The 57671-nt window shown below is 50.6% G+C and carries 54 protein-coding genes (2 of these 54 cut by a window edge); 2 read left to right on the top strand and 52 right to left on the bottom strand.

Going from position 1 to position 57671, the window contains the following annotated elements; all coding sequences use genetic code 11:
• The 17 genes from atpF to upp all read right to left on the bottom strand — a co-directional run.
• Window positions 1-197 carry the start of a F0F1 ATP synthase subunit B gene (atpF, locus tag FGI41_RS14600; RefSeq protein ID WP_139491086.1) on the bottom strand. The gene continues 307 nt to the left of window position 1, outside the view, so only the first 197 of its 504 coding nucleotides appear in the window; the start codon lies at window positions 195-197; its stop codon lies off the left edge, out of view.
• Between the two features lie 119 nt (window positions 198-316).
• A complete protein-coding gene (gene atpE / locus FGI41_RS14595) occupies window positions 317-538 on the bottom strand; it encodes a F0F1 ATP synthase subunit C (protein WP_029100371.1) in 222 nt (73 codons plus the stop codon).
• A gap of 40 nt (window positions 539-578) precedes the next feature.
• Window positions 579-1379, bottom strand: coding sequence for a F0F1 ATP synthase subunit A (atpB, locus tag FGI41_RS14590; RefSeq protein ID WP_139491085.1), 801 nt, complete (start codon window positions 1377-1379; stop codon window positions 579-581).
• Window positions 1380-1451: 72 nt separating this feature from the next.
• On the bottom strand, window positions 1452-1820 hold the full coding sequence (locus tag FGI41_RS14585) for an ATP synthase subunit I (RefSeq protein ID WP_139491084.1): 369 nt from the start codon (window positions 1818-1820) through the stop codon (window positions 1452-1454).
• 11 nt (window positions 1821-1831) lie between these two features.
• Entirely contained in the window at window positions 1832-2041 is a 210-nt protein-coding gene (locus tag FGI41_RS14580) for an AtpZ/AtpI family protein (RefSeq protein WP_255298472.1), read from the bottom strand.
• 128 nt (window positions 2042-2169) lie between these two features.
• Window positions 2170-3360: an acetyl-CoA C-acetyltransferase gene (locus tag FGI41_RS14575; RefSeq protein WP_139491083.1), complete on the bottom strand. Its 1191-nt coding sequence runs from the start codon at window positions 3358-3360 to the stop codon at window positions 2170-2172.
• A 101-nt stretch (window positions 3361-3461) separates the two neighbouring features.
• A complete protein-coding gene (gene bioC / locus FGI41_RS14570) occupies window positions 3462-4280 on the bottom strand; it encodes a malonyl-ACP O-methyltransferase BioC (protein WP_139491082.1) in 819 nt (272 codons plus the stop codon).
• Window positions 4267-5061, bottom strand: coding sequence for an alpha/beta fold hydrolase (locus FGI41_RS14565; RefSeq protein ID WP_139491081.1), 795 nt, complete (start codon window positions 5059-5061; stop codon window positions 4267-4269). The genes bioC and FGI41_RS14565 overlap by 14 nt, the downstream gene beginning before the upstream one ends.
• Window positions 5058-6251 carry an 8-amino-7-oxononanoate synthase gene (bioF, locus tag FGI41_RS14560; RefSeq protein WP_139491080.1) on the bottom strand — a complete coding sequence of 398 codons (1194 nt, stop codon included), beginning with the start codon at window positions 6249-6251 and terminating at the stop codon, window positions 5058-5060. The genes FGI41_RS14565 and bioF overlap by 4 nt, the downstream gene beginning before the upstream one ends.
• A gap of 17 nt (window positions 6252-6268) precedes the next feature.
• Window positions 6269-7321, bottom strand: a complete 1053-nt coding sequence (gene bioB, locus FGI41_RS14555) for a biotin synthase BioB (RefSeq protein ID WP_139491079.1) — start codon at window positions 7319-7321, stop codon at window positions 6269-6271.
• A 27-nt stretch (window positions 7322-7348) separates the two neighbouring features.
• Window positions 7349-8062: a dethiobiotin synthase gene (gene bioD / locus FGI41_RS14550; RefSeq protein WP_139491078.1), complete on the bottom strand. Its 714-nt coding sequence runs from the start codon at window positions 8060-8062 to the stop codon at window positions 7349-7351.
• Window positions 8059-9456, bottom strand: a complete 1398-nt coding sequence (gene bioA / locus FGI41_RS14545) for an adenosylmethionine--8-amino-7-oxononanoate transaminase (protein ID WP_139491077.1) — start codon at window positions 9454-9456, stop codon at window positions 8059-8061. The genes bioD and bioA overlap by 4 nt, the downstream gene beginning before the upstream one ends.
• Window positions 9457-9821: 365 nt before the next feature.
• Complete coding sequence (locus tag FGI41_RS14540) at window positions 9822-10193, bottom strand: DUF1284 domain-containing protein (protein WP_139491248.1); 372 nt, start codon at window positions 10191-10193, stop codon at window positions 9822-9824.
• A gap of 73 nt (window positions 10194-10266) precedes the next feature.
• Complete coding sequence (locus FGI41_RS14535) at window positions 10267-10947, bottom strand: HAD family hydrolase (protein ID WP_139491076.1); 681 nt, start codon at window positions 10945-10947, stop codon at window positions 10267-10269.
• A gap of 90 nt (window positions 10948-11037) precedes the next feature.
• Window positions 11038-14205 carry a phosphodiester glycosidase family protein gene (locus FGI41_RS14530; protein WP_139491075.1) on the bottom strand — a complete coding sequence of 1056 codons (3168 nt, stop codon included), beginning with the start codon at window positions 14203-14205 and terminating at the stop codon, window positions 11038-11040.
• 194 nt (window positions 14206-14399) lie between these two features.
• Entirely contained in the window at window positions 14400-15557 is a 1158-nt protein-coding gene (gene wecB / locus FGI41_RS14525) for a non-hydrolyzing UDP-N-acetylglucosamine 2-epimerase (RefSeq protein WP_139491074.1), read from the bottom strand.
• An 8-nt stretch (window positions 15558-15565) separates the two neighbouring features.
• Window positions 15566-16195 carry a uracil phosphoribosyltransferase gene (gene upp, locus FGI41_RS14520; RefSeq protein ID WP_139491073.1) on the bottom strand — a complete coding sequence of 210 codons (630 nt, stop codon included), beginning with the start codon at window positions 16193-16195 and terminating at the stop codon, window positions 15566-15568.
• 122 nt (window positions 16196-16317) lie between these two features.
• Between upp and FGI41_RS14515 the strand changes: the two genes are divergently transcribed.
• Window positions 16318-17382 (top strand): ComEA family DNA-binding protein, encoded by a 1065-nt coding sequence (locus FGI41_RS14515; protein ID WP_139491072.1) that lies wholly within the window; start codon window positions 16318-16320, stop codon window positions 17380-17382.
• 97 nt (window positions 17383-17479) lie between these two features.
• Here FGI41_RS14515 and glyA read toward each other — a convergent pair whose 3' ends face one another.
• The 26 genes from glyA to rpoE all read right to left on the bottom strand — a co-directional run bounded on the left by glyA (window position 17480) and on the right by rpoE (window position 41865).
• On the bottom strand, window positions 17480-18733 hold the full coding sequence (gene glyA, locus FGI41_RS14510) for a serine hydroxymethyltransferase (RefSeq protein WP_139491071.1): 1254 nt from the start codon (window positions 18731-18733) through the stop codon (window positions 17480-17482).
• 42 nt (window positions 18734-18775) lie between these two features.
• Window positions 18776-19345, bottom strand: coding sequence for a TIGR01440 family protein (locus FGI41_RS14505; RefSeq protein ID WP_139491070.1), 570 nt, complete (start codon window positions 19343-19345; stop codon window positions 18776-18778).
• Window positions 19336-19782: a ribose 5-phosphate isomerase B gene (rpiB, locus tag FGI41_RS14500; protein WP_139491069.1), complete on the bottom strand. Its 447-nt coding sequence runs from the start codon at window positions 19780-19782 to the stop codon at window positions 19336-19338. Before rpiB ends, FGI41_RS14505 begins: the two co-directional genes overlap by 10 nt.
• A gap of 190 nt (window positions 19783-19972) precedes the next feature.
• Window positions 19973-20425, bottom strand: a complete 453-nt coding sequence (locus FGI41_RS14495) for a low molecular weight protein arginine phosphatase (protein WP_139491068.1) — start codon at window positions 20423-20425, stop codon at window positions 19973-19975.
• An 18-nt stretch (window positions 20426-20443) separates the two neighbouring features.
• Complete coding sequence (locus FGI41_RS14490) at window positions 20444-21007, bottom strand: manganese efflux pump MntP (protein ID WP_139491067.1); 564 nt, start codon at window positions 21005-21007, stop codon at window positions 20444-20446.
• A gap of 68 nt (window positions 21008-21075) precedes the next feature.
• Window positions 21076-22155, bottom strand: a complete 1080-nt coding sequence (locus tag FGI41_RS14485) for an L-threonylcarbamoyladenylate synthase (RefSeq protein WP_139491066.1) — start codon at window positions 22153-22155, stop codon at window positions 21076-21078.
• Between the two features lie 165 nt (window positions 22156-22320).
• Complete coding sequence (gene spoIIR / locus FGI41_RS14480; RefSeq protein ID WP_139491065.1) at window positions 22321-23190, bottom strand: stage II sporulation protein R; 870 nt, start codon at window positions 23188-23190, stop codon at window positions 22321-22323.
• Between the two features lie 111 nt (window positions 23191-23301).
• Window positions 23302-24189: a peptide chain release factor N(5)-glutamine methyltransferase gene (prmC, locus tag FGI41_RS14475; protein ID WP_139491247.1), complete on the bottom strand. Its 888-nt coding sequence runs from the start codon at window positions 24187-24189 to the stop codon at window positions 23302-23304.
• A 4-nt stretch (window positions 24190-24193) separates the two neighbouring features.
• Window positions 24194-25264 carry a peptide chain release factor 1 gene (prfA, locus tag FGI41_RS14470; protein WP_139491064.1) on the bottom strand — a complete coding sequence of 357 codons (1071 nt, stop codon included), beginning with the start codon at window positions 25262-25264 and terminating at the stop codon, window positions 24194-24196.
• Between the two features lie 544 nt (window positions 25265-25808).
• A complete protein-coding gene (locus tag FGI41_RS14465; RefSeq protein WP_176560281.1) occupies window positions 25809-26363 on the bottom strand; it encodes a YhcN/YlaJ family sporulation lipoprotein in 555 nt (184 codons plus the stop codon).
• Window positions 26364-26469: 106 nt separating this feature from the next.
• Window positions 26470-27054 carry a thymidine kinase gene (locus FGI41_RS14460; RefSeq protein WP_139491062.1) on the bottom strand — a complete coding sequence of 195 codons (585 nt, stop codon included), beginning with the start codon at window positions 27052-27054 and terminating at the stop codon, window positions 26470-26472.
• Window positions 27055-27104: 50 nt separating this feature from the next.
• A complete protein-coding gene (locus tag FGI41_RS14455; protein WP_139491061.1) occupies window positions 27105-28607 on the bottom strand; it encodes a cryptochrome/photolyase family protein in 1503 nt (500 codons plus the stop codon).
• Window positions 28608-28672: 65 nt separating this feature from the next.
• Window positions 28673-29638 carry a hypothetical protein gene (locus FGI41_RS14450; protein ID WP_139491060.1) on the bottom strand — a complete coding sequence of 322 codons (966 nt, stop codon included), beginning with the start codon at window positions 29636-29638 and terminating at the stop codon, window positions 28673-28675.
• A gap of 3 nt (window positions 29639-29641) precedes the next feature.
• The gene (locus tag FGI41_RS14445; protein WP_139491059.1) at window positions 29642-30358 is read right to left on the bottom strand and encodes a hypothetical protein; all 717 of its coding nucleotides are present in this window, start codon (window positions 30356-30358) and stop codon (window positions 29642-29644) included.
• Window positions 30358-30903, bottom strand: a complete 546-nt coding sequence (locus FGI41_RS14440; RefSeq protein ID WP_139491058.1) for a hypothetical protein — start codon at window positions 30901-30903, stop codon at window positions 30358-30360. Before FGI41_RS14440 ends, FGI41_RS14445 begins: the two co-directional genes overlap by 1 nt.
• A gap of 156 nt (window positions 30904-31059) precedes the next feature.
• On the bottom strand, window positions 31060-31257 hold the full coding sequence (rpmE, locus tag FGI41_RS14435; RefSeq protein ID WP_139491057.1) for a 50S ribosomal protein L31: 198 nt from the start codon (window positions 31255-31257) through the stop codon (window positions 31060-31062).
• A gap of 103 nt (window positions 31258-31360) precedes the next feature.
• Window positions 31361-32635, bottom strand: coding sequence for a radical SAM family protein (locus FGI41_RS14430; protein ID WP_139491056.1), 1275 nt, complete (start codon window positions 32633-32635; stop codon window positions 31361-31363).
• A 76-nt stretch (window positions 32636-32711) separates the two neighbouring features.
• On the bottom strand, window positions 32712-33614 hold the full coding sequence (locus FGI41_RS14425) for a M23 family metallopeptidase (RefSeq protein ID WP_139491055.1): 903 nt from the start codon (window positions 33612-33614) through the stop codon (window positions 32712-32714).
• A gap of 75 nt (window positions 33615-33689) precedes the next feature.
• Window positions 33690-34967, bottom strand: a complete 1278-nt coding sequence (gene rho / locus FGI41_RS14420; RefSeq protein ID WP_139491054.1) for a transcription termination factor Rho — start codon at window positions 34965-34967, stop codon at window positions 33690-33692.
• Between the two features lie 57 nt (window positions 34968-35024).
• Complete coding sequence (gene glpX, locus FGI41_RS14415; protein WP_139491053.1) at window positions 35025-35984, bottom strand: class II fructose-bisphosphatase; 960 nt, start codon at window positions 35982-35984, stop codon at window positions 35025-35027.
• A gap of 17 nt (window positions 35985-36001) precedes the next feature.
• On the bottom strand, window positions 36002-37282 hold the full coding sequence (gene murA / locus FGI41_RS14410; RefSeq protein ID WP_139491246.1) for a UDP-N-acetylglucosamine 1-carboxyvinyltransferase: 1281 nt from the start codon (window positions 37280-37282) through the stop codon (window positions 36002-36004).
• 77 nt (window positions 37283-37359) lie between these two features.
• Entirely contained in the window at window positions 37360-38004 is a 645-nt protein-coding gene (gene fsa, locus FGI41_RS14405) for a fructose-6-phosphate aldolase (RefSeq protein WP_139491052.1), read from the bottom strand.
• Window positions 38005-38021: 17 nt separating this feature from the next.
• Complete coding sequence (fba, locus tag FGI41_RS14400; RefSeq protein WP_139491051.1) at window positions 38022-38876, bottom strand: class II fructose-1,6-bisphosphate aldolase; 855 nt, start codon at window positions 38874-38876, stop codon at window positions 38022-38024.
• A gap of 80 nt (window positions 38877-38956) precedes the next feature.
• Window positions 38957-39322, bottom strand: a complete 366-nt coding sequence (locus FGI41_RS14395; protein WP_139491050.1) for a response regulator — start codon at window positions 39320-39322, stop codon at window positions 38957-38959.
• 168 nt (window positions 39323-39490) lie between these two features.
• Window positions 39491-41092, bottom strand: a complete 1602-nt coding sequence (gene pyrG, locus FGI41_RS14390) for a CTP synthase (RefSeq protein WP_139491049.1) — start codon at window positions 41090-41092, stop codon at window positions 39491-39493.
• A 227-nt stretch (window positions 41093-41319) separates the two neighbouring features.
• Window positions 41320-41865, bottom strand: a complete 546-nt coding sequence (rpoE, locus tag FGI41_RS14385; RefSeq protein ID WP_139491048.1) for a DNA-directed RNA polymerase subunit delta — start codon at window positions 41863-41865, stop codon at window positions 41320-41322.
• A gap of 282 nt (window positions 41866-42147) precedes the next feature.
• Here rpoE and FGI41_RS14380 point away from each other — a divergent pair, with 282 nt between their 5' ends.
• Complete coding sequence (locus tag FGI41_RS14380) at window positions 42148-44862, top strand: YncE family protein (RefSeq protein ID WP_139491047.1); 2715 nt, start codon at window positions 42148-42150, stop codon at window positions 44860-44862.
• 102 nt (window positions 44863-44964) lie between these two features.
• On the opposite strand, the gene icmF is transcribed toward FGI41_RS14380, so the two are convergent.
• From icmF to FGI41_RS14335, 9 genes are all read right to left on the bottom strand, one after another.
• Window positions 44965-48210: a fused isobutyryl-CoA mutase/GTPase IcmF gene (gene icmF / locus FGI41_RS14375; protein ID WP_139491046.1), complete on the bottom strand. Its 3246-nt coding sequence runs from the start codon at window positions 48208-48210 to the stop codon at window positions 44965-44967.
• Between the two features lie 27 nt (window positions 48211-48237).
• Complete coding sequence (locus FGI41_RS14370; protein WP_139491045.1) at window positions 48238-48873, bottom strand: TetR/AcrR family transcriptional regulator; 636 nt, start codon at window positions 48871-48873, stop codon at window positions 48238-48240.
• Window positions 48874-49014: 141 nt separating this feature from the next.
• Entirely contained in the window at window positions 49015-49956 is a 942-nt protein-coding gene (gene meaB, locus FGI41_RS14365; protein ID WP_139491044.1) for a methylmalonyl Co-A mutase-associated GTPase MeaB, read from the bottom strand.
• Between the two features lie 19 nt (window positions 49957-49975).
• Entirely contained in the window at window positions 49976-51118 is a 1143-nt protein-coding gene (locus tag FGI41_RS14360) for an acyl-CoA dehydrogenase (protein WP_139491043.1), read from the bottom strand.
• Window positions 51119-51160: 42 nt separating this feature from the next.
• A complete protein-coding gene (locus FGI41_RS14355) occupies window positions 51161-52300 on the bottom strand; it encodes an acyl-CoA dehydrogenase (protein WP_139491042.1) in 1140 nt (379 codons plus the stop codon).
• Window positions 52301-52315: 15 nt separating this feature from the next.
• Entirely contained in the window at window positions 52316-53167 is an 852-nt protein-coding gene (locus FGI41_RS14350; RefSeq protein ID WP_139491041.1) for a 3-hydroxybutyryl-CoA dehydrogenase, read from the bottom strand.
• A gap of 88 nt (window positions 53168-53255) precedes the next feature.
• Window positions 53256-54437: an acetyl-CoA C-acetyltransferase gene (locus FGI41_RS14345; RefSeq protein ID WP_139491040.1), complete on the bottom strand. Its 1182-nt coding sequence runs from the start codon at window positions 54435-54437 to the stop codon at window positions 53256-53258.
• A 225-nt stretch (window positions 54438-54662) separates the two neighbouring features.
• Window positions 54663-55547, bottom strand: a complete 885-nt coding sequence (locus FGI41_RS14340; RefSeq protein WP_176560280.1) for an Abi family protein — start codon at window positions 55545-55547, stop codon at window positions 54663-54665.
• A 240-nt stretch (window positions 55548-55787) separates the two neighbouring features.
• On the bottom strand, window positions 55788-57671 hold the 3' portion of the coding sequence (locus tag FGI41_RS14335; protein ID WP_139491038.1) for a heterodisulfide reductase-related iron-sulfur binding cluster. It continues 186 nt past the right edge of the window; 1884 of the gene's 2070 nt are visible here — the last part of the coding sequence; its start codon lies off the right edge, out of view; the stop codon is at window positions 55788-55790.

Below are 57671 nucleotides of genomic sequence, written 5' to 3'. Positions count from 1 at the left end.
GCGAGCAAAGTCTCAGAGTCTTTGCGGCTACGCTCAGCAGAGCTAATTTCTGTTTCGATATGTTGACGACGTTTTTCCATTACAGCAAGCGCTGGACCCAACGCAAACTTCCGCACCAAAACGAGAAGAATGAGGAAGACAAGTGCTTGGAATAACATCGTACCCCATTCAAGTGATACGGCTCCAAAGTCGAGCATGTTTTTCACTCCTTCCTGGCCTACAGGAGAATCTGAACAATATAGTAAAAACCGTTAATTGCGTTCGTAATGTCACAAAGGAAGGCGAAGGACTAACCCCCGCCCAGACCTATTATGAATTAGAGACGACCGAAGAGGATGAAACCGATCGCTACTGCGATGATTGGCACCGCCTCTACGAGACCGAGACCAAGGAACATAAGACCCATGAGGTTACCACGTGCTTCTGGTTGACGAGCTACGCCTTCGATTGTACGGGAAATTACCAGGGAGTTACCGATCGCTGCACCAAGAGCTGCAAGACCAAATACGATACCAATTGCCAATGCCAAACCTTCCATCTTTAAAAGACCTCCTTAGATTGTTAACAGTAGTTTTGAATTAGTGATGATCGTTCACTTTTTGAGAGATATACACCATCGTCAGCGTTGTAAAGATATAAGCTTGTACAGAACCGACGAAGAAGGAATAACCCAGCCATACGACTAACGGCAGTGAACCGACGAAAATCCCTGTGCTTAACAGGAACGAGATCAGAACCTCACCGGCGAAGATGTTACCGAAAAGACGCAATGGAAGCGTCAACGGCTTGATGATAATCTCCTCCAGTAAGTGAATCGGATTCAGGAAGTGCTTGAGGTAGGTACCGAGACCGTGTTTCACAATTTCAAGATATTGCGAGTACAGAAGTACCATAAGCGCGAGTGCAAACGTTACGCTCGGAGTTGCTGTAGGAGATTTCCACCAAACAACCACCGCCCCGTGACCCTCATCATCCGCTAATTCCTTAAGAATTTCCTCTTTCTTGTGCTCGGTGGCTTCCGGAGTACCGGAGAGCGCAAGCGAATCAAGGAATGATTGGCTTACTTGACCATGGTGACTTGTGTTGACGTTAAACAGAAGTCCCAATTGGTTACCGATAAAGATGTAGAGGAGAAGCGTAAAACCTAGAGTGATAAAACGCGAAGCTGTCTTCGTATCCATGAAGTTTTGAGCGATTCCGCTTACGAAATCGACAACCCACTCCAGAAAGTTTTGCCCACCACTAGGCGCGCCCACTGTCAGCTTGCGGGTAAGTCCTACGAGGAGGAGCAACACCACAAGAGAAGTGACGACTGTCATAATCATAGTCGGGATATCAAAAACCAGACCAGACAGTTCAAACCTTGGCGATAAGTGCATTTATTTCACCCCTTTCTTTCGACTAGTTTGGTTAAAAACTGCTAATGGAACAAAACAAAAAGATCAGAAAATCTATTTGAAAAAGCGATAACCAAAAAGTAGGGTGAAGCCTGGAACCAAAAACAAACCAATCAGTGCTCCGGAAAGGATAAACAGGTGCGGAAAGCGCATCGTCAGGTAAACAACAAACCCTGCCAGCACAATTCTCGTCATCATGCCTGTCCCCTTCGGACGTACAGTAGGATCTGTGGCGAACAATCCGATCCGGTATGTCTTTGCGAACAGCACCAGTCCATTGATCACACTGGCCGACATCCCCAGCAACAAGCTCTGTAAAAACAAGCGGTTGTCAGGCAACAGCGCCCAGAGTATCGCGACGAGGGCTATACACAAAAAAACATAGCGAAAAACGGAACGCATCGCTAGAGTAAACGTTTGCATTATACATCTCCCTATAAATAGGCACGAACAATCCGGTAGACGGTGTAGACTCCCAGACCCATGCCGATCAGAAGACCCACAAGCATCAACCACGGGGTAGTCCCTATCCAATTATCTATGTATTGACCAAGCAAAACACCTGATACCACACAGATCGCCATATCTGCACCGATCAGACTTACTAAGCCAATCATCTGCCAGGGGCTTTTAAATTTGGACAATGTGGACTCTCCCTTCTTTTGCTAGGAGAGGGCATTCACTGGCACAGTTGAGGCCCTCATCCATATTAACGAAGTTTAATAACCTTTGTCAACTTGCTCACAATTTAATACACAATGTGTTCACATTTTCACGAAATTTTCTCAATGATGGTAGCAACCCCTTGACCGCCGCCGATGCAGAGGGTAGCCAGACCATAGCGTGCATCCTCACGTTTTTGCAGTTCGTGGACGAGTGTAACAAGCACACGCGCACCGCTTGCACCGATTGGGTGACCGAGGGCGATGGCTCCGCCGTTCACATTTAACTTGTCACGGTTGACGCCGAGGTCTTTGCCTACTGCCAGGGATTGTGCGGCAAATGCTTCGTTGGCTTCGATCAGGTCGATCTGTTCGATAGTTAGACCTGCTTTTTCGAGTGCGCGTTTGGTAGCTGGTACTGGACCGAGACCCATTACGCTTGGGTCCACACCTGCACTTGCATTGGCTACGATGCGGGCGAGTGGCTTGAGACCCAGCTCATCTGCGCGTTCGCGGGACATGATCAAGAGAGCAGCTGCACCGTCATTGATACCGGATGCGTTGCCTGCTGTTACGCTGCCATCTTTTTTGAATGCAGGGCGAAGCTTGCCGAGAGATTCAGCGGTGGTGCCTGCACGTGGGAATTCATCTGTGTCAAATGCGATTGGATCACCTTTGCGCTGTGGAATGAGCACTGGGACGATCTCGTCTTGGAAGCGGCCTTCAGCAATTGCACGGGTAGCTTTCTCTTGGCTCCATGCAGAGAACTCGTCTTGCTCCTCACGGGTAAGGCTGTATGCGTCGCAGAGGTTTTCTGCGGTGATTCCCATGTGGTAGTCGTTGAATGCGCACCAGAGACCGTCACGGATCATGGAATCGATTACTTTTTGGTCACCCATGCGGAAGCCTGTGCGTGCGTTTTCTAACAGGTAAGGGGCTTGGCTCATGTTTTCCATACCGCCTGCGAGCACGATGTCAGAATCGCCGGAGACGATCGCTTGGGTCGCAAGGTGAACCGCTTTGAGACCGGAGCCGCATACCTTATTAATAGTCATGGATGGGATTTCTTGTGCCAGACCAGCTTGAATTGCTGCTTGGCGGGCCGGGTTTTGGCCAAGTCCTGCTTGAAGCACATTACCCATGATGACTTCGCTGACTTGGGATTTGTCCACGCCTGCTTTGGACAGAGCCTGCTCCAGTACAACTGCCCCTAATTTGGTGGCGGAAACCCCTGCGAGAGTACCTTGGAAGTTACCGATAGCTGTGCGTACTGCACTGACGATTACGATCTCTTTATTCATCGTATCCACTCCTTGGAATTTTAATAAGAATGATTGCCTATAAATCATTCCTTTTGAATGAAAAATATTCCTGCTAACGCTTACATTGTACCGAAAACGGATCATCCCGTCACGATAAGAATTGTCTCATACGTAGCAGGAATCCCCTCGATCGTACGAAAACGTGCGTCATAGCAGCGCATCATCTCTTGCAGGATACGTCTCTCCCCCAGACCACGGGCAGGGCTGTCAGTCTGAACATGGTTGGCTCCGACCTGTTTGACCGAGTAGAGGAAGTCTTTGACCGTGCCAAAATATTGGGTCTGCTCCCCGCTCTGGGCGACGAGAATCTGTCTCCCCTCTTCTGCCTGAATCAAGCTCTGCCAATCGGCCAGGGACAAAAATGGTATGCCATGATGATGCTCTGTCTGGCTGAGATTGCGGTGTGCCTGTTGGAAGGCAGTATGGAGCTCATGAAAGGTACGGGGGCCAAAGGTGGTAAAAGCAAGTCTCCCCTCCTGTGTCAGCAGACGTTGCAGATGCCCCATGGTGGTATCAGGGTGTACGAACCATTGGAAGCAGGCGCTGGAGACGATCAGGTCATAGCTGCCCGCTACCTGCTTCTGCACCCATTCCTCGGCGTCTGCACAGATGAAGGTACAACGCCACGCCTCTGACTCGAAGCGGCCGCGTGACTCGGTAATCATCCCCTCGGCAAGGTCAATCGCCGTATAGGCGGCATGCGGAAAGCTCTCCAGCATGAGCTTGGTCAGGTACCCGGTGCCACAGCCGATCTCCAGGATGCGGGCTGGTGCGGGCTGGGTGCTCCTGAGATGATCAACAAGCTGGTGAGCCATCTGCTTTTGTACGGTGGCGTATTGGTCATAGGTATCGGCTTTGTCGCTGAAGCGGCGGCTCACCACTTGCTTATCCCATTTCATAGAGAAACCTCCTGAGATGATCGGAAAATTGGGTAGGGTAATTCAGAAACGGCATGTGGCCGCCGTCTGGACAAATATGCAGAGTTGCCTTAGGAATATTATCCTCCAACTCTTGGGCGGCTGTGGGTGGACAGATCTGGTCTGCTCCGCCGTGTAGGATCAGGGTGGGGCAGGCGATCTGCGGGAGAAGCGGGCGGTTGTCTTGGTGTCTGAGGCAGTCCAGACCTGCGTACAAAGCTTGTAGTGACCATGTGTCTGCTGGAATATGGGGGTTATCGTGTTTAGTAAGAACCGACTGCCGTTTGGATGGAGTGAACATCCTATCACAAAAGTCTGCGATCACCTGTTGGCGGTTGTCTTGAAGCTTGGTCTGCATACGGCGCAGATAGACATCTGACCAGCCGAGGTGGGCTTCGTCGCGTGGTCGGACGAAACAGGACGTGGAGCTGATGAGGATAAGTCCGTTGATTGGATAAACTTTTTCAGCTGCAAGGCGTTGGGCGATGATGCCGCCGAGTGACCAGCCGATGAGGATGAGCGGAATATGACGGGATTCCGGGGCACTCGCATCTTCTGATAAAAAAGTGGAATGCGAAAGATAAGAGTCCGTAAAACACTTTTCAACAGCTGACTCTGCCATCTCGTAGAACTCCTCGACCGTACCAGCCCCGCTGTAATCCAGACGAACATGCTCACACTCAGGCAGACTGCAGATCAGCTCAGAGAACACCTCGCCTGACATCGCCCAGCCCGGTAACCAGATGAGTTTTGCTTTTGTCATGATGTGATCACTCCCAGCTCACGCCCGATCCGGGCAATTTCCCCGATCGCCCAGTCTAATTCTTCTATCGTGTGTGTCGCCATCACGGAAAAACGGATGCGCGCTGTCCCCGCCGGAACCGTAGGCGGACGGATCGCTACGGCTGCGATCCCTGCTTCCCGCAGTTGCCTGCTGAATTCGAGGGCATGCTGATTCTCCCCGACATAGACAGGAATGATCGGGGAATCACCTGTCCCCAGCGTAAAGCCTGCATCTGTCAAAGCATGACGGAAAAAGTCCCCATTACGGCGCAGCTGCTCCCGACGCTCCGGCTCTTCCCGGATGATCCTCAAAGCTTCTCCGATAGTAGCTACCGTAGCAGGCGGAAGACCCGTGGTGTAGATCAGCGGACGCGACTTATTTAATAGGTAACGAATCAATATATGATCAGCGCATATATAGGCACCGTACGTACCAAACGCTTTACTGCAGGTACCCATCAACACATCTACCTGTTCGTGGACACCGAGTGCATGGCAGAGCCCTTCCCCCTGTTCCCCGTAGACGCCGCTGCCATGTGCTTCATCTACCATGAGCAGTGCATCATACTGGTCACGGAGCCGGGTCAGCTCCAAGATCGGTGCATGATCCCCGTCCATCGAAAAGATACTGTCCGTGACAATCAGCTTACGGCGGGCATTCCCGTGCTTTTGGAGCAGATGTTCCAGATGCTCCATGTCATTATGCCGATAGCGGTAGTGATCGGCACGGCTGAGGATAATCCCGTCGACGATGCTGGCATGGTTGAGCTTATCACTGAATACCGCATCACCACGTCCCACCAGTGAAGTGATGGCCGCTACATTCGCCATATAGCCATTGGGAAAAATCAGCGCCGCCTCACGCCCCTTCCATGCAGCCAGCTGCTCCTCGACCTGATGGTACAGGCTGTAGTTGCCGACGACGAGACGGGATGCGGTTGCACCTGTCCCCCACTGCTGTGTTGCTTGCTTGGCAGCCTCGATCAGACGCGGATGCCCGGCAATGCCGAGATAGTTGTTGGATGAGAGATTCAGCAACTTTTCCCCTTGAATCCAGATGGTCTTGCCCGACTGCTCCGAATCGGGCGTAATAAGCGGAAGGGAACGCTCCAAGGAACGTTCCGCAAGTTCTGACATTTCTTTTGTGATCCAATCGTATCGGCTGTTCACGATTGTTCGCGCTCCTTTTATTGCGAGACGCACTCTTCGGTGGAAGATTCGGTAGAACAGCAGGAATCCTCCAACGCGTTCAGCTCGATCTCGAAGCCGAGGTCTTCGATCATTTTGTGGTCGAGGCTCACATCTTGTCCTTCTGTGGTCAGGTAGTCACCGACGAAGACGGAGTTGACTGCATAGAGGGCCATTGGCTGCAGGGTGCGGAGGTTGACTTCGCGGCCGCCTGCTACGCGGATTTCTTTGGATGGGTTGATAAAGCGGAACAGGGCGAGTACTTTGAGCGCGTAGAGCGGTTCAGTACGGCCTTGGTTTTCGAGCGGAGTACCTGGGATTGCATTGAGGAAGTTGACCGGGATGGAGTCCGCGTCGATCTCACGCAGCTGGTACCCCATTTCGATGATTTCCTGTTGGCTTTCACCCATGCCGATGATGACACCGGAGCATGGAGACATGCCCATTGCTTTTGCTTTTTTCACGGTCTCGACACGTTGGTCATAGGTGTGGGTGGTGGTGATGGAATCGTAGTTGGCACGGCTGGTGTTGATGTTGTGGTTGTAGCGGTGTACCCCTGCTTCGGCAAGGCGTTCAGCCTGACCGTCTTTGAGGATGCCGAGGCATGCACAGATTTTGAGCTGCATGGTGTCACGGATTTCTTTTACCGCTTCGACGACTTGGTCAAGTTCTTTGTCGGTTGGGCCTTTACCGGAGGCTACGATGCAGTAGGTTCCGGCTTTGCGGTTCATTGCTTCGCGGGCGCCGGCGAGGAGGGTTTCTTTATCGAGCATGGAGTATTTTTTCACAGGAGCGGTGGAGACGATGGACTGGGAACAGTAGCCACAGTCTTCCGGGCAAAGACCGCTTTTCGCATTGATGATCATGTTGAGCTTTACCTTTTTGCCGTAGTAGTGCTTGCGGACCTTAAAGGCAGCCTGGAGGATCGGCAGTACCTCGTCATTGTCGGCGTTAAGCAGTGCGAGGCCCTCTTCCATGGTGATCAGTTCGCCATTGATCGCTTTGTCAGCGTAAGTCATCCAGTTTGGTGTTGCGACAGTTTGTGTGCTCATTGTGTTCTCTCCTTATATAGATAGAATTTATATACCTTTTAACCAGCGGCTGACGGTATCCACTTGGATATGCTCTCGGATGGCAGTAAGCAGGTCAGCCGGCTGGATAGGTTCAGGAAGATACGGAAAACGTCCCAGGATCTCGACTTGACCGAAACGCGCGATCATTTCGGCATTGGTCAGCAGGCTCTCATCGTGATAGGCGTCTTCGTCCCGGTATCCATTGAGGATCACACCGACGATGGGAATACCCCGTTGCCGTGCATAGGCCAACGACAGGAGCGTGTGGTTGATCGTCCCAAGACCCGGACGGGCGACGATGATCAGCGGCATCTGAAACTGAGCTGCGAGATCGATCACCAGCTCTGTTTCGGTCAGGGGAACAGCGAGACCGCCTGCCCCTTCGACCACTATGTACTCATGACTGTCCATCACAGGACGGCCAGCCTCGATGATGCCCTCCATCGTCAGGGTGACACCTGCTTTGGCGGCGGCAAGCGACGGGGTAAGCGGCTGGGGAAAAGCAAGCGGTGCGATCACCTCCGGGGAATCGGTCACTCCTGAGCAGGTGCTCAGTCTGTATCCGTCGCTCTCCGGATCATTGGAGAGATGGCCCGATTGGACAGGCTTCCAGATGCCGATATCGAGCCCCTCGGCCAGCAAGGCTGCGGCAAGACCTGCTGTGATCACAGTCTTGCCTACCCCTGTGTCTGTTGCCGTGATAAAAAGGCCGCGCTTCATGTGGCATCTGATCCTTGTAAGGTTTTTTCCCCATGAACAGTAGTTACGGCTCCCTCGGTCACTTCGCGGATCGCTTCCCCGATGATGCGGATCATATCGGTCAGCTCCTCCACGGTACTGACCAGCGGCGGGATCAGCACGATGATGTTGCCGAGCGGGCGGGTCAGAAGCCCCTTTTCCCGAGCAACCTGTGTGACCCGGACACCGATGCGGTCATTCCAGTGGTACTCCTCTTTAGTCGCTTGATCTGCGACCAGCTCGATGCCGATCATCAGACCTTTTTGCCGGATATCGCCGACATGCTTGTAGGTGAGCAGCTCTGAGAGCACTGGCTCGATCGCCTCCGCTTTGCGGGCCACCTCTTCGACGAGATTGAGCTTGTCGTACAGCTTCAGATTCTCCAGCGCGACCGCACAGCCAAGCTGATTGCCGCAGTAGGAGTGCCCGTGGAAAAAGGTCTTCTGCTCCTCATACGGGGCCAAAAATGCACCATACACCTCATCGGTCGTCAGTGTCGCGGCAAGCGGCAGGTACCCTGCTGTGATCCCCTTGGCAACCGCCATCAGATCAGGCGTCACCCCTTCATGCTCGCAGGCAAACATCTTGCCAGTACGGCCAAACCCCGTCGCCACTTCATCCACGATCAGGAGCACGTCGTATTTTTTCAACAGATCAGCGACACGGCGCAGGCAACCCTCCGGCATCACGATCATGCCCGCCGCGCCTTGGACGATCGGCTCTACAATCAAACCAACGATCTCTTCTGATTTTTCCTGCAAAAGAGCTTCCAGCTTGGCAAGCATCGCCTCCACTGGGTCTTCCCCGTCTGGATGGCGGTACGGGTATGGATACGGAATCGTATGAGATTGGAACAATAATGCCTTAAAAAGTCGGTGGTAGAGCGGGATCGCCCCTACGCTGACCGCCCCGATGGTATCTCCATGATAGGCATTGTCCATCGTGATAAATGATTTCTTATTCGTAAAGCCGCGGTTGTGCCAGTATTGGTACGCCATCTTGAGGGCGATCTCGACAGCTGTGGCCCCGCAGTCAGAGTAGAAGACCTTGTTGAGACCTTCGGGAGTGATCTCGACCAGCTTTTCGGCCAGTTGGATGGCAGGTACATTCGCCATGCCAAGCAGCGTGGAGTGTGCCACCTTTTGCAATTGGTCCATGATCGCTTGGTTCAATTCAGCAACATTGTGGCCGTGGACGTTGAGCCAGACGGATGAAAAGGCGTCATAGTACTCCTTGCCATTCACATCGATCAGCTTGATACCTTCGCCACGCTCGATGATCAACGGATCGGATTCGAGGTAGTCTTGCATCTGGGTAAAGGGATGCCACAGAAATTGCTTGTTCTTCTGTGCCAACTCGTCATACGTAAGTGTCAATGAACTGATCCTCCTTGCCGATGGGTTTGAGCTAAGTGTAAGTTGTTTAGTAAACCTAATATGTTAACTAGGTTTACTTATTGGGTAAACAAATTGTATCACAACTATTGCTAATAGGTAAACGTTTCCTGTTGCTGTTTTTTTGAGCGTTGTTCGAAGGGGAGAGAGTGAGGATGATCTGTTTTCCAGTCGCCTTTCCCTCTCTTCGTTCGGCCGGTCTTCTTACAAACAGATCATCCTCACTCTCTTGGCTGGGGCCAACTCAGCTACAAAAACAAAAGAAAAAAGACAATAAAAATAACCCGCTATCCGGACGAGTAATAAGTCGGATAGCGGGTTGTCTTGTGCATGTATAGGATTGGGTACTAGAACGAACGTTTTTCTTTTAACAGAGCAATCCCTTCTTTACATACACCCATCGGCAGCCATGAGCAGCCTTCGCAGAGGTGGTCGAGATCGTCTGGGACGACTTTTTGCTGGGTGAGTGCGATCAGATCGGATTTGAGATACTCTCCGCCTGCCTCTAGGCTCAGGTGACGGATGACATTGCCGTCCATCGTCTGTACATGGGCTTCTGAATCGCCATTCGCTTCGCACTTTTCCGGGCCTTTGTTGGGGCAGACCATACAGGTCATATCGAAGCCCTGCACCACTTGGATCGGGAAATCTTGCCCGTCATCACGGATCTTGCTGACGACATCGGTCATCTTGGCGACGAATTCGGGACTGTAGCCCATTCCTTTAAAACCGTGGACACAGAGAAGATGATGACCGCGGAGAATGACTTTTTCTTCCCTATTCGTTACTGGATTACTCAACAGAAGGTCCCCCTTGTTCGGTCAGCTTGGCGATCAGCTCATCGAGTGTCATCTGTGCGAGTGATTCTAGTGACAGATCGTGCGGCGTGAATTCGAGGTGCTTCGTCACTTCACCTGGAATGCTCACACAGTACAGCCCGGCACGCTTGGCTGCCAAGGTGCCTGTCGGTGTATCTTCAAAAGCAATCGCCTCATGCGGCTCCACACCCAACGCCTCGACCGCGCGCAGATACAGATCCGGCTCTGGCTTGACCCGCTCCACCTCGCTGGCAGTGAAGATACAGTCAAAGGTGTCGATCAATCCTGTATGGGTCAGATGCAGGGTCACCCAATCACGCGGGGAACTGGTAGCAACGCCGAGTTTTAACCCCAATTCCTTGGCCCGCTTCAGATAATCGACCACACCCGGCAATGGCTGCTCATGTTCCAACAGCTTAAGAATCCGTTCCCGGTAACGCTTCCGCAATTCATCATAGTCCAGCTCCTGAGCGGTGAGGGTTTGCAGATGCTTCAGCGGATCAAACAATTTGATGCTCACGCCGATGCATCTCTTCCATATATCGTCGGTCAGCTCCTGTCCGTGCTCCCGATAGATCTCGCCCAGCACCAGATGATCTTGGCTCTCGGTATCCATGATCGTTCCGTCAAAATCAAACACCAATGCTTTTATCACGGTTCCATCCCCCATCTTCCCTGATCTGTCTCTATTGTACAAAACCCACCGCATCCGGCAGAAGCCCACGGTGGGTTTTTACAGCATCTATTATTTTTTCGTCCGGTAAAGCGCTACGACGAACACAGCACGGGTCGTTGGCTGATTCGGCAGGAACTTACCGTCAACTGAGTCCATCAGTCCCAAGCCGACGATGTTGTTGATCGAGCCAGCCGCCCAAGACGGCCATTGCGTTTTGTCAGCCAGCTTTTCTTTTGGCTGGGCGGTTTTCTTGAGCACGCGGTCGAGGATCGCAGCCGCTTCCGCACGGGTTACCTTTTGGTCAGGACGGAAGGTTTTGTCCGGGTAGCCTTTGACCAGTCCTTTGGAGATCGCTACTTGGACAGCACCTTGCGCATAGGCTGGAACTGCGTCTTTAAAAGGTAAAGACGGCTTGCTCGGAAGCTCCCAGTTGAACACACGGGCAAGCAACGTTACATACTGTGCACGGGTGAGTGCCACTTCCGGGCCGAAGATGTCGGCTTCCAGACCTTTGACAGAGCCTGCGTTGTACATCGCCATGATTTCCGTTTTGGCCGGGTGATTGATGATGTCTAAGAACGGTACATCCTTTGGTTTATCCAGATAGTACGGGATATACGTGCCATAGGCATTGATTGCATAGTGCCAGTTGCGCTTCTCATCCATCTGACCTTCCAGCGCATCATAAGTCTGGTTGGCTTCGTTGACATAGAGGAGTCCGATCCCTTTGCCTGCCGACCATTTTTTCGGAGTCAGGGTCATGACCGCCGGTGTAGTCGCAATCTGGTCGGTTTGTCCTGGCTTCAGTGCGACAGGCTTGACGGTAAATGAATAATCAGCAGGTACATATCCCGGCAATTGGGTGCCGACCATCGCATTCACATCGATGCGGGCTTTATCGAGGAACGTAGCTGCTTTGACAAAGGAATAGCCAAGGTCAAGCTCGTAGCCAAGCGACATCTTGCCCGGCTGTGCGGCAGTCACATCTTTGCCCGCCGGGATGTTGGCTGCATTGTACGGAAGAAGCAGGAAAGCCTCATCAAAATAGAGTGTGCCTTTTTCCGGGCGGTTCTCTGTGCCTTCCACTGCATTGACTACATAGATACTGCGAAGTTGGAGCGGATAGACGGCTTCAGCAGGGAAATAGCCGCGTACTTCCTTCCAGCCTGTCCAGTTGATCTCCTTGGCGAGATCGACGTAGTGGGTTTTGCCTTTGGAATCGACCACTTCGGCACGGAGCCAGTGGTTGCTGTTATCACCGTAGACCCACAGTCCAAGACCAAATGGCTGCCCTGGGATCGCCTGCGGTTTTTCCCCGAGACGGCCATATGTGATGCGGATTTCGTTGGTTGGTGCTCCGTTAAAATCATAGACAAGCTTGGCTGCCTTCGCCGTGCGGTAGACTTGTTCGCCCGCTCCGCTGACTGCGGTGAAGGAGCCTTTGCCTTTCAGTTCCTCATAGTTGGAGGTATAGTTCATCCCCGCCATATTGTCAAAAGTCAGCCATGGCTGTTCGGTCCCCCCGATGTTGACTGGAACGGTTGTGTTCACGCCATCGTAGGAGACAGTCAGGCTGGTTTTGCCTTCTTGATTGCCTGCAGTCACTTGCAGCTTGTCATTGGTGGTGATCAGCTGTGAAGCAGGGTTCAGCGTGACACTGAGCGGGGTCGCCTGAATCGTCTGACCCTTTTTCGTCTTCACCTTCACATCGAGAGTGATGGTCTGCCCTTTGCCCAGATTGATGGCAGATGGAGATACCAGCACCTGCTGCACTTCACTGCCGCTGATGACATTGATTTCACGTGACTGAGCAATGCCCCCCACTCGTGCAGTGACCGTGGTCTTGCCTGGTTTGAGTGCGGTAAATAGATGATTGGTAAATGTTCCGGTATCACTGACAGCTGCCTGCCACTCGATTTCACCCGGCTTGATTACGTACGGATTGTAGTGAACATCATAGGCTTTGGTTCCAAATGTAGTCGTCTGACCGAGCAGCACTTCGGTGTTGCCGGTAATCTGGAAGCCGCCCAAAGCCCCCGCCGGTGCGGTGTTGAATACGGCCAATCCGGTAGGTACACGACGCTCGTAGCCGTCGTCTTTTGGACGGTTGATCAGCTTGGCTTGCGTGTCCCCAAGCATGCGGGCCGACAGGGTAGTCGAACCACCTCCGTCAAAGTTGGATGCCCGGTAAGCTCCCAGCTCGACCATCAGATAAGCCAGCTCCGGCAAGGATACTCCACGGCTTTCTGTCCCATGGTCAATGCTTACGATATAGAGCGTCTTGCCGTCCTGAGATGTCCCGACAGCGGTACGCGCATTGTTGTTTAAGATATAGCTGTCCACGGTAAAATTGGTGATCGGCTTACCCTCATTGACGAGCATCAGGTGTCCGCCGATGACCTGCTCCCATTCTTTTCCCGTCGGCAATGTCGTGGAATCGACTTTCACCGTAGAGCCGACCTTGACGTGTTGCAGCAGGTAAGTAGCAGCAGCACCATGACCCCACAGCACAAAGCCGTTATACGGAATCACCGCGGCAGGCTTGTCCACCCGTACTTCCTTGGCTACTCCGTCGACGAAGATGATCTCCACTACATTTTTATAGCCGGAGATCGGTCCCAAGCTGGTCTTGCCAAACTTCGGCGTGTACAGATTCAGCTGGTCCTGATGGCTTTTGCCCGCTGAGCTCATGTACTCTTCTTTATTAATCCCGCGCAGGTTAAAGCTCGTGCCGTCTTGTGCCGTCACTTTCCCCGCGAAGTCAAAGTTCTCGATATAAGCGGTCTTGTCACTGGTAATCCCTAAGCTGTACCAGTACGGAATATGCCCCATCGAGGATACGGTTTCCCCGTCTTTTACGACAACTCCGAATGGTGCACCTCTTTTAGATGTATTGAAAAAGTCTGCATTTACGGCCATGACCGCGCCTGCTTCGTTCGCCATTTTGGTGACGGTCTGGCGCTCGGTCAGCTTCTGCCCCGTGCCATAGACCGGTTTGACCTCTACGTATTCGTTGTTCAAATCTACTTTGGTCACATAGATGACAGCGTTCTTGCCTCCATATGATTTCGTATATTTGTACAGGGTCGTCCCTTCTGCAATCGGCGTCTGCCAGATCAGCTTAACCGGATCGATCGTTGCTGCCTCGGCTACCTGGGCCATGCCTGGGAACAGGATTCCCCAGACCAGCGCTGCAACCGTGAGCCAAGATATGGCCTTGGCTGAGTATTTCCCCATGATGTCTAATCTCCTCTCCCTACCTGATTTCTCTTTGTCTCTCTTTTCTGTTCTACCATTCTATTTAGACGCATCGTGCACCTGTCAAGTTTCGTACTTTTATCAAATTTTATTTGGTAACAAAGTGGTTTTCCGATAAAACAAAAAGAGAGACGCTGTGATCAACGTCTCTCTTCATATGAACAGATTGTTTCTTATTGTTTGGTTTTTCCCGGTACGAATGGAGCCGGACGCTCGCTGGACAGACCAAAATGATACAGAATCGCTTCCACAATACGGCGGGACGCCTGTCCGTCACCATATGGATTGGCTGCCTGCGCCATCTGGGTATATGCCGCTTCATCGGTCAACAGCTCGTTAGCAAGTTGGTACACGGTATCCTCATCTGTACCAGCCAGCTTGAGTGTACCTGCCTCGATCCCCTCTGGACGCTCGGTCGTATCGCGGAGCACCAGAACAGGTACGCCGAGGGAAGGAGCTTCCTCCTGCACCCCGCCGGAGTCGGTCAGGATCAGGTGGGCACGGCGTGCGAAGTTATGGAAGTCAAACGCATCGAGCGGCTCGATCAGATGGATGCGGTCATGGCCGCCCAAAATCTCCTGTGCCACTTCCTGTACCGCTGGATTAAGGTGAACTGGGTACACCACAGCGATATCCGCATGCTCATCTACCAAACGGCGTACGGCGCGGAAAATACGGCGCATCGGCTCACCCAGATTCTCACGGCGGTGCGCGGTCATGAGCACCATACGTTGGCCTGCCACTTTTTCAAGCACAGGATGCTGGTACTCTTCATTGACCGTCGTCTGCAGTGCGTCGATAGCGGTGTTGCCGGTGATATAGATTGCTTCTTCTTTTTTGTTCTCACGGCGCAGGTTGTCAGCAGAGCCATCTGTCGGAGCAAAATGCAGATCTGCCATGACGCCGGTCAACTGGCGGTTCATCTCTTCAGGGAACGGAGAGTACTTGTCCCATGTGCGCAGACCCGCTTCTACGTGACCGATGGCGACTTGGTTGTAGAAGGCTGCGAGACTGGCCACGAAGGTCGTCGTCGTATCACCATGCACCAGAACGATGTCCGGCTGGCTTTCCTTGATCGCATTGTCCAGGCTCTCCAGCGCACGCGTCGTCACGCCCACCAAGGTCTGGCGGTCGCGCATGATGTTGAGGTCGATATCTGGTTGGATTTTGAAAATATCCAGTACTTGATCCAGCATTTGACGATGTTGGGCGGTTACACAGACCACAGAGTCGATCTGCTCAGGATGCTTGCCCAATTCATGTACGAGTGGAGCCATTTTGATCGCTTCCGGTCTCGTACCAAATACAGTCATTACCTTAATCTTTTTCATAATGCCCCCTACTTCGTTCCGTACAGACGGTCGCCTGCGTCACCAAGACCTGGAACGATGTAACCATGATCATTTAAGCATTCATCTACAGCTGCTACGAAAATATCGACGTCAGGGTGTTCATCCTGCACCACTTTGATTCCTTCTGGAGCAGCAATCAGGCACATCAGCTTCATATTTTTTGCACCACGGTTCTTGAGCGCTTGGATCGCTGCTGCTGCAGAACCGCCAGTCGCGAGCATCGGGTCGATGACGATCAGGTCACGTTCCTCGATATCGGTTGGAAGCTTGGCGTAGTATTCTACCGGCTTGAGTGTCTCTGGGTCACGGTACAGACCGATGTGTCCTACTTTGGCCGCTGGGATCAGCTTCAGGATGCCGTCTACCATACCAAGACCTGCACGCAGGATCGGGATCAGACCCACCTTTTTACCGGCGATCACCTTGGACTTAGCTTCACATACAGGTGTCTCGATGGTGGTCTCTTCAAGCGGCATGTCCCGCGTGATTTCATAACCCATCAAGGTAGCTACTTCGTCTACCAGTTCACGGAATTCTTTTGTGCCCGTATTTTTATCACGAATCAGTGTTAATTTATGTTGGATAAGCGGATGGTCGAAGACATATACACGACTCATGGAAAGAACCTCCTTTTCGTCTCGTAAGCTTTTCTTATCATAATGGAGACAAGCGTGAACGTCAATTTTCATGGTAAAATAAACGAAATGGTCACATTTCATTCAAAAATAGGGTGATTGCTATGCCGTTATTACATACGTTGATGCAGTTTTGTCCACCGTTTCAGGCTAATGGATTTGATGCCGATCCACATATTCCCGATCAAAAGGTACAAGCCGCCCGTGAACACTTTCCGATCCCACTGCACGAGTTCGTCGTCGCACTGATTGACGCAAGCAAGACGGGAAATGGCAAAACAGGCTTCGCTGTATGTGAAAGCGGAGTCTACTGGCGCAACGGTTCTTTCAGTGGATACCTGCCGTGGGAGCAGTATGCCACTGTGCAGATCCGCCAGAGGAGCAGACGTCCCACCGACATCAGACTCGGGCAGCACCATCAATGCACGATCGCAGGTTCCTCGTATCCGGCTGACCGATTTTTGAATTTTTTAGGGACATTGCAGATGTGCGTACGGGGCTATTATGCCGTAAAAGAAGGAAAAGATCCAGGATTTGACCCAACCCGTCCACCCGGATCTCCTGCCTATCAGCCTCCGTTGACACCACCGCCGACAAGAGAGGGACAAGCTGCAGGGGAATCACCAATGCCGACCGGGCCATCCTGCTCAGAGTCCGCTCCCTCTACCTACTCAGAACCGACTCCTCCAACCTATTCGGAATCGGATCACTCTTATTCTTCCTCGACTTCTCTCTTTGATCACTATCGTCCGGGTCAGCCTGTAACCGATCACATTGAGGGTAAGGCTTCCACTTCTAAGCCGAAGTCGGAGGTGGTTCCGCTGGCTGAGCAGTCCGGCAGTCTTTTTTCCAGCTATACCGGGGCCGGGAAGAAAAAAGAAGAAGAGCCTGCTGCCCCGCTCACAGGAGAATCTCTATTCTCCTCTTACATGAAAGGAGCACCGTCCGATGCGTCGCTCAAGCCCGATCTGAACAATGCCGCACTGGAACGGTTGCTCGACATTCCTGGAATTACGACCAAGCGGGCCGCGATCATTATTGAGGAGCGCAGTAAGAGGCGTGGGTTCCGTTCCTTCGCCGAGCTTGGGGAACTGTTGCAGCTAAGCTACCAAGAGCTTGCCGAGTTGCAAGAGGAAGCGGTAATTCTTCCTTATGTGTTGCGAGACTGATCTTCTTGCACCGAAAAAAAAGACTCCAGACAGCTTCATCAAGCTGTTACTGGAGTCTTTTCCATATACCATACCGTCGTAACGGAAGGAACGTCTCTTACAGGACTTCCAAACCGTCATACAGCGGGAATTTCTTCGCGAGAGCGGCAACGCGTTGGCGAGCTTCCTCGTGTTTCGCTGCATCTTCTGGGTTTTTGAGCGTGAGGGCGATGATCGCAGCCACTTCGCGCATGGCATCCTCATCGAAGCCACGGCTGGTAACCGCTGGCGTACCCATACGGACACCGGAAGTAACGAATGGGCTTTCTGGATCGAATGGGATGGTGTTTTTGTTGGTCGTGATACCCACTTCGTCAAGCAGGTGCTCAGCCACTTTACCAGTCAGGTTGAGGTTGCGTACGTCTACGAGCACGAGGTGATTGTCTGTACCGCCGGATACAATGGTCAGGCCCTCAGCTTGGAGCGCTGCTGCGAAAGCTTTCGCATTGTTGATGACGTTCTGTGCATAAGCCTTGAACTCAGGCTGGAGCGCTTCACCGAAGGATACCGCTTTAGCAGCGATCACGTGCATGAGCGGGCCGCCCTGCATACCTGGGAAAACGGATTTGTCGATCCCTTTTGCAAACTCTTCTTTGCAGAGGATCAGACCGCCGCGAGGACCGCGCAGCGTTTTGTGTGTGGTGGAAGTGACGAAGTGTGCATGCGGCACTGGGTTTGGATGCAGGCCAGCAGCAACCAGACCGGCGATGTGCGCCATGTCTACCATGAAGTAAGCGCCCACTTCATCTGCGATTTCACGGAATTTCGCAAAATCGATCTCGCGCGGGTAAGCAGAAGCACCTGCAACGATCAGTTTTGGTTTGTGTTCGAGTGCTTTGGCACGTACATCATCATAGTTGATGTGTTGGGTTTCTTTATCTACACCGTATTCGACGAAGTTATAGAGCAGACCAGAGAAGTTAACAGGACTGCCGTGTGTCAAGTGACCACCGTGGGAGAGGTTCATCCCAAGTACGGTATCGCCTGGCTGCAGGATGGTGAAGTAGACAGCCATGTTGGCTTGTGCGCCGGAGTGTGGCTGTACGTTGGCATGTTCTGCACCGAACAGTTCTTTTACACGGTCGCGTGCGATGTTCTCAGCGATATCCACATACTCACAACCACCATAATAACGACGGCCTGGGTAGCCTTCCGCGTATTTGTTGGTCAATACGGAGCCGAGTGCTTCCACAACCGCACGGCTTACGAAGTTTTCAGAGGCAATCAGTTCAATTTTGTCGCGCTGACGACCCAGTTCAAGCTGCATTGCTTCCGCGATTTGTGGGTCTTGCTTTTTCAAAAATTCGTACATGCCAATTCTCCTCCTAATATATATCTGATAGATTGAGTAAGCTTACGAACAACTGTTGTTGGCATCTGTGCGCTCGTAGACCGCACGCACACCGCCGATGAGCTTGGGACGTGTAAAGGCCGCAGTCAGATGGGCTTCGCCGATCGATCGCAGAGACGGCCTGAACGGCACAGCCACATGCTTCAGATGCATCCCGATAAAGGTATCGCCAATATCAATGCCCGCATCAGCACGGATATGCTCGACGACCACAGGATCAGTCATCTGGCTATAAGCATAAGCCGCCATCGAACCTCCTGCTGCAGGCACCGGGATGACCGTCACCTCGTCATAGCCGTAACGCTCGGCTGTGGAGCGCTCCATCACCAAGGCCCGGTTGAGATGCTCACAGCACTGAAACGCCACGGAAAAACCATATGGGGCTTGTCCTGCCAAAATCCCCCGGTACAGTGCGGCTCCTACCTCTTCGCTGCCTGCCTTGCCGATGTGCTTGCCCAGCACTTCACTAGTACTGCACCCGATTACCATGAGCTTACCTGCCGTCAGTTTGCCCGCCTGTGCCAGTTCTGCCACAACGGTCTGAACCTGTTGCCCGATAAGTGTTACATCCACTTCTGTTCAATCTCCTTGATCTTCTCTACACGACGCTCGTGACGGCCGCCTGCAAATTCGGTCTCGATCCAGATCTTCACGATATCCAGTGCAAGGCCAGGTCCGATGACGCGCTCACCCATCGCAAGGATATTGGTGTCATTGTGCTCGCGGGTCGCTTTCGCAGAGAAGGTATCGTGCACCAGTGCACAACGGATGCCTTTTACCTTGTTGGCTGCAATCGACATACCAATACCTGTACCGCAGACGAGAATGCCGCGGTCGAATTCGCCGGAAGCTACTTTTTCCGCTACCGGTAACGCGTAGTCCGGGTAATCGACAGATGCATCGCACTCGCATCCGAAGTCCTCAAAGGAGATGTTCAACGATGTCAGGTACTTTTTGATTTCTTCTTTCAGCTTAACGCCACCGTGATCGGCTGCAATTGCTACTTTCATGAGCGATCCTCCGTTTGTGTATAGTCCCCTGTATTATACCTTATTTCCGCCGTTTGAAATACCTTTTATGAAATTATTTACACATTTTCGCCCCGAATCCTTACGATGCAGGCATTTATCGATAAAAATATTCGGATTTCATACAAAAAAAGGGTCTGGTCATTCCTTTTCCAGCCCTTCCACTCATGCTTTATTCATTTGAGAACTGATCGCTCAATTTGGTGTACAGACGGTCAAGCTCCTGTTCGATCTCAGCTGCCGCCATCCGATAGATCTCCAGGCTTCCACCGAACGGGTCTGCGATCTCACCTGACGGGTCACCCACATATTCTTTGAGCGTATAGACTTTGCCGGACGATGTGGGGAAGTAAGAGATAATCATCGTCTTGTGTCCCTTGGTCATCGTCAGCACCAGATCTGCCCAGTCAAGCAGTTCATCATCAATCCGCCGCGCCCGGTGCTGATGCTCGATTCCGCGCTCCACCAGTACCTTTTGGGCATGTTCAGAGGCAGGCTGTCCATCGTACGCAGCGACACCTGCAGAGCGTACCTCTATTGCGCCACCCTGTATTTTATGACGAAAAATTGCCTCTGCCATCGGGCTTCGGCACGTATTTCCCGTACAGACAAATAACAATCGCATGTTCCATTCTCCTCCTGTCTACAGGATGAATTTTATCCCGAAGATGACGAGGATCAGACCACCCAGCACCTCACTGTATTCCCCCAGCCAATTTCCCATACGCCTCCCCAGCATCATTCCGGCTGCTGCCATACCACCACCGGCAATACCGAACATGGTGACAGCCAACAACTTATTGATTTCCATCAAACCCAGAGAAAAACCGACAGAGAGCGCATCGAGACTGACGCTGAACGCAAACAGAAACAGGCCAAAGCCCGTGGTCTTCATTGATTTGTCTTCCTCATCATCCCCATAAAACACATTCCACAGCATGTGAAGCCCCATCGCAATCAGGATGAGACCACCTACCATGACAGCGATATCGCCCACGATTTCTGACAAGTAGATGCCGATGAATATCCCGATGAGCGGCATGGCTACATGAAACAGCCCGATGGTGAGGCTGACTTTGGCGATTTTCTTCAGGCGCATCCCGGTCATGCCTACCCCTACACCTAAGGAAAAAGCATCCGCTCCCAGCGCCAACGCGATTAAAAGTAAGGTAAGAAATTGCCCCCACTCAAACAACGTCACATCCACGTTTCCTCACCCTCCTGTCCCATTCACCATATGCGGACAAGAGGAGAAACATGACTTTTACGCTTTAGCTAGACAGAAATGATCCGGTGGGCCGCTGCTTTTTCCAGACGGTTCATCACCGCTAAACCCAAGCCTTCACGCGGAAACGTCTCCGCGACGATAAATTGAACCCGCTGCTCGTCAAACTGCCGGAGCACCCCGTACAGATCGCGGGCCACACTCGTCATATCACTTACAGAACCGCAGGCTAACGCCACATCAGCGTCTGCCGAGTCCTTCCAGAACGCAAGCGACTCCTCTGTGGTCATGACCCCTGTGGATAAGCCCTGAGCCTTGGCCTGATGCAACAGCTCGATCATCTTGGCACGGACAGAAGCCCCATCGCCTTCTACCAGCCACATTTCACCTTCTGGGGCATAGTGGGCATATTTCATTCCCGGTGAGACGGGAGCAGCATCCTTTTCACGCAGATGCGCCGGGTCCATCGCCACGTCCCCGATGACTGCTTGAATCTGTTCATATGTAATGCCACCTGGGCGGTGAATCATCGGCGGCTCGACTGTCATGTCGATTGTCGTCGATTCGACACCGACACCTGTGCTTCCCCCATCCAGGATTGCAGCGATGCGGCCATCCAAGTCCTCGGCTACATGTGCTGCTGTCGTCGGACTTGGACGTCCAGAGCGGTTGGCGCTCGGCGCTGCGATGGGCACTCCAGCTACGTTGATCAGAGCAAGTGCCACCGGATGAGCCGGCATCCTCACACCTACTGTCGGAAGACCCGCCGTCACCCGGTCAGGCACACTCTCCTGCTTGGGCAAAAACAAAGTAAGCGGCCCCGGCCAGAACGCATCCATCAGGCGTCGGGCGGCTGGGGATACCTCACTCGCCACCTGTGACAGCTGTGACATATCCCCAATGTGGACAATCAGTGGATTATCGCTCGGTCTTCCCTTTGCGACAAATATTTTCTCCACTGCGTCGGCAGAACATGCATTGGCCCCTAGTCCATATACCGTTTCAGTAGGAAAGGCAACCAGTTCACCTGCTTCGACAAATTTTGCGGAATCCACAATCTGTGTACAACTTTCTAAATGCTCCACATTTTTATCCACATGAAAGACTTGTGTCTCGTACTTCTTTTGCATGTGCAAAAATCCCTTTCTATGCTTGATACTACAAGGTTTGTCTTCCTAGTATAGAGATTCGCCCAAAAGTTTTCAACAGGTTGTGGGTAACTTGTGGATAACTGTGGATATAAAAAAACCTGCCCATTACAGGCAGGGAAAGGGGGGCATCTTTTGGGAAGCAGATTAGAACAGGTTTTTAAGCTTCTCCCAGAGGAAAAACCTCACTTCTACCTCTGGTGCTTGTACTTCCACCGTGTTTTGATTATCCACAGTCACTTCTGGATTTTGTGTATTATTGTCGAGAATATACTCGTCAGCTTGCATATCATCCGCTTCGGTTTTCACAGTTTCCACAGCTGTTTCCACAGATTCGTTTACTTCCACTGCATTTGATTCTACGGCCTCAGCCTGTGAATCTTCTGTTGGAGCCACTTCAGCAGTTTCTGTTGCTTGGGCTGTAGCTTGCTCTTCAGACTCTCTGGAATTATCTGTGTAAAATTCTGACTTTTCCACATTTCCCTCAGCGTTATCCACAGTTTTTGTGGGTTCTTTGGCTTGTACAGCATCACCGTTGGACATGTCGATGAAGCAGAGCGGCGGGAACAGGACACACCACCAATTTTGGCCTTTGGCTTCGCCGATGCGGACGCGGAGCGCTTCGTATTCGCCTGCTGGATAGACGTAGGAGCCGTACAGCTTGGTCGGGAATGGCACAGCGCCGAAATCAACGGTTGCTTCGTAGGAGAATCCACGGTCGCGGATGGTCTCCTCCACGATCTCTTGCAGCTCTGGCAGACGATTTTTGACTACTTCTCTTGCTTCGTCGAAAGATTGGATATCGGTCACCCAGTTATTCATATTCGCGATGATCGCGTCGCGGACTTCACGTTTGAGCCATTGATCTTGCATGGAGTCGCTGTTGGCCAGGATGCGTAAGCGGATGGACTCGGTCGGAATCGGTCCGTTGTCGATTACGTTGGCAGAAGATTTTTGACCTTCCCAGCTCATCAGTGCGACCGTCAGTGCGAACAGAATAAAAAAGAACCGTTTCATAGATACCAATCTCCCCTCGAATGTTCTGACACTTTGTTTTGTATCTCTCTAGTTGTCAGTATGGTCAGGGAATTTGGTATCTATACACGGTTCGTAAAAAAATTTGCTAGTTTACGAGTTTGGCTTGTGACGCACCCCGATCACCATGCGGTCAATGCCCGCCAGATCAGGAAAAATCGAGACTTCGTCAATGACGCCGGACTGCATCATCAGCTCCGCTACGTCTTGCGCTTGATGAATGCCCACCTCGAAGCCGACAAGAGCGGTTGGCTTGAGTACATCCGGCAATGCCGCACAGATGCGCCGGTAGCAATCCAGACCATCATCTCCGCCGTCCAGAGCCAGACGAGGCTCATACTCGCGCACCTCGACGTCCAGCTCATCCACATCCCGGCTGGGGATATACGGCGGGTTGGAGACGAGGATATCCACATGCTCGCCCAGATCAATCAGCGGCTGCACCAAGTCTCCTTGGAGGAATCGTACACGGTTTTCCACAGCGAGCCTTGCCGCATTTTGCCTTGCGATCGCAATAGCATCTGGGGATAAGTCGACTGTAGAGACTTTCCACGACGGTTGTTCACAGGCTAATGTTAGCGAAATCGCCCCACTACCTGTGCCGATATCCACCAGATCAAGCGTCTCCCCCTGATTCCATATGCGGCTGGCAAACAGCATAATCTGCTCGACCAACAGCTCTGTCTCAGGCCGCGGGATCAACACACCTGGGGCTACGAGAAAATCACGTCCATAAAAATTCTGCTCCCCGATCATATACTGGATCGGCTCATGCTTGGCACGGCGGCGGCATAGACTCTCCACCTCTTGCATAGCCTCTACCGAGATAGGATCAGGCAGCGAAGCCATAAAGCTGGCCCGGCTCATCTGAAGCACATGTCGGATCATCAGCTCTGCTTCAAATCTCGGGTCACGGGTTCCGGCATCTTGTAAAAATCGAGAAGCCCATAGCAGGGCTTCTCGAATGGTTTTGATCTCCATTGAATTAAGAGGTTGCACTTTTCAACAACTCCGTTTGCTCATGCATGATCAGGTTATCGATCACTTCGTCCAGTTCACCTGAGAGGATGCTTTCCAGACGGTGCAGGGTAAGACCGATACGGTGATCGGTTACACGGCTTTGCGGGAAGTTATAGGTACGGATACGCTCAGAACGGTCACCTGTACCAACGAGAGATTTACGCTGTGCATCTGCTTCGGCCGTCGCTTCTTGCAAAGCGAGGTCATAGAGACGGGCGCGCAATACCTTGAGGGCTTTATCCTTGTTGGAGTGTTGAGATTTTTCGTCCTGACAGGATACGATGATACCAGTCGGAATGTGGGTTACACGAACCGCTGATTTGGTGGTGTTAACGGACTGTCCGCCTGCACCAGAGGAACAGAAGGTGTCGATGCGGATGTCTTTTTCGTTGATCTCTACGTCTACCTCTTCGGCTTCTGGAAGCACGATCACAGTGGAAGTAGAGGTATGGATACGACCGCCGGACTCAGTAGCCGGGATACGCTGTACGCGGTGTGCACCGGATTCATACTTGAGCTTGCTGTATGCACCTTGGCCGCTCACGGAGAAAATGATCTCTTTGTAACCGCCGATGCCTGTTTCGCTGGCTTCGAGGACTTCAAGACGGAAGCCGTTCTTCTCAGCAAAACGGGTGTACATACGATACAGGTCAGCCGCAAACAAAGCTGCCTCATCACCACCTGCTGCACCACGGATCTCGACGATTACGTTCTTGTCATCGTTCGGGTCTTTTGGCAGGAGCAGGATTTTGAGACGGTGTTCCAGTTCTTCTTTGGCTTTGGAGAGTTCGGAGATTTCCATCTTGACCATCTCGTACATCTCATCGTCCAATTTTTCCTCGAACATCGCTTTGGCGTCATTCAACTGGGTTGTGACGGATCTATATTCACGATAGGCTGTGACCGTTTCTTCTAAAGAGCGCTGTTCTTTGGACAGCTCACGAAGTTTTTTGGTATCGCTGATTACATCGGGGTCACATAACAAATTCGTTACTTCTTCATATCGTTCTTCGACAGCAGATAAGCGGTCAAACACAACTTTCACCCCTAGATAGAGAATATCTCTGTAACAGTATAAGTATAGGGTATTTAGCGAAAAAAGTCAAAGGGCATACAACTCCGTTAGTGACGGGACGAATCTTTTATACTTTAAATGAATGAAGTGAATGAATATTGAAAGAAATATTGTAAAATATTTGTAAGTAAGTTTAAAACCGCATTCGCACTTATGACCGTTGTATCCCTTTCTTTTGGCACAGCTGCACAGGCAAGCACAGCTGAAGCAACATCTGTTATTTCTCCAGAAGTAGTATCCTCCTATTCAAAAACAGTTTACCGTACATATTCATCATTAGGTTCTATCCCGTCATCCATTTCCTACGTTGAATATAAAGATGGTTATCGCTATCAAGGTACATTACGTTTTGTGACTTATACTTCGAGTGGAGGCACATATACCGCTAAATTCAGTGGTACCATGTATCTACAATAAGTCGTGACGATCACGAACAGACCCAACCTCTTATTAGGAGGCGGGTCTGTTTTTTTGGTTCCATCAGCTTCATCACGGATTTCCCGATTTATCGGTTTCTGTTAAAAATCCCTTGATTATTCCCAGCGTTGCGGTTGTTCATATTGCCGAAGTTGCCATCATCTGAAGTGATGTGGATCTCATAACGCGGGTACTTCTTCTGAAGCACATTCATCACGTCACGCTCGATCCGGCGGGCATCCTGTCCGGTGACATTGTGGATAAGATCAAGAGTGACGTACGCATGACCGCCAGTTATGGTAGCTCGTGCTCCTTCTACACCTTGGACGACCTTGGCCAAAGCCCGCATTTGCTGTGTATCCTGCTGAGCATTCATAATGTCCTGGTGACCGATGTTGAGATTCGGATTGAGGTTACGGCCCATGAGCTGATCACGGTCTTCAACCGGTCTGGAGCCTTCATCCAACTCATCATCGTTCTGGTCGATGATACGGGTCGCTGTGTTTTGCGGGTCTATGCTTTTGACACTGGAGTTCTGGATCGGGGAGTCGTTGGATGGGTTACATCCGCTGACAACAGCAGACAGCAGAGCCACCATCCCAAGACGATACGACCATGCAGTGAACTTACTTTTTCGTTGCATAAGAAAAAGCCACCTCCCGTTTTTGCCTAGTGTGCGCATCCGGCACCAGTGGCATACAGCAGGAAGGTGGCTTCTACAATTTCACAGTTACATCTGTCTTCATGATTTATGATTGGACCGCATCAAGCGGTGGATGGTAGTAATGCTGGCGGCATACACTGCTGTAGGTCTCTTCTCCGCCGATCTCGATGGTTTCGCCGGAGTAGACAGGCTTGCCGTCCTTGAATTTGACGATATGTGTCGCTTTTTTATTGCAGTAGACACATACGGTTTTGATTTCTTCGATTTTGTCTGCCTCACAGAGCAAGTGGCTGCTTCCCTCGAACAGCTCGTTTTTAAAATTCTTCAAGAGGCCGTAGACGATCACCGGAATATCCAGACGGTCCACGATCGCTGTCAGCTGCTGAACATGGTGCGGGCTTAGGAACTGCCCCTCGTCGATCAGGACACAATCCGGCTTGTCCGCTTCCTGCTCAACAAGCTCGAAGATGTCAGTGTCATCACTGATCGGCAGTGCTTCACGGGAAATCCCCACGCGGGACGCTACTTTGCCAACGCCAAAACGGTCATCGATGGCCGGCGTGAAGACCATCACTTTTTTACCTGACTGCTCATAATTATGTGCTACGGTTAATAGTTGGATAGACTTCGAAGCGTTCATCGCTCCGTATCGAAAATACAATTGGGCCACAACTCATTCTCCCTCTGAGGCAATGTGATGTTTGCAACCGTATAATCATATCATTCCTCGTCCGGGTCGCCAACCATGTTATTTGGTCGATTTTGCTGCTTACCGCTCTTTTTGGCTTCCTGATAAATGGCAAGCGCCATCTCCCGCTGAATTGCATGATCCACACAAGGATGTGGATAATCGGTGCCGATAAGACAGCCTGTCTCGTGCTGAAGCTTCTCTGGCATCAGCCATGGCTTGTGGATATATTTTTTCGGTACGTTGGCGAGAGCCGGCAGATATCTTTTGACGAATTCGCCATCAGGGTCGAACTTCTCGCCCTGTGACACCGGGTTGAAAATCCGAAAATATGGCTGTGGGTCAGTCCCCGTCGAAGCGCTCCACTGCCAGCCGCCGATGTTGGCCGCATCGTCGTGATCGATCAGCTGGTAAGCGAAGTACGCCATGCCTTTGCGCCAGTCGATCAAGAGGTCTTTGGTCAAAAAGGAAGCGGTGATCATCCGCAGACGGTTGTGCATCCAGCCATGCTGATTGAGCTGCTTCATCGCGGCGTCGATGATCGGATAGCCGGTTTCGCCTTGGCACCATTTTTGGAACAGCTCTTCATTGTCATCCCAAGTCAGGGCATCGAATTCGGCGAGGTACGCCCGCTCCTGGGTATGTGGATGATGATACAGCACCATCATATAAAAGTCGCGCCAGCACAGCTCGGAGATGTAGGTCTCGATAGATTCCGCTTCGGTGCCGCGTGCCTGTTCGAGTGCGTCCATCGCGTAGGCATAGACGGTACGAATCGACACTAAGCCGGATTTGAGGGCATAAGACAGGCGGGACGTGCCTTCCACAGCGGGGAAGTCGCGGCGCTCCTTGTAGTACCAGACGTCATCCTCCATGAAGGCCTGCAGTCTGTCGCGGGCAGCTTTTTCACTAAAATTCTCAGGAGCCCACTCTTCGCCCAGAGGAGTCTTCAGCCCGATTTCCTCCATTGTGGGTATGTGGATAGATGCGAGCTGGTCGATCTGCTTGTATGTGTGTATGTGGATATCCTGTGGAATCGGATAAGGACGGTCTTTGGGGAGCTTCAGCCAAGAACGTTTATAAGGAGTGAACACGGTGTAGGGCTTGGCTTCTTTTGCCTTGGTCAGCACTTCGTTATATTCGTGCAAGACACAGTCTTTGTAGGTCTGGACAAAGATACCGCCTGCCTCCATTGCTTCCGTGACCGCCTCGTCACGCTTGCGGGCAAACGGGGTATAGTCCCGGTTAAAAAACAGCTTGTCCGCCCCAGTCTCAGCCGCTAATTCGCGCAGTATGGTCACAGGGTCGCCTTTGCGGAGGATCAGCTTGCTGCCAAGGTCGGCGAGGTTTTGTTGCAGAGAACGAATGGCGGAAAAAAACGTGTGCAGGCGCTTGGCCCCCATGTTAGGCGTATGATAAATCCGTTCATCCAAGATAAAAACCGGTATGATCTCATCACCAGTCTGACAAGCCATATACAGTGCTGTGTGGTCATGGACGCGCAGGTCTCGACGGAACCAGACGATGGTTGGCATAAACATTACTCCTATCCCAAAATAAAAGGCTGTCTAATATTAGACAGCCTCATCTTAATATATTTTTAGGGTAATGCCTTCTTTACCCTCGAGACTATCGTATCGCCTATAAAAGTGGTAAACTCCTCTTTTACAGTTTCATTCCATTGACCTAATCTTCGAGCCTCCCCATAGGCATTAAATAAGGCAGGTAGTATTTTAGTATACATTAAATATGTTAACAATACCTTCCTTTGGTTACCCCCATACCTGATACTATATTGTCCTTCGTATTCATTTTCAGAAATCCCTAGATTACCAAGAGAACCGAGAGCAACAGGTATCCGTTCATTTTCGTACTGTATCACCATATTAACCGCTTTGAATGGATCATTCATAAAAATGAACGCTAAAGAGCTTAGTATTGCTGAAATTTTCTCCCCCTCACCTGACAATCGGTGGGAGGAATCTTGCGTAGTACCCAAAAAACCGGTCCATGCTCGAATTATTACCTCTGGGCTAAAGCTGACTCTTTTATTCCCTCTAGTGAATACATTTATTAACCAATAGAAAAAATCAGGTGTTAAATTATAGTCACTTGGATTCTTTTCGAACTTACCCCAAATTCTTTCTGGGAAAAGATCGTTGCAAAAAGTATTCATATTGACAGTAGGAGTCATCCAGGGCACTGCATATACAAATCCATCTTTTTCAAAAAAGACTGTTATAACTTTTAAGCTATTGATTCTTTCATCAAAAGGGACTAATTCTTCCCTAGATTGATCTTCATACCACTTATCTTTTCTTCTTGTTCTTTCGTTACAACCCTCGGCTATAAGGAATCGAACCATATCTTTAGTTCCTGATTCTATAGTATTTATTCCTTCCTTAAAAGGGTTCCCTAGTTTTAACCATCTTTTTGTTAACTTTTCTTCATATGGCCAATCATCGTCATCCACAGTTTCATCAAGAATTCTCGAATCATCAAGTTTCTCCAAAGCGACTTCTAGTGACCTGATGTCATTAAATCTAACCAAAGATGCATTGAACATTGATTATTCACCCTTGTTTAAAACAATTTTTCTATCCTTCAACTCTTTTTTTACCAATGGTGCAGTTAGGATCGAAAAAAAAATGGATGCCCAGATATTCCCACCACTTATAATCCTTGCTGATATTTTACCCGTCCTTATAAAGTCATTATTCACTGAAAAGTAAATGGGCAATTCTATGTTTGTTTCTATATCATATTTTTCAATTAGTGCCGTTAAATCACAATACCAACGATTCCCCTCAATTTTACCACTTTCAATATCTCCACGTTTATCATCGACAGCAACCGTTAACCAGTTTTTATTCCAGCGTATCTCTAATACATGATTAGCTATTCCAAACAATGTTGAAATTCTCTTATAAAATAAATTCTTGTAAGAAACCTGTCCCTTAACTTTTAATTTTCTAGCTTGTCCACCAAAGTCATATTTTGTGGTTTCCTCATCTAAAGCATCCTTTGGGTCTATAATTGTTACCTTAATATTCACCGGGCGTTTTAATTTACTTACTATTTTCCATATAATATTGTGTAAAAGTAATAATATAGCTAGGTCTATTGCTGCAATAATTGGTTCAGGATTGCTTGACTTAATCTCCAAATGAAATTTATCATATATATATTTAAAAGGTCTTATGTTGAATATCCATATCAACAAAAGAGCTAAAGGTGATGCTGTAACTGTATATAAATATTTAATTAAGCTAATCAGGGTCCTCACTAGCTCACCCCATAAATTAACGAATTAAGTACCCGATCCAACTCAATTAATTGATCATCTTCCTCAATAAATAAAACACCATTATTAAAGATAATATAGATATTACCATTTTTTGAGAAAACTAGTTTCTCAGGTATTGAATCGTATATCTCATCAAACCTTATTATTTCATCTTTTAGTACTTTAAGATATTGAATTACCTGTTCTTCAGAATAAAAGGACGTGATGTTCTGAAGATATTCATTAATATATTCTTGATCCTCAGCATTTATCGGAGGGGAAAAAGTAATTCCTTTTAAATTAAAATCGTATGCTTTTAACTTCTCAATCAGCTCACCGAATAAGGAAGGCGTCACTAAAAATTGACTCAATCCTAAATAAGAAGCATTATTAAGAAGTTTTTTATAATCGTTAGGTTCACTTAGGTCATAAGTAGATACTAAATATTTCTGGGTTTGTAGCCTAGGAGAAATAGAAGAAAAGAGGCTGTCATTCTTGATATGATCCTCAATAACAAATATTTTATATCCAGTTGAATCAATCAAATAAATCCCCCCTTAACCTCATTTTAATTATCTCCCGTAATTACAATATTATGCTATGTATATCCAATATTCCAAGTACCAAAAAAGTACAGTTACAAGAATAAAACCAGGCGGGCATAGCGCCCACCTGGTCTCTTCTGAACAACCCTACTAAAATTAGAGGTTGTATTTGCGTTTGAAACGGTCTACACGTCCGCCTGCATCGATAAACTTTTGTTTACCGGTGAAGAATGGGTGGCAGTTGGAGCAGATCTCTACGCGGAGAGCTTCCTTAACAGAGCCGGATTCGAACTCGTTACCACACGCACAAGTAACTTTAACGGTCTTGTAGTTAGGATGGATACCTTGTTTCATTCGAGTGCACCTCTTTCCGCCCTGAATCGTTTGCCGAATCAGAGTTATAGTCAAAACACATACCTTGAATATTAGCATCATCAACCATAAAAAGCAACTGGAACTATTCTACTGCGTTGACGTTTTTTCTGCGGCGCAAGCGCTCTGGCGGTACGTGTGTAAAGGAGCCGATCACGACGTCCGGCAGCTCTTGCTGATAGATTTCGATGGCTTGCTTCATCCCGAATACTTCGCCTTGCGCTTTTGGAATCATCGCCAGATAGCTCTCTGGGTCGATGTTGAGATTGCGCAGCTGGATGAGCTTGATGCCAGTGCGGCGGATGAATTCAATCATCGCTTCCATCTCTTCTTCGCGGTCAAATACACCTGGGAAGCAGAGGTAGTTGATTGAGGTATAGACCCCTTTGGAAGAAGCGTATTCGGCAGAGCGCGCTACGTTTTCCAGCGTGTAGGCGCGTGGACGGTAGTAGGCATTATAGTGTTCGTCGATGGCACTGATCGTACTGATCCGCATCAGGTCAAGACCCGCGTCGACGATTCCTTTGATATGATCGGTCAGACCTGCGTTGGTATTGATATTGATATAGCCCATGTCTGTCGTCTCACGGACGCGGCGCATGGCTGGGATGATGATAGAAGCCATGGTAGACGGCTCACCTTCACAGCCTTGTCCGAAGCTGATGATGCTCTCCTCATGCTGGAGGTGGTGAAGCATCACCTGTACCAGCTCGTCCTCGGTCGGCTTGAAGTTCATACGTGTCTGTGGAGCCGGGAATCCACTATCATCCGGTTGCTCGGAGATACAGCCATAGCAGCCCGCATTACAGGTGTAGGATACCGGCAGACTGCCTTCCCAGCGGTGGAAGAAGTTGTTGGAAGCAGTCAGGCATTCGTATTCCAAGGCACAGTGAGACAGATGCTGCAAAATCCGGTTCTCCGGGAATGCCTCTAATGTCTTCTCCACACGTCCGCGCAGCTCGTCCATCGGGAAATTGAGCGGGTTCCACTTATGCGGTTCATCGCTCTTGCGTCCGGCGACCCAGAACGCATTGTCTCTCCACACGACAGCCGTGTAGCCAAACAGTGGGAACTTGCTGTCTTTATCGGTCTTAATATAACCCGGTAGCAACAAACGGGTAAAACCCTGCGGGATCAGAGCACCTACCGCCGTATAGCCGTCCAGCTTGATCATCTCCCCAGTGTCGGGGTCCATGCCTACTGGCACAGTGTCTGGCAGGCTGACGAGGGTAGCGCCGTCCGGCAGGGGAATCAATTCTTCGTCCAAAATCTCGGTTAACATGTCACCATTGCGTGCAATTGCCAAAAGACCGGGATGATCATAGACCTGCCCGTTTTTGTCCGCATAAACCAAGTTCATGAAAAAGTATACCGCCTCTCCAAATACCTAATGACGACAATTGTAACGTATCGGAGGGGCTTTGTAAATTGATCAGCTATTTCCTGAGATACCGTAATGGGTTCAGCGGCACATCGTCCTGTCTTACTTCAAAATGAAGATGGTAGCCTGTCGAATCCCCCGACTTGCCCATGTAGCCAAGGATATCACCACTATCCACTTCATCTCCGACATGGACGATGATTTTGCGCATATGCGCGTAAAAGGTCTGCAATCCTCCACCGTGGTCAATCACGACCATATAACCGTATCCGGCCCGGTTGGCTCCTGCTTCGATCACCTGACCTGATTTGGCTGCGAGGATCGGGGTTCTCGATTTATTTTCATTCCAGAGATCAACACCCTTGTGCATCTTGCCCCAGCGCATGCCGAAGTTGCTGGTGATCGTAGGAGCTGGGATCGGCCAGTCCATCATCCGGGAGCCTGTTGATTTGCGGCTGGCTACCTGTGCCAGCTGACGGCGCATATTGACATGGCCCGACGCCATCGGCTGTGCTTGTTGGATCGGGATATGCAGGACCTGTCCGACGAACAATTCATCCGGCATCACTTTGGCCAAGGGATTGAGTTCCATGATCTTCTCTTTGCTCACCTGATAACGCTTCGCGACCAGCTCAATCGTATCACCTCGCTGGACGACATGCTTCACTTCGTCCCGCTTGACGATGAGCTTCATCCCGATGCCGACGAGATTCGGGTTCATGATTTTATTTTGTTCCATCAGATCATCCAAGGTGATGCCATAGCGGTTGGCTATCTCGGACAGCGTGTCCCCTTCTGCTACGGTATAAGAAAACACAGATGGGCGCTTTGCCTGTGATTTCTCATCCAGCTGGCCCAATGGATTGAACACGTCAAATAACGTCTCTTCAATGACGGCTTGTTTGGCTTCTTCTGCAGTTTTCCAGTCAGGCGCAAGTCCTGGTTGTTGTACGTCCATCTCTTACCCTCCCATCGCCATATCACCATGATATGCGCGGGAACAAAAAAACATGACGGGAGCCGATACTCACCGTCATGTCTGGGTTTGCAGATTCGATTTGCCAGCCGGTTTGGGAGCCGTTTCGATGGTCTCCAGGAACTCGGCATTGGTTTTGGAGTCGGACAGCTTCTTGAGGAATGATTCGACGAACTCCTGACCATCGCTCATCGATTTGCGGATGGCCCACAGCTTATCCAGCTCTTCTTTGGACAAAAGCAGCTCCTCGCGGCGGGTTCCGGAGCGGCGGATATCGATCGCCGGGAAAATGCGGCGCTCCGCCAGCTTGCGGTCAAGGTGCAGCTCCATATTGCCTGTTCCCTTGAACTCCTCGTAAATCACATCGTCCATGCGGGAACCGGTCTCAACCAAAGAGGTAGCGAGAATGGTCAAGCTGCCACCCTCCTCGATGTTGCGCGCCGACCCGAAAAAGCGCTTGGGACGGTGGAAGGCCGCAGGATCAATACCACCGGACAAGGTACGTCCACTCGGCGGAATGACAAGGTTGTAGGCCCGGGCCAGACGTGTGATGGAATCCATGAGAATCACGACGTCTTTTTTGTGTTCGACGAGACGCTTCGCCCGCTCCAGTACAAGCTCTGCTACCTTGATATGGTTCTCCGGCAGCTCGTCAAAGGTCGAAGCGATGACTTCCCCTTTGACCGAGCGCTGCATGTCGGTTACTTCCTCTGGGCGCTCATCAATCAAGAGCACGAACAGAGAAATGTCCGGACGGTTCTCCGAAATGCTGTTGGCGATTTCTTTGAGCAGCATGGTTTTACCCGCTTTCGGCGGAGCGACGATCAGGCCGCGCTGCCCAAGTCCAACCGGTGCGAGCAGGTCCATCAGACGGGTAGAAAGCTGTGTCGGATTGACCTCCAGCATTAATTTTTGCTGTGGATAGAGCGGTGTCAAGGCCGGGAAGTGGAGGCGTTCTGCCGCCTGCTCCGGATCGATGCCGTTGACCGCTTCTACCTGCAGCAGACCGAAATACCGTTCATTTTCTTTGGGCGCACGTGCTTTGCCGGAGACCAGATCGCCGTTGCGCAGGTCAAAGCGGCGAATCTGCGATTGGGAGATATAGATATCTTCCGCGCTCGGCAGGTAGTTGATTGGGCGCAGGAACCCGTATCCCTCTGGCAGGATTTCCAGTACCCCCTCCATGAACATGAATCCTTCGCGTGCTGCCTGAGCACGGAGGATGGCAAAAATAAGCTCTTTCTTTTTGAACTGGGAGTAGTAGGGAATCTGGAATTCCTTAGCCAGTTTGTAGAGATCGGTCAGTTTCTTGTCTTCTAATTCAGATAAAAGCACGTATTATTCCACCACTCTTTGTTTCGTGTACTACTTCTATTGTTACCAACCTTTTTTTTACAATACGAGCTGTGGCTTTCTTTCCAGTCGATGGTTACCCTCGACGAAGCGGATTGTGCCTGTTTTGGCCCGCATGACGACAGATTGGGTCGTTGCTCTTGTACCTTGGAAACGGACACCACGCAATAGCTCGCCGTCTGTTACACCTGTCGCGGCAAAGATCGCGTCATCGCCTTTGACCAAGTCTTCCATGAACAGAACACGGTCAGGATCGATGCCCATCTGGATGCAACGGGCACGCTCTTCCTCGTTCTGCGGCAACAGCTTGCCTTGGATTTCGCCACCGAGACATTTGAGGGCTACAGCAGCGAGAACGCCTTCTGGAGCTCCGCCGGAACCAAACAGAATGTCGACACCGGTATCAGGGAAGCAGGTATTGATCGCAGCGGCTACGTCACCGTCTGGAATCAGCTTGATGCGCGCTCCTGCTTCGCGGATCTCCTGAATGATCCGGCTGTGGCGGTCACGGTCGAGCACGATTGCGACCAGATCGCTGATGTCTTTGCCGTTGGCTTCTGCTACTGCTTTGAGGTTATCAATGATCGGGGCGTTGATGTCCACTTTGCCTACCGCTTTTGGACCTACCGCGATTTTTTCCATGTACATGTCAGGTGCATGCAGCAGGTTGCCACGGTCAGCAATCGCGATTACGGTGATCCCGCCCCATGTACCTTTGGCTACGATGTTGGTCCCTTCCAGCGGGTCAACCGCTACGTCTACATATGGAGCTCCGCCTTGACCAAGTTTTTCACCGATATAGAGCATCGGGGCTTCATCCATCTCACCTTCCCCGATTACAACGATACCTTCCATCGGTACGTTCTCAAACTCTTTACGCATCGCACGCGTCGCTGCATCATCAGCCTCATCCTTTTTCCCAAGACCCATCCAACGGGCAGAGGCAAGTGCTGCTGCCTCTGTCACACGTACAAGCTCCAATGTCAAACTGCGCTCCATATCTGTCTGTTACCTCCTTATTGATGTCCCGTACGTTTTACTACTTCCAGACGGCGGACGGTTGCACCGAGATGGCGCAATTTCCGCACTAGATTCTCATAGCCACGGTCGATATGCTCCAAGCCTTCGATTTCTGTTACGCCACCCTCGGTCATGAGTCCTGCGACAACCAATGCTGCTCCTGCACGCAGGTCAGAAGCGACGACACGCGCGCCCAGCAGCTTGCCGCCGCCGTCAATTAAAGCAGAGCGTCCCTCCACCTTGATCGTCGCACCCATCCGACGCAGCTCATCTACATGGCGAAAACGGGCTCCATAAATATTATCGGTAATGATGCTCGATCCCTTAGCCGCTGTCAAAAGCGCTGTCATCGGCTGTTGCAGGTCGGTCGGAAAGCCCGGATACGGACTGGTCTTCACATCGACTGCCCGATAGTTCTCGGCGCCGATGACCCGAACTGTGTCGTCCTCATTAATCACGGTCACACCGATCTCCCGAAGCTTGGCAGAGATCGGCTCCAAGTGCTTCGGAATTACATTCTCCAAGGTCACATCGCCACGGGTAGCGGCGGCTGCGATCATGTACGTCCCCGCCTCAATCCGGTCAGGAATGATCGTGTGGCGGCATCCGCGCAGCTGATCGACACCTTGGATGCGGATCACATCGGTACCTGCTCCTTTGATATTGGCCCCCATATTATTCAAAAGAGTCGCAACATCCACGATTTCTGGTTCACGGGCAGCGTTTTCAATAATCGTCAAGCCTTCTGCTTTGGTTGCCGCCAGCATGATATTGATCGTCGCCCCGACACTGACGAGGTCGAGATAAATCCGCGCCCCGCGCAGACGGCCAGGAGCCTTGATCGTCATCACGCCGTTCTGGTTGGTGACCACAGCGCCCAATGCTTCAAATCCTTTTATGTGCAGGTCAACAGGGCGCGGTCCCAGGTCACATCCACCCGGTAATCCCACCCGTGCTTCTCCAAATTTTCCAAGTAAAGCACCCCAAAGATAATAGGATGCGCGCAGTTTTTTTACGCGCCCATTCGGCATCACATCAAGAGTAAGAGCCCGCCCATCGATTTCCATCCAATCTTCCTCGAACAGTACGTCTGCTCCCATTTCTTTAAGCAGTTCAACATAGATATCGACATCTTGAATATGAGGCAAGTTGTCGATGACAACCGGGCCGTCCGCAAGCAAAGCGGCAGGAATTAATGCCACCGCGCTGTTTTTGGCTCCGCTGATCGTGACCTTGCCCTGAAGTGGTGTTCCCCCAGTGATAAACAGTTTCTCCATCATATTGCTCTCCTCAGGTAATATCTGAAAGAAGCACCTTCTCCACTGGAAAAGGTGCTTTGATTGACAGGATGAAACTACTTCTGCATAGCCGCCCAGTCAGCGAGGAATTTTTCCAGGCCGATATCGGTGAGTGGATGCTGCAAAAGTTGTTTGAAGACTTTATAGGGAATCGTTGCGATATGTGCGCCGCGACGTGCAGATTCTGTCACGTGCAACGGATGACGGATGCTTGCTGCGATTACTTCGGTCTCAATGTCATGCACCGCAAAGATATCCGTAATCTCCGAAATCAGCTTAAGCCCATCTTGACCAATGTCATCCAAACGTCCAAGGAACGGGGATACATAGGTAGCTCCCGCACGTGCTGCCATCAAGGCTTGGTTCGCATTGAAGATCAGCGTGACGTTAGTACGGATTTTCTTCTTGGAAAAGATTTTAACGGCTTTCAGACCTTCTTCGGTCATCGGAACTTTGATAACGATATTCTTGGACAGGCCAGCGAGCTTCTCGCCTTCTTCCACCATGCCCTTGGCGTCTGTGCTGATTACCTCAGCGCTGATTGGACCGTCAACGATGTCGATGATCTCATTGAGAGTCTGGACAAAATCGCGGCCTTCTTTGGCAACAAGGGAAGGGTTGGTTGTTACACCGGCAACAACGCCCCATTCGTGGATTTCGCGGATCTCATCTACATTGGCCGTATCAATGAAAAATCGCATGGGCTAGGCCTCCTCAATTATACGCGGTTGCTGCTTCCGAACAGACGCATTTTGCCTTTAACCACTTCTTTGATAGCGTCACGAGCAGGACCGAGGTATTTGCGAGGGTCGATTTCGTTCGGTTTTTGTTCGAGGACACGACGGATTACCTCGGTGCAAGCTACTTGGCTCTCAGTGTTCACGTTGATTTTACCAACGCCGACTTGGATGGACTTCACGATTGCTTCGTCCGGTACGCCGGAACCACCGTGGAGTACGATCGGAGCGCCGATGTTGCGTGCTACTTCTTCAATAATATCGAAGTGAATTTTTGGTTCACCTTTATACATACCATGTGCAGTACCTACTGCGATTGCCATGTAGTCTACTTTGGTCTCTTCCCAGAAACGGATCGCTTCTGCAGGTTTTGCCAAAGCAGCATCTTCTTCAGCAACATCGAGGTCGTCTTCAACGCCGCCGATGGTGCCAAGCTCGCCCTCAACAGATACACCAACAGCGTGTGCTGCTGCTACAACTTGTTTAGTGAGGCGGATATTTTCTTCGAGCGGATAGTGAGAACCGTCGAACATAACAGAGGAGAAGCCTGCGCGGATACATTTCATCACAACATCAAAGCTGCTGCCGTGGTCGAGGTGGAGTGCGATTGGTACGCCTGCACGCTTCGCAGCAGCTTCAGAGATCGCTACTACGTTATCCAGACCCATGTAGCGCATAGCGCCTTCAGATACACCGAAGATGACTGGAGATTTCTCTTCAATCGCCGCTTCTGTGATCGCTTGGGTAAACTCCAAGTTGTTGAGGTTGAATTGTCCGACTGCATACTTGTTTTTCTTTGCGTCTTCTAAGAACGCTGTCATAGGTACCAGTGCCATATTCGTATGATTCCTCCCTAAGAAACTCTGTTCATAAGCTTGGCTTATTATACCACAAGCCTATGTTTCTTAACAGGTGGTTAACACGCTAATTGTTGGTTGACAGCATGACGAAGCTCATCAATGTCGAATGGCTTGGTGAAATGAGTGAGCGCACCGAGCTGGGTGGCTTCTTTTATCATGTCCAGTTCACCGTATGCTGTCATCATGATGACCTTGATGTCTTGGTTGATTTTTTTGATGTGCTTAAGGATTTCAATTCCGTCCATGCCAGGAATCTTCATATCCAGAATGACCAAGTCAGGAGATTCTTTTTCTACAATCTCCAATGCCTGTTTGCCATTGGCCGCTTGGAAAGTGAAGTAGCCCTCTTTTCCCAGTACCTCATACAACAGGATACGAATGCCATATTGATCGTCGACAACTAGAACTTTCTTCTGCTGCATTGTCCATCCTCCTTGGTCATGCTTTAAGTTAAAACCAGCATCGTTAGTTAGTAATGTTATTTCGACCGCTTATTAGGAAAATCCTCCCTTTTAATCGAACAAAAAATAAAAAATAGGCAGTTCCCTACCTATCATAGTCGGGGAACTGCCTATTTGCATGCTTTTTTCTTAGCGGTTATGGGTAAACGCTGCTTTGACAAAGTCACGGAACAGCGGTTGTGGACGGTTCGGACGGGACGTGAACTCTGGGTGGAACTGAGTTGCTACGAACCAAGGATGATCCTTGATCTCTACGATCTCGCAGAGCTTGCCGTCTGGCGTGGTACCTGCGATGGTGAGGCCTGCATTGATCAGGCTGTCGCGGTATTCGTTGTTAACCTCATAACGGTGACGGTGGCGCTCATATACGAGCGTATTGCCGTAAGCCGCTTCGGTGAGGGTGCCGGATTGGACTTTGGTTGGTCCAAGGCCAAGGCGCATGGTACCGCCTTTGTCCTCCACGTCTTTTTGCTCTGGCAACAGGTCGATAACCGCATATGGGGTATCTGGGTTGATCTCGGAGCTGTTGGCACCTGCAAGGCCCAGTACGTGGCGGGCATATTCGATAACAGCCACTTGCATCCCGAGGCAGATTCCGAGGAATGGTACTTTATTTTCACGGGCATAGCGGGTAGCAGTGATTTTCCCTTCCACACCACGGTCGCCGAAGCCGCCTGGTACGAGGATCCCGTCTACATCGCCGAGCAGTTCGGCTACGTTTTCTGCGGTCACTTCTTCTGCCTGTACCCATTTGATGTTGATGTCGGAGTCATTGGCATAACCGGCATGGTAGAGTGCTTCTGCTACGGACTTGTAAGCGTCGTGCAGTTCCACGTATTTCCCTACGATGGCGATGCGGGTAGTGTTGGAGAGGTTTTGAATCAGAGAAATCATGTTTTTCCACTCGGTCATGTCAGCTGACTGGCAACTAAGCCCGAAGTGACGGCACACGTAGTCGTCGAGACCTTGCTCCTGCAGGAAAAGTGGAACCTGATATAGGATGTCTGCGTCGATCATCTCGATGACCGCGTTCTTGTCGATGTCGCAGAACAGAGCAAGCTTGTCCTTCATGTCTTGGGAGAGCGGCTGCTCCGTACGGGTCACGATGACGTTAGGCTGGATACCGAGGCTGCGCAGCTCTTTGACACTGTGCTGGGTCGGCTTGGTTTTCATTTCGCCGGCTGCACGGATGTATGGGATCAGCGTCACGTGGATGTACATGACGTTTTCACGGCCAATGTCGCTCTTGATCTGGCGGATCGCTTCGAGGAACGGCAAGCTCTCGATGTCACCCACTGTACCACCGATCTCGGTGATGACGACGTCTGCGCCTGTTTCGCGGCCTGCACGGAAGACACGTTCCTTGATCTCGTTTGTGATGTGCGGGATTACCTGTACGGTACCGCCGAGATAGTCACCACGGCGCTCTTTGCTGATGACAGAGGAATAGATTTTACCGGTGGTCACGTTGGAGTTGGCACTGAGGTTGATATCAATGAAACGCTCATAGTGACCAAGGTCCAGGTCGGTCTCAGCACCATCATCGGTTACAAACACTTCCCCGTGTTGATACGGGCTCATTGTGCCTGGGTCGATGTTGATATATGGGTCAAACTTTTGGATTGTCACCTTTAAACCTCTGTTCTTAAGCAAACGGCCCAAAGATGCTGCTGTGATCCCTTTACCCAGCGAGGAAACGACCCCACCCGTTACAAAAATGTACTTCGTCAACTTACGTCCCCTCTTTCCCTATTATCCGTTATCATTGATGAATGAAGACCATTACGGGGTTGCCCAACAAAAAAGAAAAAACAAAAGCGAGAGACCCATCTCAACATATAGGTTGAGCAGGGGCGCTTTTGTTTATTATATTTCCATATATGGTATATCTTCATGTGAAGCCCAAGGAGTATTTTATAATGTAGGTGGTGGGAAGTCAATACAATCCGGAACTTTTTCTAATCAAGTTCTTCTTCGATTTCTTCCTCGTCATCTAACTGCTCTTCTTCTTCCTCGTCTTCGAACAGCTCTTCTTCTTCTCCGAGATCTTCTTCCTCTTCATCGATCTCGTCTTCGTCCACGATTTCTTCTTCGTCAAGGAAGTCCGCATCTTCGTCGAAGGCGGCGATATCGTCTTCTTCTTCGAATACGTCTTCTTCTTCCATGTCGTAATCATCGTCGAAGTCATCGTCAATGACCACTTTCTTCTTCTTCACGCCGCCCTCTTGAGTCTCCTCAACAGCCTCAGTGGAGTACCAGCGCTTGAGGCCCCAGGTGTTTTCACCAATGCACACAAAACGGCCATCAATGTTTACTTCGGTATAGACTTGTGCGATGATCTTCATCATTTGCTCTTCGTTCATGTTACGAAGCGCAGCAATCTGGTCCATCAGCTCACGGAAATTGTAAGGTCTGTTGGTTTCTCTGAGAATTTCGAAAGCAATATCAACCATTGCCATTTCGCTTAAACGTTCAGCTTCAATATGTTGAAGTAACTGGCTCAAAAGTAGGCACGTCCTTTCACAACAATAACTTGGCTATTCTACAGTATTCCTTATTTTGCCCTAAAATGCAAGCGGTTCAAACCTCTTTCTCCGGGTTGGAACATCCAAAATATCCTTAATAATGGAAAACATTCGGTGTGGGTTGCGCGGTATCTGATGCAATCTACGGGAAAGTCCGTATATCCATGGTTCTTTTTCCTGTGGACATGCTTGTTGCCGCTTTCAAATACGGTTAAAGTGAAAAAGTAATCATTATTATGACCAAAGGAGACCCAAAAACAGATGCGTCAACTTCAAAAGTCTTTGATTGGACTGCTATGCAGTGTGTTGTTACTCACCTCTCTTTTTATGCCCTCAGCTGCTCTTGCCTTTCCCAAGATTCTGGCGACACAGACATTTCCGGCTCCGTTCCATCTGTCAGAATGGCTGCTAGATGATGATCATGGGTTCATCTATGCGGCGACAGCGCAGGGCGATCTGTACTTCATCCGTACCCGTGATCTGGCGGTGGTGGAGAAGCTCTCTTTTGGATCAAAAGGCAGTGTAAACGAACTCGCCGTACAGGGAGAAACCTTGTATGCCGCCCAAGGTGCCAGCAAACAGGTAAGCCTGATTGACCTTGCAGCCCACAAAGTCACAGCGACTCTCTCCCTGTCTGATACCCCCGCTACCATCGCCGTCCATGGTGACACGATGTGGTTCGCTCCGGCTCAACCTCCAGCGCCGCTTTATGAATACTCTCTCTCCACAAAGAAAGAAAAGAAGATTGCGTTTGGCAGCAGTCGAAGTGGAGCCTTGTATAGACCATTGCTTACGTATTCGCCTGAGCATCAAACTCTCTACATAGCCGAATCAGGAATATCTGGCGCCAATCTGTTTGCCGTCAACCCCAAGACCTATGAAATCTTGCACCATGCCCATCAAAGCTCGGATCAGGAATACACCGCGTTTACCGACCCGATCATCGATGGGGAGGATGTCTTCCATGCCGGCTATCGATTTGATGCCGATCAACTCGGAGTCGTACATGGAAAATTCGGTACGGAACGCACCACTTCTATGAAAGGTGTGCAAGGGAAGTATGTCCTGACCAAAGAGGCTGTTTATGACCGTGATACATTTCAAAAGCTTCGTGACCTTCCCTTTGCCGGAAATGCATCGCTAGACCAGGAAAATCACTTGTATTTATTTTCCTCGTCCTTTTCTGGTCCGGCCACCATCTATAAAATGCCGTTGGAGCTGTCTAAAAAGAAGCCCGATCCAGCCATAACCAAAGGCAATAGCCTGACCCTGCCTCTATCCATGAAAAAATGGGCATATGATGAAACCACACAGAAGCTGGGCGTAATCTTCAGGGACAGTAACCGGGTTGCGATCATCAATTCCGCAACGATGAAAATGGAAAAAGAAGTACCAGCCGGCTCCAGTCAGGCTGACATCGCAGCAAACAATGGAAAACTGTATGTCTCGCTTTATGGCACGAAACTGGCCATCATCGATTTAACAAATGGTGCTGAGGTAAAGGAACAGATTCTTCCCCTTTTTCCTGATAGTCTGGCGGTCGATGATAACCAGCTTTTCTTCGGACCAATGACGAAACATATGCCATTGCAAAGCCTGTCTCTCAACGATCACAAAATCCGTCCCGTTCCGCTTCCCAAACCAGCATACATGACGGTTTACCATGATTTTGCCGTAGATGCTGATAAGAAGCTGTTGTATCTCGCAGGCTCATCGGCTCTCTACACACTGCGCACCACGGATTTCACCTTGGTTGAGCAGAATGAACTGCGCGATTTCTACAACTACCCGATTGTATTGGACGACCAGTACGTGTATCTGGATAAGAACGCGTATGACTCTACCCATATCACCGACCAGAAAATGACGTATCCATCAGAAGTGATTGCTGCCAAGGATGGCTATGTCTTCACCCGTGATGCCGTATATGACCGTGACAGTGGCAATCTCCTCAGTCCTCTGCCTGGCCCAATTGCCGATGTGATCGTCACGGATGACCACAACATTCTGCTGTACAACGCAAAAACATACACCATCACCCGCTATTCCGACCTTTCCGACCTGATCAAGAGCGAAAGCAAGATCAAAAGCCTCCAGTTCGAGACCAAGGTGATCGATATCCTACAGGGCCAATCCTATTACCCGGCCCTCATTGCCACCTATGAAAATGGCTCCAAACGAAATGTCGCCGCTTCGGCCACTTGGGAGACGGAACCTGATGCTGTTAAGACAGAAAAATCGGTGATGGGTCTGGCCTTGCGCAGCCCCAAAATCAACCCACAAGGATCAACCGTTACGGCCACGTACCAAGGGCTTACCGCTCAGGCTATCGTAAAAACCGGGCCGTACAAAGTAGCTACAGAGATCTCTATTAAATCCAAAAGCAAAAGCAAAAAAATATCTGTCGGGCAGCGCAATTTCCTTACCATTACAGCCAAGTATAAGGATAACACCAAACAAGACATAACCCGGATTGCCACGGTGTATCCAGAATCCTCTATCATCTATGACAACGGGGACCTCGTAGCGGTTCGGGAAGGAACGGATCAGATTGGGATTCGTCATCAAGATCATTACTCCATCGTTAGTGTCACGGTCTCACCAGCCGCTAAGCCAGCCCAACCTGCTGTCAAAATTGAGGGTCTGATCTTAGACGACACCGCCTGGACAGAATCAGACGGCAGTATCTCCAACAATTATTCGTACACCATCGCAGTTGATCCCGAATCAGCCATCCTGAAATCCAGCATCGCAAAAGATGACATTACGATTACATTACCTGACGGTGTGAAAGCATACTTCATTGGAGGCAGGGCTTCCAATGACTTGACGGTAGAACTCGTCGGCAAAGTGGACCCAACTGACTTGCCTGTCACGATCCCTGTCATCATCAAATCCTCTGCCACCACTATGCCCAGCCGTGCAAAGGATTCAGCTACGTTCAATCTGACTCTGAAGCCCCGACCTACCAACTAACGCAAAAAAGCCGTTACAACCTGTTTTTCGCAGGCTGTAGCGGCTTTTTTCTCATGACCAATGACCGGGAAAGTCCGTATCAGGGGTCCGGGGAAAACTACCTTACATATTACGGCGGTACTGTCCGCCTACTTCATACAGAGCGGCACTGATCTGACCGAGGGACGCGTATTTGACCGTCTCCATCAGCTCAGCAAAGATGTTGCCGCCAGATACTGCGACTTCTTGCAGGCGGCGCAGGGCTTCTGGTGCCGTGTCTTTGTTGCGCTCTTGGAAGGCGCGGAGGTTCTGGATCTGGTGTTCCTTCTCTTCCACGTCGGCACGGGCCAGCTCGATCTCATAGTCTTCTTCTGATGCGTTCGGGTTGAGGAAGGTGTTGACACCGATGATCGGCAGCTCGCCAGTGTGCTTTTTCATCTCGTAGTACATGGACTCGTCTTGGATTTTGCCGCGTTGGTATTGGGTCTCCATCGCGCCAAGCACGCCGCCGCGTTGGCTGAGACGTTCGAATTCGGCCATGACCGCTTCTTCGACGAGGTCGGTCAGCTCTTCGATGATAAATGCACCTTGGAGTGGGTTTTCGTTTTTAGCGAGGCCCAGTTCTTTGTTGATGATCATCTGGATCGCCATCGCACGGCGCACGGAGTTCTCAGTAGGCGTGGTGATCGCTTCGTCAAATGCATTGGTATGCAACGAGTTGCAGTTGTCGTAGATCGCGATCAGCGCCTGCAGAGTGGTGCGGATATCGTTGAAGTCCATCTCTTGCGCGTGGAGGGAGCGGCCGGATGTCTGGATGTGGTACTTGAGCTTCTGGCTGCGCTCGTTGGCGTTGTATTTGTTTTTCATCGTGGTGGCCCAGATGCGGCGGGCTACACGGCCGATGACGGTGTATTCTGGATCGAGACCGTTGGAGAAGAAGAACGACAGGTTGTGCGCGAAGTCGTTGATGTTCATACCACGGCTCAGGTAGTACTCCACATAGGTGAAGCCGTTAGCCAGCGTAAAAGCAAGCTGGGTGATCGGATTCGCCCCTGCTTCGGCGATATGGTAGCCGGAGATGGAGACCGAGTAGTAGTTGCGGACTTTTTTGTCGATGAAGTATTGCTGGATGTCCCCCATCATGCGGAGCGCGAATTCAGTGGAGAAGATGCAGGTGTTCTGACCTTGGTCTTCTTTGAGAATGTCGGCTTGCACGGTCCCGCGTACGGTGGAGAGGGTGTAGTCTTTGATCTGTTGGAACTCTTCTGCTGTCGGTTGACGGTTTTCACGCTGAATGAAGAACTCTACCTGCTGCTCAATGGCGGTGTTCATGAACATCGCGAGGATCATCGGCGCAGGACCGTTGATCGTCATAGAGACAGAGGTGCTAGGTGCGCAGAGGTCGAAGCCTGCGTAGAGTTTTTTCATGTCGTCAAGGGTACAGATGCTGACACCGGAGTTACCGATTTTACCGTAAATGTCCGGGCGGTAGTCTGGGTCTTCACCATAGAGGGTTACACTGTCAAAAGCGGTACTGAGGCGCTTCGCATCATCGTTCTTGGACAGGAAGTGGAAACGGCGGTTGGTACGCTCTGGTGTTCCTTCACCTGCGAACTGGCGGCGTGGATCTTCCCCTTCACGCTTGAACGGGAACACACCTGCTGTGTACGGGAATTCACCTGGTACGTTTTCCTTCATCGCCCAGCGCAGGATTTCACCGTAGTCTTCGAACTGTGGCAGGCTGACTTTCGAGATGCGCGTACCAGACAGAGATTCGGTGAACAGCTTGGTACGGATTTCTTTATCACGGATTTTGGTGATGTGGACATCTTGCTTATACTCTTCCTTCAGCGTTGGCCATCTGTCGAGAATCAGGCGGCAGGTCGGGTCAAGCTGTTGGTCGAAGTGAGCGATTTGTTTGTCCAGCACTTCGAGCAATTCTGGATTCTCACCAGCGGCTTGGAGCGTTTCTTTGGCTCCGCGCAGCTGGTAGATTTTGCGGGCGATAGCGGATTGCTCATCAACGAACTTGCGGTAGCCGCGTACCGTGCTGGCGATTTCTTGGAGGTAGTGGATGCGGTCTGTCGGGATCAGGGACTTCTTGGTCACGACAACCGGAGTCGGATCAAGGTTCTCTGTACTCCACTCCACACCAGTCTTCTCCACGATGGTCTTCACCAGCTTGGCAAAAAGCGCATTGGTGCCGTCATCGTTGAATTGGCTGGCGATGGTACCGTATACTGGCAACGCTTCATCTGCAGCATCCCACAGGTTGTGGTTGCGGCGGTATTGTTTGCGGACTTCGCGGAACGCATCTTCGGAGCCTTTGCGCTCAAACTTGTTGATCGCCACAAGGTCAGCGAAGTCGAGCATGTCGATCTTCTCCAGCTGGCTCGGCGCACCGAATTCACTGGTCATCACGTACATGGAGGTGTCGCAGACCTCAGTGATCTGTGCGTCCCCTTGACCGATCCCGCTCGTCTCTACTACAACCAGATCGAACTCAGCCGCTTTGGCTACGGAGATCGCATCACGGATTGCGCCGGACAGCTCGGAACCGGATTTACGGGTAGCGAGGCTTCGCATATAGACACGCGGAGTATTGTTGGCATTCATGCGGATACGGTCACCGAGGAGCGCACCGCCTGTTTTTTGCTTGGATGGGTCGATGGACAGGATGGCAATCGTTTTGTCCTTGTAGGTGTTGATAAAACGGCGAACCAGCTCATCGGTCAGCGAGCTTTTACCCGCGCCGCCTGTACCGGTAATCCCCACGACTGGGACGGTTTTCGTTGGAGCAGGAAGCTGTGCCGCCACTGCCGCAAAAGCGTCTGGCTGCTGCACCGCATACTCCGCTACGGAGATCAGGCGGGCTACCGCTTTGTGGCTTTGCGATTTGAGCTCTTCGATTTCGTTCTCTACCTGTTTGACGGTTGGGAAATCGGTCTCGCGGAGCATGAGGTTAATCATGCCTTGCAGACCGAGACGGCGCCCGTCATCTGGGGAAAAGATTTTGATCACGCCGTACTCTTCCAGCTCACGGATTTCGCGTGGAATGATCACCCCGCCACCGCCGCCGAATACCTTGATATGCTCGGCACCGCGTTCTTTTAACAGGTCAATCATATATTTGAAATATTCTACGTGACCGCCTTGGTAGGAACTGATGGCGATGCCCTGCACGTCTTCTTGGATCGCAGCTGTGACGACCTCGTCAACAGAGCGGTTGTGCCCGAGGTGAATCACCTCAGCTCCAGAAGATTGCAAAATGCGGCGCATGATATTGATTGTCGCATCATGACCATCATAGAGGCTGGCTGCAGTTACAAAACGGATTTTATTTTGCGGACGGTATACTTCAGTCTCCATCGTTTTACCCCCTAAATTGGGAGCGGACTACTGCACGCTCCCGCTAATTTCACGCAGCAACAGGGAGATCTGCTTTTCGGTGTACTCCTCCAAGCTGTAATCCCTGCTCAGCGTCCAACGTCTAAATGTCCACATCTCGCCGAGCACCATAATGTTATGGGCCATCAGCTTGACGTCTTTTTCATCGATACGAATCGAGCCGTCTTCAATCCCTTTGTGCAGGATTTCTACGAAGATGCCGGCGATTTCTTCTTCCCGTCTGAGAACATACTTGATCGTCTCAGGCGGCAGTGATTTGGTCTCTTGGTAGATCAACAGCACCCGGTCATTCACTTGATCCATCACGCGGAAAAAGTTTTTGAGTGCCATTGTCAGAATTTTAAGCCCGGTACCGTTAGGAGTGATTGTTTCCCGCAGGCGGGTCTCCACTTCATTGTGGATCGCATCACAGACGAGATACAGGACGTCTTCTTTGGATTCGATATACTCATAGAGCGTCCCGATACTGAAGCCAGATGCACGGGCGATCTCACGGGTGGTGGTTTTGTGGAATCCTTTATGGATAAAAAGGTCAACGGCAGCTTCAATGATCTGCTCGCGACGTTTTTCGATCAGTTTCGGGTCCTTGACGAGGGACGGAATCTGCTTCTTCTTTTCTTGCATGGTATACAGACACCTCTCTAACCGACTGAGCGTTTGGTCGTGTTTGTTTGTGAAAAATAAAGATTGTACGCTCTCATCCCACCATTATAAGCAGAGTCCAGAGAGCGTTACAATCCTATATTTTTGGTGAACATACCTTTATTATTGCGGAAACCAGGTGCGCACCATTTTTTCCGCTACGCTGTATGGGTCAAGTTGACGTTGGGCCACGCCTGAGAGTTCGTCTGCGAATGCGCCTTTTTGCACGAAGTTCTGCATCCGGACAAACATCTGATAGTTGACGATGTCGAGCACTTCTTCCTGCAATTGCTTGGCGCGTTTCTTCTGCCACTCGCCGCTGGATTCAAGGAAAGCCTGATGACGGAGAACCTCGTTCCACATATCAGCCATTCCAAGATTTTGAGTCGAGATGGTTTTGCTGATAGGCGGTCGCCACGGGGCATCGTGCTTGACGAGATCGAGCATCTGCTCTACCTCAGTCTCTAGCTTGTCGACGCCAGGCAGATCAGCTTTGTTGATGACAAAAAGATCGGCAATCTCCATGATCCCTGCTTTGAACGCCTGTACCGAATCACCGCCGCCCGGATTGAGCACGACGATGGTGGTATCCGCGATATTCATCACGTCCAGCTCGGATTGCCCGACACCGACCGTCTCGATCAGGATCACATCACAGCCGTAGGCATCGAGTACGCGGACAGCGTCTTTGGTGTTGCGGGACAGACCGCCGAGACTGCCTCGTGTGCCCATGCTGCGGATGAAGACTCCTGTGTCGAGAGCGTGGTTCTGCATCCGGACCCGGTCACCCAAGAGCGCACCGCCGGTAAACGGGCTGGTCGGGTCGACCGCCGCTACTCCGACAGTGAGACCTTGAGAGCGCAGGAAGCCGATCAGACAATCGACCATCGAGCTTTTTCCCGCGCCTGGTGTCCCAGTGATCCCGATCAATTTGGCACGTCCGGTGTAGGGGAAGATTTCCTGTAAGATCTGTGAACGTTCCGGGTAATCATTTTCGATGCATGTAATCGCACGGGCGGCTCCGCGTACATCCCCTGCTAAGATTCGTTTCGTTATCTCGTGCATGGATGGGCCTCCCTCTCGACTACTCTTTGAGCAGGAGGTTGCTGATTACGACGCGCTGAATCTCGTTGGTACCCTCATAGATTTGAGTGATTTTGGCGTCACGCATCATGCGTTCTACCGGGTATTCACGGGTATAGCCGTAGCCGCCGAATACCTGTACCGCATCCGTGGTGATCTCCATCGCGATATCACCTGCGAATACTTTGGACATCGCAGATGCTTTACCATATGGCAGACCCATATCTTCGAGCCATGCTGCCTGGTAGGTCAGGAGACGGGCTGCTTCGATTTTGGTAGCCATGTCTGCCAGCTTGAATTGGATCGCTTGCAGGCTTGAAATTGGTTTGCCGAATTGCACGCGTTCTTTGGCATAATTGAGTGCTTGCTCGTATGCGCCCTGTGCGATCCCGAGTGCTTGGGCAGCGATACCATTGCGGCCGCCGTCGAGGGTCATCATCGCGATTTTGAAGCCTTGGCCCAGTTCGCCGAGCATGTTGGCTGCTGGTACGCGGCAATCTTCGAAGATCACTTCGAGGGTTGGGCTGGAACGAATCCCGAGTTTCTTTTCTTTCTTACCCATGGAGAAGCCTGGGGTGCCTTTTTCTACGATGAAGGCGGTTACCCCTTTGTGCTTCGCTGCCGCGTCCGTTACCGCGAATACCACGTAGATTTCTGCTTCGCCTGCATTGGTGATGAAGATTTTGTTGCCGTTGAGGATATAGTCGTCACCGTCTTGTACTGCGGTGGTACGCATCCCAGCAGAGTCAGAACCGGAGCCTGGCTCAGTCAGACAGTACGCGCCCATTTTTTTGCCTTCCGCAAGTGGACGGAGGAATTGTTGTTTTTGCTCTTCGGTACCGAACTTGTAGATCGGCCAGCTTGCAAGGGATACGTGTGCGGAGAGTGTTACCCCGATGGACGCATCGACGCGGGAGAGCTCTTCGACTGCGATCACGTAGCTTTGGTAGTCAGCGCCTGCACCACCGTATTGCTCTGGCCATGGAATACCGGTCAGACCGAGTTCAGCCATCTGCTCGAAGATCGCGCGGTCAAAACGCTCTTCTTCGTCACGCTCTGCTGCGGTTGGTGCGACTTGATTTTCTGCGAATTCACGAATCATTTTGCGGAGCATTTCTTGCTCTTCGTTTAAGCGGAAATCCATTATTGCCCACACTCCTATATATTGGTTTCTATGCTTTTCTGTTTATGAAAGCAGGTGCTTAGCCACTACGAGTTGCTGGATTTGGTTGGTTCCTTCATAGATTTGCGTGATCTTCGCATCGCGGAAAAGTCGCTCTACCGGGTATTCCCGGGTGTAGCCGTAGCCGCCGAAGACTTGAATCGCTTCGGTGGTGACCTTCATCGCGGTATCAGAGGCAAAACGCTTCGCCATGGACGCTTCCATCCCGCACTTGAGACCTTGGTTGCGCAAGGATGCGGCGCGGTAGACGAGCAGGCGGGCTGCTTCGGTTGCGGTCGCCATATCAGCCAGTTTAAAAGAAATCCCTTGCAGGCTGGCGATTGGTTTGCCGAACTGGACGCGTTCTTTCGCATAGTCGATCGCGTACTTGGTCGCCGCCTCAGCGATACCGAGCGCTTGGGATGCGATCCCGATACGACCTACGTCAAGGTTGCCGAGAGCGATTTTCAGACCGTCGCCTTCTTGGCCGAGCAGGTTTTCTACTGGCACCATGGCGTTGTCAAAAATCAGCTCGCAGGTGTTGGAGCCGTGCAGGCCCATTTTCTTTTCTTTCTTGCCAACTTGGAAGCCCGGAGTGTCTTTATCCACGATGAATGCGGAAATTCCCTTGTTCCCCGCAGATGGGTCGGTTACCGCAAACGTGATGTAGATCTCTGCTTCACCGCCATTGGTGATGAACACCTTGCTGCCATTGAGGACATAGTGATCACCTTTGCGGACAGCGGTGGTGCGGATGCCGGAAGCATCAGAGCCTGCTTGTGGCTCGGTGAGGGCAAATGCCCCGATATATTCGCCGGAAGCCAGTTTTGGCACGTATTTTTGTTTTTGCTCCTCATTGCCGAAGTAGAGGATTGGGTTAGTACCCACGGAGGTGTGTACGGAGAGGATGACACCCACTGTCGCACTCACCTTGGAGATTTCGTTAATTGCGAGAATATAGGAAGTGAAGTCCGCGCCAGAACCGCCGTACTCTTCTGGAATCGGAATCCCCATCAAGCCCATCTGGCCCATCTTCTTAATGATGTGGAGCGGATATTCGTCTGTCTCTTCCATCACGGGTACGAATGGCGCGATTTCTTTTTCGGCGAAGTCGCGTACCATCTTACGCATCATCTCTTGTTCATCTGTAAAACGGAGATCCATGTGGCACGTCCTTTCTTAGCTGTAGTTGTAGAAACCGCGACCGGATTTTTTGCCGAGCCAGCCTGCTTTTACGTACTTGCGCAGGAGTGGGCAAGGGCGGTATTTGGAATCGCCAAAGCCTTCGTACAGAACTTCCATGATGTAGAGGCAGGTGTCGAGACCGATAAAGTCAGCGAGCGTGAGTGGGCCCATTGGGTGGTTCATCCCGAGCTTCATCACTTCGTCGATCGCTTCTGGAGTAGCTACACCTTCGTACACGCAGAAGATCGCTTCATTAATCATCGGCATGAGGACACGGTTGGAGACGAAGCCTGGGAAGTCGTTGACGCTGACTGGAACCTTGCTCATCTGTTTGGACAGGTCTTCGGTGAGTTGGTACACTTCGTCAGAGGTCTGCAGACCGCGGATGATCTCAACGAGCTTCATCACAGGAACCGGGTTCATGAAGTGCATGCCGATTACTTTCTCCGGACGGTTAGTTACCGCTGCAATCTCGGTGATTGGCAGGGATGAAGTATTGCTTGCAAGCACGGTATGCGGCGGGCATACCTCGTCAAGCGTTTTGAAGATCTGGGTCTTTACTGCCATGTTCTCAGTTACGGCTTCCACTACGAAATCTGCGCCTTTTCCGTCAGCCAGATCAGTGGAAAGGGTGATGCGGGAGAGGACAGCTTGTTTGTCATCTTCGCTCATTTTGCCTTTTTCTACGTTGCGGGACAGGTTCTTGGTGATGATACCGAGACCGCGCTCAACGAAATCTTGTTTGATATCGTTCAAAATTACGTTTAGGCCCGCTTGCGCTGCTACCTGCGCGATTCCGCTGCCCATCTGTCCTGCACCTACGACCATGAAAGTTTGTACGTTCACTGTAAAAATGCCTCCCTTTTGCCATTGGCTGTCTCAATAAAAATCGTTCGATGATACGGGTATTGCTTATCTATAGAAAAGAATTACCTTATGCTTCTACTTGGAGCAGAATCGCGTCGCCTTGTGCCGCACCGGAGCAGATTGCCGCTACGCCAAGACCACCGCCGCGACGGCGAAGTTCGTAGATCAGGTGCATGATGATACGCGCACCGCTTGCCCCGACCGGGTGGCCCAACGCGATGGCACCGCCGTTGACGTTTACTTTTTCAGGGTCCCAGCCTACCAGCTTGCCACTGGTGAGGGTAACGGCTGCGAATGCTTCGTTCACTTCAAAAAGGTCGATGTCTTCCAGCTTCACGCCTGTTTTTTGGAGGAGCTTGTTGATCGCAAGACCCGGAGTTGTCGCGATATAAGGCGCTTCGGCTCCGACTTGGGCATGACCGAGGATGGTTGCCAGCGGTTTTACACCGAGTTCTTGTGCTTTTGCTTCGGACATGACTACCATCGCTGCTGCACCGTCATTGATGCCAGGCGCGTTGCCTGCGGTGATCGTGCCGTCTTTTTTGTAGACTGGCGGCAGTTTGGCCAGTACCTCAAGCGTGGTGTCCGGACGTGGCGCTTCGTCGCGGTTAACGAGGATCGGATCGCCTTTGCGCTGTGGAATCGGCACAGCTACGATCTCTTCATCAAATACGCCATTCGCCACGGCTTGGGATGCGCGTTGCTGGGAGCGGAGTGCCCACTCATCCTGTGCTTCGCGGGTAATTTCGTACTCTTCTGCCACATTGCTGCCATGGATCGCCATCGGAACCTGGTCGAACGGGCAAGTGAGACCATCGTGCATCATCAGGTCTTTGACTTGGGCGTCACCCATGCGGAAGCCATTACGTGCATTCGGCATCGCGTACGGTGCGTTGGACATGCTCTCCATGCCGCCCGCGACCAGGATGTCAGCGTCGCCTGCGCGGATGATCTGATCCGCCATTGTAACCGCTCTCATTCCTGAGGCACAGACTTTGTTGATCGTCTCGCTGGCTACATCCCACGGCAGACCTGCTTTGCGTGCCGCCTGTCGAGATGGAACCTGACCGGCTCCAGCCTGTACGACCATCCCCATGATGACTTCATCTACTTGATCGCCTTGGACACCTGCTCTTGTGAGCGCTTCCTTAATTGCGATTGCACCCAGATCAACAGCCAAAACGTCCTTCAATGCTCCGCCGAATTTGCCAAACGGTGTACGTGCTGCACTGACGATAACTGATTTCATGTCTTCACTCTCCTTCGACATTGGTTCCTTACTGGTACCATATGATGCTAATTGATCGAGCGGTCGTTCACTTTTATCCTTATCTCCATTTTGCCGTGTTCGCAGGGATTAGTCAATGTATTAGGAAGAATTACATCTTTGCGGACATTTGTATCCAGAAATAAAAGTAGCCGGTCCACATTCAATGGAAAAATGGATAGATCCGGCTACTACAATTTATGTATATTAGTAAGAGAGACGGAGAATCTCCCGCCAATTTACCGGAAAACCGATTAGGTTCAATTCTACTTCCTCGTATTGGTCTACGAGAGCTTCCAGATTGGTTACAAAATGAGTCCATTCTGATGTACCAACAAGAAATTTCTTAATGACAAATATCATGGAGAATATCTGGTCGTAGCTAATCAGATACTTCCGGTCCTTCCCCCAGATTTTTGGCCGTTTAGCTAATTTTTTATTATATAATCTACCAAAATGAGCACATACATTTCTCACATAGGCTAAGCATACAAGCCAACTCTCAATATACTCAGACGGTATGTTACCGAGCTGTTCGGCTATACTCTTTTTATCCGTTGACCTCATATTAGAAAAAAGCATAGAAAGAACGCCAAATGACATAACCTCAACCGCTACCCATATTGGAATTTGCCCACCATATTTTTGTTTATGATGGAGAATAAACTCATTTCTTTTGTTTCTTTTGATTTCATCTTCCATTCTATTCATAAATTCCTGGTGAAAATCGATATTTTCAAAATGGGTACTCTCTTCGTATCCTAATGCCCCATATTGATGAGCAATATGATAAGCGATACGAGTCCGAAATAAAATCTCGACCCTTTCAAGCATCGGGATTAATAAATGTCTTAATTTTTTATCAAACTCGTACAGATTGCATACATGTTCAAACGTGACCCCTTCTTTAAACACATTATCCCTTTTGAGCGAAAGAGTATATGCACTCCATCTGTAGTAATTCACTCCTTTTAAGAATTGAATCGCTTTTTCTTCATTAAATAACAGAAGATTCCGACTCTTTAATAAATTAATTTGTTCCTCATATGTAAGTGGTTGTTTTATAGTTTGGATATTGTTATTTGTATCCACAATAAATCCCCCTAAAACAAAAAAGTCTCACCCTGGTACGCATTGTTAAGAGGCGTGGTGAGTTCTGTTACATCCATCTTATTTGATCACTTCGGAAGTGTCAACGTACTTTTGATCCACCTGACATGATTGTTCAAAAGCTTGAATAGCTTTTCTAAAGAAAAAAAGCAGGTTTCCAAAGGACGTTTACATCCTTTGAATCCTGCTTCTTTATTTTTCAGACCTCAGACCTTCCCTCGATTAAATCGCATCTGCGAGAATCTCAGCAACGTCTCTTGTCTTCACTTGTTCTTCTGCTTCTTTCATTTTCACACCGTCGTTCATCATGGTGAGGCAGTATGGGCATGCGGATGCGATCATGGTTGGGTTGACTTCGAGAGCCTGTTCGGTACGTGCTACGTTGACGCGGGTACCTTCGTGCTCTTCCATCCACATCAGACCACCACCGGCACCACAGCACATGCTGTCGCAACCGCTGCGTTTCATCTCAGCAATCTCAACGCCTGGGATCGCTTCGAGGATTTGACGCGGCATGTCATAGATTTCGTTGTAACGGCCAAGGTAGCAGGAATCATGGTAGGTTACACGCTCTTTTACCTCTTTTGTTGGTTTCAGACGGCCTTCTTTGATCCATTGAGTGAGGAGCTCGGAGTGGTGATACACTTCCGCTTGGAGACCAAACTCAGGATATTCGTTCTTGAAGGTGTTGAAAGCGTGCGGGTCACAGGTAACGATTTTCTTCACGCCGTATGCTTCGAACAGCGCGATGTTTTCCTGTGCCAGCTGCTGGAACAAGAACTCGTTACCGATACGGCGCGCGGTGTCGCCGGAGTTCTTCTCTTCGTTGCCGAGGATCGCGAACTTGATGCCTGCTTCGTGCATCAGTTTGACGAACGCTTGGGAGATCTTCATGGAGCGGTTATCGAAGGAGCCCATGGCACCTACCCAGAAGAGGTATTCGAACTCTTCGGTGTCTTTTACAGTTGGTACTTCGAGCTCGCCGCCGATGTTCTCGATCCACTTGACGCGGTCGCGACGGTTGATACCCCATGGGTTACCTTGGCGCTCGATGTTGTTGAGTGCGCGTTGTGCTTCTTGTGGCATGCTGCCCTCGGTCATGACGAGGTAACGGCGCATGTCGATGATTTTTTCTACGTGTTCGTTCATAACCGGGCATTGGTCTTCACAGTTGCGGCAAGTGGTACAAGCCCACAGCTCTTGCTCTGTGATAACATCGCCGATCAGGTTGACACTGTATTCAGCGGTTGCCGCTGCTTCGCCTGCACCTGCGGAAGCTTGCATAGCAAGTTGGTTGGCAGTGGTGTTCGGGAATGCGAAGTTCGGCATCCAAGGTGTGCGGGAAGTAACAGCCGCACCTTTTTCAGTCAAGTGGTCACGCAGCTTGGTGATGATCTCCATGGGGGAGAGCATCTTGCCTGTGCCGGAAGCCGGACACATGTTGGTACAGCGGCCACACTCTACACAAGCGTAGAGGTCGATCAGTTGTGTCTGGGTGAAGTCTTCGATTTTACCTACACCGAATACTTCTTGGGTTTCGTCTTCAAAATTGATGGTCGTCAGTTTACCAGGCGGGTCCAGCTTTTTGAACCATACGTTGACTGGCGCGAAGATCAAGTGCGCGTGCTTGGATTGTGGTACATAGATCGCAAATGCGAGCAGGACAAGCAGATGCGCCCACCAGAAGACATAGAAAAGTGCTGCTGCGACTGTCGTGCCTTTGAGACCACCCAACGCCATCGCGATCACAGAAGAGAACGGGGCGTATGCGGATGCCTCATGGCCGAGCCAGAGTTGTTCGAAAGCGAGTGACAACAGAACCGTTGCCATCAAAGAAGTGATGAAGATAATAACCAGACCGGATTTGAAACCGCGCTTGAGGCGCTTCAGCTTCTCTACATAACGGCGGTAGTAAGCGTACCCAATTGCAACCAAGATCAAAGCAACGGTAACTTCTTGCATCAGGCTGAAAAACTTGTGTGCGCTGCCAAACGGCAACTCAAAGCCTTTGACAAGACCCTTGATGATCAATTCGATTGCACCAAACTGCAGGATGATAAAGCCGTAGAACACGACAACGTGCATAATCCCGGACTTTTTATCCTT

The organism is Brevibacillus dissolubilis (assembly GCF_006170445.1).
GTDB classification, from domain to species: domain Bacteria; phylum Bacillota; class Bacilli; order Brevibacillales; family Brevibacillaceae; genus Brevibacillus_B; species Brevibacillus_B dissolubilis.
Note: the sequence above shows the minus strand (reverse complement) of the source record. Positions and strands in the feature narration are given on the sequence as shown.

Coding starts and splice junctions, on each gene's coding strand:
- glyA (WP_139491071.1), bottom strand. CDS start 18,733: ATGTACGAATTTTTGAAAAAGCAAGACCCACAAATCGCGGAAGCAATG.
- FGI41_RS14565 (WP_139491081.1), bottom strand. CDS start 5,061: ATGACAAAAGCAAAACTCATCTGGTTACCGGGCTGGGCGATGTCAGGC.
- murA (WP_139491246.1), bottom strand. CDS start 37,282: ATGGAGAAACTGTTTATCACTGGGGGAACACCACTTCAGGGCAAGGTC.
- FGI41_RS14355 (WP_139491042.1), bottom strand. CDS start 52,300: ATGGATCTCCGTTTTACAGATGAACAAGAGATGATGCGTAAGATGGTA.
- rpiB (WP_139491069.1), bottom strand. CDS start 19,782: ATGAAAGTAGCAATTGCAGCCGATCACGGTGGCGTTAAGCTGAAAGAA.
- glpX (WP_139491053.1), bottom strand. CDS start 35,984: ATGGAGCGCAGTTTGACATTGGAGCTTGTACGTGTGACAGAGGCAGCA.
- FGI41_RS14345 (WP_139491040.1), bottom strand. CDS start 54,437: ATGAAATCAGTTATCGTCAGTGCAGCACGTACACCGTTTGGCAAATTC.
- prmC (WP_139491247.1), bottom strand. CDS start 24,189: ATGGAGATCAAAACCATTCGAGAAGCCCTGCTATGGGCTTCTCGATTT.
- atpB (WP_139491085.1), bottom strand. CDS start 1,379: ATGCACTTATCGCCAAGGTTTGAACTGTCTGGTCTGGTTTTTGATATC.
- FGI41_RS14540 (WP_139491248.1), bottom strand. CDS start 10,193: ATGGGCTACAGTCCCGAATTCGTCGCCAAGATGACCGATGTCGTCAGC.
- rpmE (WP_139491057.1), bottom strand. CDS start 31,257: ATGAAACAAGGTATCCATCCTAACTACAAGACCGTTAAAGTTACTTGT.
- fba (WP_139491051.1), bottom strand. CDS start 38,876: ATGGCACTGGTACCTATGACAGCGTTCTTAGAAGACGCAAAGAAAAAC.
- FGI41_RS14380 (WP_139491047.1), top strand. CDS start 42,148: ATGCGTCAACTTCAAAAGTCTTTGATTGGACTGCTATGCAGTGTGTTG.
- FGI41_RS14530 (WP_139491075.1), bottom strand. CDS start 14,205: ATGGGGAAATACTCAGCCAAGGCCATATCTTGGCTCACGGTTGCAGCG.
- bioD (WP_139491078.1), bottom strand. CDS start 8,062: ATGAAGCGCGGCCTTTTTATCACGGCAACAGACACAGGGGTAGGCAAG.
- FGI41_RS14495 (WP_139491068.1), bottom strand. CDS start 20,425: ATGCGATTGTTATTTGTCTGTACGGGAAATACGTGCCGAAGCCCGATG.
- upp (WP_139491073.1), bottom strand. CDS start 16,195: ATGAGTCGTGTATATGTCTTCGACCATCCGCTTATCCAACATAAATTA.
- FGI41_RS14515 (WP_139491072.1), top strand. CDS start 16,318: ATGCCGTTATTACATACGTTGATGCAGTTTTGTCCACCGTTTCAGGCT.
- FGI41_RS14455 (WP_139491061.1), bottom strand. CDS start 28,607: ATGCCAACCATCGTCTGGTTCCGTCGAGACCTGCGCGTCCATGACCAC.
- wecB (WP_139491074.1), bottom strand. CDS start 15,557: ATGAAAAAGATTAAGGTAATGACTGTATTTGGTACGAGACCGGAAGCG.
- FGI41_RS14585 (WP_139491084.1), bottom strand. CDS start 1,820: ATGCAAACGTTTACTCTAGCGATGCGTTCCGTTTTTCGCTATGTTTTT.
- FGI41_RS14425 (WP_139491055.1), bottom strand. CDS start 33,614: ATGGACGTACAACAACCAGGACTTGCGCCTGACTGGAAAACTGCAGAA.
- FGI41_RS14575 (WP_139491083.1), bottom strand. CDS start 3,360: ATGAATAAAGAGATCGTAATCGTCAGTGCAGTACGCACAGCTATCGGT.
- icmF (WP_139491046.1), bottom strand. CDS start 48,210: ATGGAGACTGAAGTATACCGTCCGCAAAATAAAATCCGTTTTGTAACT.
- FGI41_RS14370 (WP_139491045.1), bottom strand. CDS start 48,873: ATGCAAGAAAAGAAGAAGCAGATTCCGTCCCTCGTCAAGGACCCGAAA.
- FGI41_RS14450 (WP_139491060.1), bottom strand. CDS start 29,638: ATGTTCAATGCATCTTTGGTTAGATTTAATGACATCAGGTCACTAGAA.
- bioC (WP_139491082.1), bottom strand. CDS start 4,280: ATGAAATGGGATAAGCAAGTGGTGAGCCGCCGCTTCAGCGACAAAGCC.
- FGI41_RS14430 (WP_139491056.1), bottom strand. CDS start 32,635: ATGAACTTGGTTTATGCGGACAAAAACGGGCAGGTCTATGATCATCCC.
- FGI41_RS14465 (WP_176560281.1), bottom strand. CDS start 26,363: ATGCAACGAAAAAGTAAGTTCACTGCATGGTCGTATCGTCTTGGGATG.
- fsa (WP_139491052.1), bottom strand. CDS start 38,004: ATGCGATTTTTCATTGATACGGCCAATGTAGATGAGATCCGCGAAATC.
- bioB (WP_139491079.1), bottom strand. CDS start 7,321: ATGAGCACACAAACTGTCGCAACACCAAACTGGATGACTTACGCTGAC.
- atpE (WP_029100371.1), bottom strand. CDS start 538: ATGGAAGGTTTGGCATTGGCAATTGGTATCGTATTTGGTCTTGCAGCT.
- FGI41_RS14485 (WP_139491066.1), bottom strand. CDS start 22,155: ATGCAAAAGAAGTACGAGACACAAGTCTTTCATGTGGATAAAAATGTG.
- meaB (WP_139491044.1), bottom strand. CDS start 49,956: ATGCACGAGATAACGAAACGAATCTTAGCAGGGGATGTACGCGGAGCC.
- FGI41_RS14360 (WP_139491043.1), bottom strand. CDS start 51,118: ATGGATTTCCGCTTAAACGAAGAGCAAGAAATGCTCCGCAAAATGATT.
- spoIIR (WP_139491065.1), bottom strand. CDS start 23,190: ATGAAACGGTTCTTTTTTATTCTGTTCGCACTGACGGTCGCACTGATG.
- FGI41_RS14395 (WP_139491050.1), bottom strand. CDS start 39,322: ATGCAGCAGAAGAAAGTTCTAGTTGTCGACGATCAATATGGCATTCGT.